Origin of the sequence: Thalassolituus sp. (genome assembly GCF_034111725.1) — a bacterium.
In the GTDB taxonomy this organism is placed as follows: domain Bacteria; phylum Pseudomonadota; class Gammaproteobacteria; order Pseudomonadales; family Oceanobacteraceae; genus Thalassolituus.
The window spans coordinates 1-51,798 of the sequence record NZ_JAWUWR010000025.1 but is presented as its reverse complement, the minus strand read 5'-3'; the positions used below and the strand labels follow the sequence as shown (position 1 = coordinate 51,798).

Sequence of the window (51,798 nt, the reverse complement as noted above, 5' to 3'; positions counted from 1 at the left end):
GCGGTGAAAAAGCGCGTCGATGCCTTGTGGAAACCTCTCGGGCTTGATGAATGAGCGCAACGCGCCCGCCGCTTGATCCTGCTGCGGTTTATAAAGTGACGTTCCAACCTCGGGGCGTCACCATAAACTGTCGCGCGGATCAAACCATCGCGGAAGCAGCATTAGAACAACGAGTGATCGTGCCTGTCAGTTGCGAGAATGGTGTTTGCCAAATTTGCCAAGGCGAACGTTTAACGGGCGAACTAAGCTTTCGTAACGACCTTGGCGATACAATACTTGAGCAAGATAATCAGGTATTATGTTGCGTTGCCTACCCTAAGAGTGACGTTGAAATAGTTATGAGCGATGTCTACGCCCCAGACCATAAACCGGCGATCACACTGGCTTGCCAAATCAGTCTGATTGAAGCGTTACCAGACGATGTATATCGTGTTGAGTTAATGGCGCCTGCCGGAAAAACACCCGATTTTTTCGCTGGGCAATATCTAATGCTGCACGTTGGCGAGGGTGACAAGGCGGAACAAATACCGTATTCAATTGCCTCGGCTCCGGGTAAGCTAACCGCTTCCGATCCGCGCAAATTGGAATTACACATCGCCGCTAATAGCGACACAGCAGAAAGCGTTATTCGGTTTTTACGCCAAGCCGTTATTGCCCGGGTGACCCTGCCCATGGGTGACTGCTTTATTCATCAAGCCTTTTTGCAGCGAACCGCAGGCCAACCGCTGTTAATGGTGGCATCGGGCTCTGGCTTTTCGCAAATAAAAGCCTTGATTGAAGCAACGCTGGCATTAGAACCTGAGCGGGAAATTCACCTGTACTGGTCGAATCGTGCAGCCGTTAGCTTCTATTTAGCTGATCTGCCACAACAATGGTCACATTCCCACGCTAACTTTCACTACCACCCCATCATTCAGCAGCATGCCGATGATTGGAATGGTCGCGCCGGTTGGATCTATCAAGTGATTCATGAAGACTTCAACGATCTGAGCAATGTGCAGATGTTTGCCTGTGGCTCTCCGAATATGGTTTATGGCACACTCGACCAACTTGCTCCGCTAGGGTTGACTGAAGCCAACATGCATTCTGATGTTTTTGCCTACGCGCCTCGCGGCTAGATTGTAGAAAACCGCTAGAACTAATAGCTCTCAAACCGATACGCCAACAAATATTCCTTCACAGTGAATAATCACTAGCGTGTTTTAAACATTTAATAACTTCAAAGAAGGATCGCCAATGAACCTAGAAAGTCTAAACCTGAATCCAGAAATACTATGGGCAGATTACGTTTTACCGTGGGGCACCCAGATCGTTCTGGCCCTATTGATCTTCATTATTGGTCGCATCGCCGTTGGTATGATTAGCAATGGTGTTAGCAAGGTAATGACGACCGCCAAGCTTGATCCTATTTTGGTCAATTTCTTATCCGGTATTCTGCGCAGCGTATTACTGCTCTTAGTTCTTGTTTTTGCGTTATCAAAACTAGGTTTAGACACCACGTCGCTCGTTGCCTTGTTAGGTGCGGCAGGTTTGGCCGTTGGTTTGGCTCTAAAAGATTCGCTTAGTCACTTTGCTGCGGGTGTGATGTTGATTTTGTTCCGCCCATTCAAAGTAGGCGATTATGTTGAGATCAATGGAGTTGGTGGTTCTGTCGAACAAATCACCATTCTCAGCACGCGCTTAAAATCACCCGATAACAAGGTGATTACAGTACCGAATGCCAGCGTTTTCGGTAACACTATGATCAACTTCTCTGAGCAAGCAACGCGCCGTGTCGATATGGTTGTTGGCATTGGCTATGGCAGTGACTTGTTGAAAGCCAAGGCCATTCTTGAAGAGATGGTTAACGGCCATGAGCTAGTGCTAAAAGATCCAGCACCAAAGATCGCTGTATCAGAACTAGCCGATTCTTCCGTTAACTTTGTCGTGCGTCCTTGGGTTAACGCCGCCGACTATTGGACAGTTAAGTGGGACCTAACGGAGAAGATCAAACTGCGCTTCGATGCCGAAGGTATTGAAATTCCGTTCCCGCAAATGAGCGTTCATATCGAAAAAACAGAAAACGCTGCCTAATACCGGTAATTCGCTGAATAAATCAGGAGGCTTCGGCCTCCTTTTTTTGGCCTAAATTCTCTAGTCTGAATAAAAAAAGACAGCTCAGGCAAGATATACAAGGTAATCAAATTGCCACTTATGGTGAACAAACGTAAAGCAATGTATATGTAAATGCAGGTTTTGCCGTGTGCCAACAAAAATCACTATGTTATAGTCGGGCCACTCAAATATCAGCCCGCTCTGTTGTGGGATTAGAACGAGTGTCTTATTCCGCACTATCCAAATAAGAAGGACCGTACGATGGGCTTTTCCGCTTGTAGCAGCTTCATTCACACCATGCTTTTTCAACGAACACGACTCAGCGTCAAAATGGCCATCCTTATGCTGGGTGCCAGCGCAAATTTGAGTGTGGCAGAAGAAGTTATTGATTACGCACAGATGAATGAAAAAGTGCGTTCTGGTGACTATGTCAACGCTATGAATTTGGCGGAAAGCTATCGTACCGAACACGAAGGCGACATCTGCTTCGACTATGCCTATGGTCGTATCGCCTATTTCAACCAAAAATACGATCAAGCTGCGTTTGCGCTTGAACGCGTCGTACTAAATAACCCTGATGATTACAAAGCACATATGTTACTGGCGGCAACTTACGTTGAAATCGGTAATGTCGATGCTGCGACTTACGAACTGGCTTTCGTACGTGAGCAAGCCAGCGACGAAGAACTAGTTAACATTGCTGATGCGCAATTACAGCAGCTTACCAATCAAAATCGCGGTAACCCATGGAAAGTCGCCGCTGAAATTGGTGCTGGCTACGATGATAACTACAACCTAGGTTTAGATAGCAGCACCGTTGAGTTCAACGGTTCACAGCTACCCGTTAGCGGTGACCGTCGTAAGCAAGACAGCTTCTTTAGCGATCTAGCGGTTGATGGTACGTACCGATTCAGCAAGAAAAGCGCGCTCAACCTGCGTTTATGGCATCGCGGCTACTACGACGGCCAACAACAAACAGAATTCACCGTTCGTAACGTCTATACCTTCAGTGATTTAAAATTCCCAGTGACGCTATCGGGCGAACTACGTCCGCTATTAATTGAGGGCGATTTCAGCCGCTTAGTAACGTCCTTGTCTGGACTTGTCGAGCTGGATAAAGAAAACAAAACGCTACGCCCACAGATCATCTCGCGTTTAACTCACCTAACATTTGACGACAGCACCCAAGAACGTGTTCGAGCTATGGTTGGTTTTAGACTTGGATATGCACCTTCAGCTTGGCACCATGCCGCTAATGTATTGGCGTCCACTGAATGGGCAATGCAATCAGAAGGCGAGCAATACGCGCGTAATGCTATCGGCCTAACCTACGACCTGAGCTATCACTACCAAAATGGTAACACCACATCCCTGAGTACCTCGTATCAGAACTATCAATACCAAGATGACTTCTCTACCAGCAATGAACGACGTCAAAGCAGCTTGTTTTACACAACGCTCAAGCACGAATGGCAAATTGGACGCTCATCTAGCATCAATGCCATGTACCGCTTCATTGATGGTGCCAGCAATATAGATTTCTTCGACTACCAACGTAACTTCGTTCGTGTCGGCTTCGGCTACCAGTTTTAAGGAAGAGTGATGAAATATCTAACCGGTTTACTTCTACCCATCCTATTCGCACTGCCAAATTTAGTATTGGCGAATGCTGGTATTACGTTAGTTGCCAGCGGTTCTGTCACGGCAAGCCAAGACGGCTCAGACGGACGTGATGTTAAGCGCCGCACAAAAATTTTTGAAACTGATTTAGTCACGACAGGCCCAGACTCACGCGCACAGTTTCGCATGAAAGATGGCGCTATGATCGCACTAACCGAAAACAGCGAGTGGCAGGTATTGGAATATAAATACCAAGAAGCCGAAGAAGACGCGGTCGCCATGAAGCTATTAAAAGGCGGCCTACGCACTATTTCTGGTCAGGTTGGTAAAGCCGACCATACCCAATACAAACTGGATACACCTGTTGGCTCTATCGGTATTCGTGGTACGCATTATGAAGTCCGTATTACTGCCGATGGTAAATTGCTACTCGGTGTTTACGAAGGCACGATCGCTGCCGAAACATCGCAAGGCACTATTGAGCTAGGTGCTGCTGCCGAATACTCATTCGCCTCTATCGATGCCACTGGTAGCGTAACGTATTACGAAACGATTCCAGAAGAATTCTCTGAAGGCCACAGCTTAAGCAAAAACGATATTGAACGTTTAATCGAATCAGGGGCTGTCGACGCCAGCGATGTGGCTGATGCCTTAGAGCGTTTAACCAGCATTGACTCTTTCAACGTAACAGAAAAACCCGAAGAGCCGTTGGAAAACAATGCCGAAGTATTTGCGGATACACAGGAGCCGATTGTTACTGAAGATCCGGCAACACAGGAACCGGATGCTGCGGCTTCTGAAGCCGAAGTTGTTTTGGACTTCAACGAAATTATTAATTAATGCACATTGCCGATATGTGTCATTACCCAGTATTCACGAGATTTTAGTCATGAAATATATTTCGAACATGAAGAGTTCTCTGGGAATTAAAGGCCTTTTGTTGCTTTGTTTATCCCTAGTTCTCGCCGCTTGCGGCGGCGACAACAATACATCTTCAAGTACCGACAGTGCTGTTAACGCGGCGCCGACTCGCGCAGCGGATCTATCGTTAAGCGTCGTTGCGCCACGCACGACCTCTATGGTGCAAACCATTGCTAGCCTGCAAATCACTGTCGTATCGCAAGATACGCAAGAAGTCCAAGAAGCAACGCTAACCGCCGCGGATCCGACCGTTGTTTTACGTCTAATCCCAGGCAGTTACGACATTACCGTTGTTGCCTTCGATGCGTCCGGCCAAGCCTTGTCACAAGGAGCTGTCACATTAACAGATGTGGTTGCCGGAGAACGCTACACAGTTGCACTAACGCTAGAAGATATATTACCAGCCTTGATTCCTGTTATTACCGCCGATGCTGGTAATTTGGGTGTTGATGAGCTGAGCGGACAATACTTGCTTGATCTTACAGGACTAAATCTAGAGTCCTCGTTGATCCTACCGCTATCAGCGACTTCAAGTTCAGGTGCTGTCAGCACTTATAGCTGGAGCATTGTCAGTGGCCCCGTATTAGCGGGAGCAACTGCAGAACTGTTTGATGAAGTTGGCCAGCAAACAGCACAAACCGCCAGCGGTGATATCACCACGCTCAATTATTTCCGCGCAACCGACCCAAGCATTATTGATGGCACAGAAGACAGCCTAGTACTGCGTTTAACGCTGACCGATGAAGGCGGCAATACGGAATCAACCGATCTAACCATTGACCTACTCTACACCGACATTCCGAATGTCGCGCCAATTGCTGCTGCAGGCAACGATTTCAGCATTGAGAACCTTGCCGTTGATCCACAGCAAAGCCCAATGCCTTTGATTCTGAATTTAGATGGTGCCGCAAGTTATGACGAAGACGGCACGATCAATAGCTATCAGTGGACTCTTCTCAGCGGCAATACTCAAGAGCTACTGTTTTTCTCTGAAGGCCAGACCCCAGGCTCGTATGTTATTGAAGTTGGCCCAGGATATTCTGGTCCTATCGAATTTGAATTAACCGTTACTGACAACGAAGGTGGCGTAGGCACAGACACTATCGTCATCACGGTTACTCCGCCGCCAAATCAAGCGCCTGCGGCTATTATCTTCACTGAAGGACCTACCACTCTTGGCAGTTTGGGTGGCTTTACCTATCTAGATGCGTTCGATAGTTTCGATATCGATGGCAACATCGTTGATTACAGCTGGACGATTGTGAATAGTGCCGCACTCGGCACTGACGTTTCTTTCATCGAACTCGAAGGCCCACTGTACATCGAAGTGGATTGGATCGAAGGATTTGTTGGCGATATTGAAATGCAACTTCAAGTCACCGATGACCAAGGTGCTATTGATACCGATACTATAATCATCAGTATTGTCGCTGAGCCGACAGCCATGTTCACGCCAGCAAGTGGAATATTAAATACCTTTGATGGCGGATTCGTCCTCGATGGTACTGGCAGTGTCGATGCGCAGGGTGGATCACTCTCCTATAGCTGGGAAGTATCAGATCCAAATAACTTCTTCTTAACCGACAATGGCGACGGCACGGCTACCATTGAATGGTCTCCTGGCATTGTCGCTGTTCTAGATGTGTACCTAACGGTAACCAATGGAAGCGGCCTCAGTGGATTCGCTAGTGAAAGCTTCTCTGTTGAAATTCCGGTTCAAGGACCTTAGAGACAAAACATTAGACAGACAAGAAGTACCGCAGACATAAAAAAACGGGCCTACTAATGGCCCGTTTTTTATTGTCTTCGCAGTGGTTAATCTAAACTTAAACGCTTACTTAGACGTATGAATATAAACACCATGCCAGTTATCCGGCAGAGCATTTTCCATCAGCAGGGTAATGCGCTCGATAAATAGTGGGTATATTTTGTCTTTCGGATACTGCAGCCCTAGCTCATTAAAAATGGCTAAACTCTGGGTAAAATCACCGGCAATATAATGCTCCATAGCCACTTCATGGCGTTCGCACTTAGCGACAAGCTCCGCAGGGGCAGAGGCTAACTCTATCTGCGGTTCGTAGATATCCACCGGTTTTTCTTTACCCTTCACCGCCACGCGATCCATGTGACGATAGAGCCATTTAGGTGCCACTGCGCGGGTGCTTTCACCCACTAATAAATCTGCACCATAAAACTTGGTTAAACCTTCAAGACGGGCACCCAAGTTTACCGCATCACCCAGTACCGTATAATTGCGGCGGGTGTCAGAACCCATGTCACCAACGTTCATCTCGCCAGTATTCACACCGACACCAATAAATACGGGGGGCAAACCACGCTGAGCGAAATCAGCTCGTAAGTCTTCGGTTTTCTTCAGCATTTCCATCGCCGCTTTGATCGCATAATGAGCATGATCATCCACATCCAGTGGTGCATTCCAAAACGCCATTACCATATCGCCAACAAACTTATCCACGGTACCTTGGTTATCAAAAATAATGCCGGTAATCGGAGTGAAATAGAGGTTGAGCAATAGCTTAAGTTCTTGCGTGCTCAATTTTTCCGAGATAGTCGTGAAGCTACGAATATCAGAAAACAACACCGACATTTCTTTCTTTTCGCCATCAAGGTTAACGCCATCAGGGTTACTCATCATGCGTTCGATGTGAGCAGGGGGTACGTATTTATCAAAGTGCCCCTTAATCATTTTTCGTTGTGATTGTTCACCTAAAAATCCACCGGCAATCTCTTTTAATGAGATTACTACGACCAATAAGGCCGGTATAAATAAGGGTAAATCTAAGCTCCAATATTTCCAGCTGTAAAAATTAAAGCCGATTAATGCGCCCAGCAAAGTAAAACTAACCAAGGGCATCATTAATGCGCCAAGACGTGGTAAGGCATAGGTTAAGATCAACGTAGACAGCAACATTACGAGTACCGAGGCACCTGAAAACCAGTCCGGTTGATACGGAAAGGGCCGCTCATTAACGATGGCGTCGATGATGTTGGCGTGAATTTCAACCCCAGGATAAAAGGGCTGTAATGGCGTTGAACGTAAATCTGCTAAGCCAACTGCCGACGTGCCTACCAGTACAATAGAATCGGCTAGCTCGGGAATTTCTTCGCCATTTAAAATATCAGCCGCAGAAATATAGGGAAAACTCTTAGCCCCGCCACGATAAGGCACTGCGGCCTCGCCAAATTCGTTGGTCGGAATCACAACGTTATCTAAGCTGATGTTTACAATGCTTTCGACACCATTCACATTCGCGCTTTTAATGTTCATGTGCTCGGCCAATAAAAATTGGCGAGCCGTCTCTAGAGCCAGCGATGGGTACAAGACGTCGTCGTGTTTCAATATCAGAGGGGCGCGGCGAATAATACCGTCGACATCCGGCTGGATAGTGACATAACCACTGCCCAGCGCACTCTCAACAAACATCTCTAATGGTGCGGCATAGCCTGCAAAACTCTGCACCGGCATAGCTTGATATAAACTAGATGCTGCAAACGGAGATGCCGGTAAATAACCTGTTCTATCGGCTTCGGCATTAAGAAATAAATAGCCGAGGATGACATCCTGTTCAGTAAACTGCTGTGCGAGCTTACCGTCGAAGTCGTAATCCGCTTCTAATGTTTGTAAAAAATCCTGAATTGGCGCTGATTCTGGACGCTCCCGAATACGTTCGATCAAGTTTCGTTCAGGCTCAGAAAACACAATATCGAATGCGGTAATTAATGCGCCTTGCGTCTTAATATGCTGCAGCAAACTTACAATTGTTTCGCGACTCCACGGCCAGCGACCATATTGCTGCAAGCTTTTCTCGTCGATATCAACCACCACAATCGCGGTGGTACCAGCATCCATACTGTCGTCCATCATGGTTGATAAACGCACATCGTAGAGCATGCCGTTCATGCGATGAATAATAGAATCCGACTTACCCGGCTGAATGCTCCACTGAAACAAAAGCACTAATAAAGCAAAGATGAATAGATTTAGCGACCAAGAGCGATAGCTATGTGGAATCATGCGCCATAATCGCGACAAACGCATAATCCGAAAAAAAGAGCGAATCATAGTAGGTTTTTCATAGCGAATTTAATCCGTTTTTATCCAGCCTCAATGCCATCCCTTCAAATGTGCAAAAGCAGCTCGCTTCTTTATTGTTAGCGTGTAACTGCTCACCACATTCTTTGGCAATTGCATCTAGCTGATAGTCTGTTCGTTCTTGATCATGGTGAAATAAAGCTAAATGCTTTACTTCTGCATCTTTGGCCAGCTGCATAACCTGCTTAATCGTTGAGTGTCCCCAGCCATGTTTGTGTGGCATATCATCATCGGTGTACTGCGCATCATGAATAAGCACATCAACACCATGCAGAAACTTAACCCATTGGTCGTAATGATTCAGCGGCGTACCCGGCGGAAAAAGCTCATTGTCAGTGACATACGCAACCGTTGCGCCATCCGCTTCTAGCTTATAAGCCAAGCCACTGCCCGGATGATTAAGCGACAGGGTCGATAATCGAGTGGAGTGCAAAAAATCGTAATCACTGCTTTGAATTAAAGGATAGGTGGTAATACGCGATGCCAAATTTTGGTAAGACACGGGAAACGTTCGTCCCCCCATTTGGTTTAATAGTGGAAAAACCTCGCCTTCAGATACCGCAGGCATCAATAAATGAATATCTGCGCTCGATGAATAGATAGGATCAAAAAATGGAAATCCCTGAATATGATCAAGGTGATGATGACTCAGTAATAAATAAATAGAGTCCTTGGTTTTACGAATTTTCTTACCTAAGTTCTGCAATCCCGTACCGGCGTCAAATACCAAATGACGACCACAATCTAACTCGACATGCACACAAGATGTATTGCCACCGTACTTCACGAAGTCTCGCCCGGAAACAGCGATAGAGCCTCTGACTCCATAGAAGGTAATTTTCATATCAATCGCTCAATCAATGTTTAACGTCCTGTAGCAGCATAGACATAATTACGATTCAGGTTAAAAACACAAATTCAACGCAGCCGCTGCGAATAATGTCTTTATTCACCAGTTTTTGGCTACGGATTCGTTTCTCGTTAACCCATGTTCCTTGTAGCAATGCCAGATTCGTGACTTTGTATTGCCCTTCAATCGCAACTAGCTCGAAATGCTCAGCTCCCACCGATTCGTGATTAATGATTAAATCTGTAGTGGCGGCTGAACCAACAACAAAAGGCCCATCACTTGTCATATCTAACAATTTATTATCAGCGGGCATATCTGACAGCAAAACAATTGCTGCGCTAGCAGTAGCACTCTTTAGGCGAGCGACTTCCGCATCGGCAATACGAGGAAGCACCTCAGGCGGTTTCGGCGACACCGGCAAAGTCCATGCGCCACCAATATTATTATCTTCAACGACGTCACTCATGTTACTTACCTAAGCGTTGATAAAATTGTTGAGACGCTTGTTTAAAACTTGCTGGCGAAAAATGGCTTTCATCTTTTACCGTGGCGAAAATGGCATCCACTTCGCGCTGATACGTACCATTCGGATTAATGGCCATATTTAAAGTATCTAACGCCAAAAACATTTGCTCTGCCATGATGAAATCAGAGTAAGCACCGCGCGCTGCCTGCTTCAACATACTCTCACGAATTGCAGCCCAAGCTACAGCGTCCAATGAAGCCTCTGCGAGCACGACTTTAATACTGCGTAACTGCAAGGTTAACGCAGCAGCACCGGCTTTAACTTGCCCGACGGAGACTTGCGAGCCGTTATTAATGGTATTAATTGCATCGCGCAAAGACGCAAGCTCACCACTAGAAAACAAATCCAGCGGCTCAATCACATCGGCGAGTAAACGAATTTGGCTCAAATTCAACCTTACTGAGCCGGCTGCCAGCGTGCTATTCGCGTTCCAGCGTTTATCGTTCATACCATGATGACAGCTATGGCAATCAAACAAGGCTAACTCAGGAAAAACTTGGCCACGATCAAAATGGTCCTCGATCAACTCTAAACTGCCGATTGCCGCATTAGTTAGTCCCGATAACCATGCATCAGCAGGCGCTAGTTCGGATTTTCCGCGCGCAAAGTAATCGGCATCAAGATCATAGTGGCGCGGCTGATTCGCCGAAAACACCGCCATATCGAAGCGTAAGCGCGGATGGCCAGCGCCCATGATTTTATGGGTGGCTAATTTATCTTTGGTACCTTGATGACACGATAAGCATAAACCCGCTTTTGCATCGGGATCAGTCAAGGCATACAAGCCATTGGCTAGGTTTTGCGGATGCGTTGCGTCCTTACCGGTATGCGTTGCCAACCAATTCTGCGAACCACCGTGACAAGACTCACAACCGATACCATCGCTAATTTGGAATTTTGCGCCGCGATATTCTGGCGCAACATTGTCGGCATGACAGTCCAAACAAATTTTGGCGGTATGCGCATCAGGCAAACCTAAATTCGCAGCGATCATTTTAGATTTATCGTTGAGCAGCACTTTATAGGCTAATGAATGCGCATCATTTTTTAGCCAGATACGGTATTCATTGAGGTTCACGTCCGAGCCATCTTTCGGCGCAGCGCGGCCATGACAGACGGAATTCGCACACGAGGCAACGCCTTCGTGCACACGCTCATCGTTTTGCGGTAGCGCCTGCACCGCAGATGCGGCGCAGATGAAAAGCGCGGCGATAATAGGCATTAACCCTTTTTTCATTGTTATTACCTGCTTAATCATTCTTATAACCGTCTGTACGCTTTAACGTGCTGGAATCGACCGGCACAGTCCAAGGCTTACCATTCGGGTTAAGATACAGTCGTTTCATTTCTTCTAAGTTCAATGGTCGGGAACCTAAACGACCAAAGACAGAAATCTGCTCGCCGGTTTCATCCACACCGCGATCACGCGCTAAACCACGCGACAAACTCAGTGCTGGTTTAGAAGTTTGATAGTGAGCAATCAAATGGGGATTCGGCTCAGGACTAAAACCGTAAAACTTAGGTTGAATATCCGGCGACGTCAGCTGTAAGACTTTTAAACCACCAACACCATCGGCGACATACGCAAACAGTGAAGCATTGGTGGTTGCAACAATGACATCACGCGCATCTTTAATCTCACCGTCAGCATTGAACGTCTGATACACCTTAGGTTGATCAGCCTGTTCAATATCGAGAATCACCAAACCATCTTTACCTGCCGCAACATAGGCATAAGTACGCGCTAAATAAATACGCTGTGCATCGGCTAGCTCGATCTTAGTAGGAAGCAAATGCGGATTCTTAACATCCGTCACGTCAACGACCTGAACACCTTCTGCCGTCGTGACATACAAATAACGGAATTGCAGTGCGGTCGCACGGGCGTCTTTAACCGAAATAATAGATTCTAATTTCGGTTTTAGCGGCTCGTTTAGATTCACCACTAAAACACCAATGGGCGTGCTGATATAGGCGTAATAACCGCCCATCGTAATGTGATTCGCACCCTTCAACACACCGCCCGGATTCCAAGTAAGCGCGCGCTCAAGTTGGTTATTGCGCGGCTCACCATCGGCGAAGGTATTGATATCAACCAAAATCAGGCCTTCTTCACGGTCGGTAATAAAGGCGTATTTATGAATTGGATGCATTGGGGTTTCTTTATTGGTTACCCGCATTAATTCACTATCATTGCGCTCATAAGCAATCGGCTGTGTCATTGATGGCATGGTCATACATGATGCGTCTTTGCTATCAATATGGGCATCGTGGCCGAGTGGGCTAAACGGCGCAGAAATAATGCGCTGAGATACGCCTTTATTATCAATACTGGCAATATCATAAACACTAAACCCTTCTTTGCCTTCCGCCACGAATAAATACTCGCCACGCATTTGCAAACAACCGACCTCACCAGCCGAATGCGTATGTGCCGTTAACTCGCCGCCTTTATCTAGATGCGCTTGATAAAAATCAGGGTAAGCGTACTTCTGCAAGTAACTACCGCGCACCGCTTGCGGTTCTTCCCACTCAGTCACATCGACGGCATTCACCGCATTTTCAGAGCCAACCCAAGCGTACTTACCGACGAAGTTAATGTAGTTAGTACCAAACATTAATAACTGCGACATGATGGCGTTGTTATCGTTAGTGTCCGACACGTGACAATCTTGGCAGTCTTTCGTTTCGGTTTTACGCACGGTATGCGGGAAATGCGGATTCATTGCCTGCGAGCTGTAACCACTCGATGAAATCGGTGGCTGCTGAATATAAATATTTTCGCGGTTCGAGTTGGTCGACGACAACACCAAGGCTGAGGTTGAACGTACCGGTGCTATTTTCCCGCCCTTGCGATCACCACGGCGTCCCAGCATAAAGATCTGATCGCGCGCGACCTGAGGATTATAGGTTGCATAATTACGCGACTCGCCGCCTTCATAATGATGACGCTCGGTTTTTTGGTTAGCCTGAATCGGTAAATGACAGCCACCGCAACTCGTAGTCCAAGACGTATGGCAGCTATAACATTCCATTTCGCTATCTTGGTGCGCACGATTATTGGTCGGTACAAATTCGCCCCAACTTAAATTATCGGTATCTTTGCTCATCAATTTCGCGCGTGCGGCTTTTTCGTTGTAATGATCATTGCCTTCGGTGACGGAATCTTTCACCAAGGACAACTCCCATTCTTTATTAGGATCAAGCGAGGCGCGCTGGAATAACTTGCCATTAATCCATTCAAACCGTTTACGGCCATCAGGCGTGCGCAATAACGTTAAGTCACGACCATTTTCTAATTTCGCTGGCCCTGACGTCGTCAAGTTAGGATATGAATCGGCATTACCGTGGCAGTCTTGGCAGTCGATCTCTACCGCCAATGCTACTTCACCTTGTAAATGCCCATTGCCGTGACCGTCTTGGGAAAAGTGGCAATCCACACAATGCATGCCGACATCCAAATGCACAGATGACATATGCACCGCTTTATCGAATTTCTCGGGATCTTGATCCGAGACTTTTTCGCCTTCGGCATCCAACAGATTACCTTTACGATCACGTTTAAAAATTGCACGGAAATTCCAGCCGTGACCGTGGTAATCAGCAAACTGGGTGTCTTTTAATTCTGGATTTAAATCTGATACATTCTTCAAGAAATCACGGTCACCCCATTTACCCCGTGCGGCAGCGCCTTCGGGGTTGTGCTCATAGACATCGTGTTTTTCTTCTTCCGTCGGATACTTTTGTTTTTCTGGCCACATAGAGGGCGCATCAGATTCGTAATCCCACATGGTGTAACCCAAGTAGGTGTTCATAAACATATTCGGCTGATGCATATGGCAGATCATGCACTGACTGGTTGGAATGGCATTACTAAAGGTGTGCTGCAACGGATGACCCGACTCTGTTTTAGAGATGGTCGGATCTTTACTGATGCTTTTACCTTCATGCCCATGCTGAGCATAAAAACCCGAGTGACGCGGATCACGGTCGTTGGCATAAACCACGTGACAGGAAGCACAACCGGAATTGCGATAATCGCCCGGTTGATCGTTGGTGCCCATAAACCATAACAAAGGATCATTTAAGCGGGTTTTCGTAATGTTAATCAACGGCACCGAAATACGCTGCCCAGTACCCGGCCCGCGATTCGACTGACGGAAATCCGGGCGACCCGGTTCTTCTAAACGCTGCAATACGCCGAGCGAATTGGGGATGCCGGTTTCTGGAAATAGGTTAGTAATGTTACGACCACCGCGTTCGAATACGCGGAAAATATCGCCGGGTTTGACCGTTTCCCAAGCGGGCAGTGGATACAAGGTATCAATCACACCTTGCTCTGTCATAGCGGCATCCGGTTTGATCGGCCCTTGAATCGCAGCCGCTTTGCCATCGCGGGTGTAAGCCTCACCTAAGATATAATTTTTGAACGGTAAAATACCGTTATTGTAAGACGCACCACCCCACAGCATAGCGCCGGTGGCATGAAGGCTGCGTTTAGAGGCTTCAATTTCTTTTTGGTGACAGCTACCGCACGCATCTTCAACGATGCGGTAATCCGACGGGTTCATAAAGCGAATAAATTCAGGGCTTTCTTTGTTCAGCAAGGTGTAGCTAATTTCAGGGTTCGCACTACTCGGATATAACCAGGCATCGGGCAGCGTCGGTAATACGTGCGCTTGTTCCATCTTGGCAAAGTAACCATCTGTTTTTCGCGTCATACCCGCTTCGATTTTCACACTGGCATTACCACCATGACAATCCGTACAGCCAAGAACAACCGCTGAATTACTGTGCATGTTTTTGCTATCGGTGTCGGTATGACAACTCATACAACCGGCACTTTTTTCATCGGCCACATCTTGGGTTTGAAATGCAGGAGCGGGCGGATAGAACTCATAGTCACGCTCTACTTTATGTGCCTTTTCAGACGCATATGCGCTAGCTGCGATCAACGCACTGAGCAGTAGTAAGTAATGAATAAATCGTTTCATTGGTTAAGCATTCCGGTGTCAGTGCGAGTGAATCTAAACATAAGCATTAATAAGAGAGCGTCAGGTTTAACAGCAAGGAATGCGGATCTTCATCTGGGAATAAGTCTTTATATCCCTGACCCGCAAACAGCTTGGCGTAGGACGCCCGCGCAACAATGTTTTGACTCATAAATGGGCGATAAATAATGGCGATGGAGACATCGTCGCCAATGTGCGTATCGATATCGCCTTGATTACGTGCCACTTCAATAACGGTGGTGTCGTCAAACCATAAACGGTTGACGTTAAACGACACGCGCAGCTCTGGTAGCAAATCCCAATCGGCACCGGCCCCCAGCAAACGAATACCGGGGTTAGTGAAGTTTGACTGGCCTTGTTCTTTTGAGGTGCGTAATGAATTGAGTAAGCCATTGCGACTGCTAATTGCCACTTTACCACCGGCAATTAACGGCACGCCTTGGCGCATCCAATAACTAGTATCCGCTCCAGCAAATTGTGGATTTTCAAAGATGGCGTCGAAGCCTTCGGCCACATCATCATACGGATCACTATCACCACTTCCGTACATTGCCGACAAGCGATAACGCGCCCAACTATAATCACGGGATAATTCAGCGGCAAAAAACTGTGCATTAATATCGGCATCGCGCTGACTAAAGACATCGTTTCTTATTGTGCCGATCGCCTGATACGCCGACACCGTCAAGTTCAAGCGGCCAATATGACCATCGCCGTTATAACCAAAATACGTAACTTCGTAGCTTTTTGGGCGCTCGCCACCGAGAGAAGCCGGACGTTGAATAAAGCCGTTTTCATCGTAGCGATTATTATCTTCTTCGCCATTGCGGTTATGAATAATCGTCGCTTGGCTAAAGAAACCTAACACTGGCATATCTTGCCAGTAGAGGTTAGCAACAAAAATATCGTCATCGCGCAGGGTACGTCGAACGTCGTTTAAGCCACTATTAATGTCTTTTTCTAGGCGACGAAACCAAGCTAAGTTGTATTGGAAGATATTGTTGCTGCGGTTGCCAAACAAGCGCACGCCAAAGGGACTGTCTTGAAATAAGAAACCCCGAAAATCTGAGTTAAACGGCTGAATACCCACGCGTAAACTATCGAAGTCAAAGTTATCACTGACGTTACGCAAGTGCTTATCGACAAACAGACCTTGAATACCAATAAAGTCTTCATAGCGCGTCGTGTTATCGGCAGGATCAACATTGACGCCTAAAATCTCATCAAGATAAGTAGCGTTGTAGTTAATAACTGGAATAAAACGGAATTCATAATCGGGGGGGCGAAAGGTGGTATCACCCTTGTAATAGACAAATTCAAATAATAAGTTTTCGATCAAGGCTTGCTGATAACCGGAGCCGAAGACACCTAAATCGCCGCTGTTGCGTGTACTCTGCAAACCCACCGGCGTTGGCACTCTACGATTTTCGTAGAAAGTATCAGAAACAATCGAGACATTAAAAAACCAATCGTCATACAAAGGCCGGTCAGCTTTTAATACGTTACGATTATACGGATCAAGTAAGTTCTCTTCGTAGCCTACCAGTTCAACAATGCGCCAGCGGTCATCAAAACTTATGATTTTATTTTCATAATCAAGTAACACAGGGCGCGGGGTTGGCGAGCTTTTTTCCGGTAACGCTTTTACATTTTCCGGATCTTTTTCTAGCGCAATACAATCGCTGTTAGCGATTCCCGGTAGACGACGTTGACTATTCGCATCGGGGCCACAAATAACATCTGACCCAGATGCTTCTACATTAGACACGTCGGCCTCTGCGCTTACTGGTAAAAACGCACCCATGGAGAACGCCAGCAGGCTCGTTTTTAACAAGTTAAAGCGCGATGGCGAGAAAATAATATGTTTCATATCATTTCCCCTGACACACATTCTGGCTATCAGAATTTAAGAATGGCGCTTGCGGGCACTGAATAAAGCGCAGATGTTCGCCTTTAGGTTTTAGGTTATCGGCACGAATCGCGCTTGGGGCATTATTAATTGAGCCATTCAGCGCTTGCGATGCATTGTGCAAACCTAAAAAGGCAATCATGTCATCTTGATCGACACCATCACCCGACACACCAATCCCCCCCACCAGCACATCGCCACGATAAATCGGCACACTGCCGGGGAAAATCTGAATACCATTCGCTAAGCGATTACTGCTGGCCGTTTCGACCACGCTGTTCAAATCGCTAATATCCAAACCGACACAGGTTTGACCGACTTCGGGGGTTCCGGCCAGCACATGAAATAAATGCTGCACTATGCCGTTCATCACTAAGTCGAGCTGTAAACCAGTCGAAAATGGGCTCCATTCACCGCTTGGCTTACTTAAAGGGCCGTTCGGGTTTGATTCAATACCATCGGGATAAAATGGCCGCGATAAATTACCACCGGCGCGATCCGAGAAGGCAGTGCCGTCGGATAGCGCATTATTATTCGCCGTAAAGGTACGCAAATCGGTTAAATAATCGCCGATATTTATTTGGCGATCTGCAGTTAAGTCGGAATTAAAATACTGCGTTTTCGCAAGGCCTGCATCGCCTAAAAAATCCGCGGCATCGGGCGACGAAAAGAAGGCCGCTGTACGTGCTTTTTGCAACGAGACTTCGATACCAAATACCGGCGCATCACGGGTTTGCGCCATGGCCAACACATTGCCCTGAGTATCGACCACACTCACCGTCACTCGCGCTTGTGTGCTTAATGGCTGACGAATTTGCGCACGCGCACTGTTGGCAACGGCCAACGCTTCGGTCATGACGGCTTGTACTTCATTAGCTGACAATACCGCCGTGCCCGGCTCAGCCACAGCAGTACCGGCAATCGGCGGATAACGGTTAATATTCGCGCCATCAACAAACACAAAGGCATCTTGCCCGACATAAAGCCCAGAATCAGCACGAATACCGGAATCCGCTTGGCCAAACACAGTTCCGGCACGAATGGTGGCGGTGGTCATGTAACCCGTCACGCTGAGCAGATCGCCATCCGCTGCGGTTAATGCCGCATAAGTATTGGAACCATCGGGCGCTGACTCCAAATCGATATTATCGACATCGGCAAAGCGTAACGTCTTACCATCAACCGTAATGCGATCCGCACGACGATTGAGCGGTGGCTGGTAACCAAACGACGCCGCCAAGGCAATCAGTTCGTCTTGATCGCTATCGACATCCAATAGGTTCTTATCAAGGCTGTAGCGGCCGTCACTGATCACACCAACACCGCCAATAGCGATGCCATCTTTATAGAGTGGAAAACCACCGGGATCGGCAGACAAGCCAAGTGGCGAACGATGCGGGCCGGGACCGGTAACGCCCGTGCCGAGATCACGCTGAGAAAAATCCGAGCAAGCAAGCTGGCTAAACTGTACGCCAAACAAAGGGCCACCCGGTTGATTGCGCTCGCCCGGATTAAAATGATCTTGAATAATTTGCCCGGCGGTACGGGTGCTAAAACCGTTACCTTCGGTGGCTAAATAGGCGCCGGTCACCGCTTTTGCGATAGCCGCGAGGGCGTCAGCGCCATCGGGTAAAATAAGCTGCTCTAAACCACCATCAATTGCGGTTTCTGTGTCGGCTGTCGTACTAATTTTTAACTGTTTGTCGGCGCCTGTCATACGATAGACACCGAGCACATTGCCTACACGGTCGACGACAGCAATGGTAGCCTTAGCGTTGCGTGCTTTGGCTTCATTCACCGCTTGGGCAATGACCGTTTCAACATCGGCAATACTTAAACTATTGAGTTTGTCGGCTTGGCAATTGCCCGCACAAGAAACATCGCCAGCGCCAATACCACTAGAATCCGCACTCTTACCACCACCGCACGACACTATGCCAAGCGCGACACAGGATACTGCGCCAGTCAGTGCAAGCTGTTGCACTAGCCGGATTAGTGGCTTAGATTTAAAACGCGAACCTTGCTCAGTCATGGAGCCGCCCTAGATATGCATCCAGCATCATCGGCTTACCGGGAATGTGGAAGCTATGGCAATCAATACAGCTACTGGATACTTGTTTTTTAGTCACTGCTTCTCGGGCATCGGTATGGCACTGTACGCACTTACCAATGCCGGGAATCAGCAAATCGGTACTTGCCGATGACACATCTGCTTTATGGCAGGTGATACACATCGCTGTTTCGCTTTTTTCATCACCAACCATATGCACGGTGTGATCGAAACGCGCGTTATACCAGTTATCTTGTAATTGAATCGGCTCCACATGCCAGCGGTCAGCGAGCGGTTTACTCTCGTCTTTGGTGATCATATGGCAGACAGCACAGCCGGTGCGCTCAAACTGAGTTTCAGCCTCTAGCAGCGCAGCCTTGCGCGCGCAGTCAATCGCGTTACCTTTGCAGGAATCACGATCCACTGCCGACATAGATGCGATAGTCGGCAAGCGGCGACTATCTTGCTCACGCTCCGCACGTAACGCTGGATCGGCGTATTGCAGAGCAAAATATTCGGTCAGCTGCTGTAATACCAGCTCCGGCTCGCCATGATGCAATTCACGTCCTTTAGCTTGAATATCGAATTCCAAGGCGTGACATGAGCGGCAAGATCTATCCATAGTAATCGGGACAAAATGCTCGCCATTTTTATCTAACGAGTGGCAGTCGGAACATTCCAACGCATTACCATCATCGCGCTGAACTTTATCGCCACCTAAATGCAAATCGTGTGGGAATTTAAGGTTAGAGCTTTCTGCCAGCATTTCAGAAGTGCCGTGAGCGATATTCTGCCAATCGACTCCAGTGGCTGTATTTTGCGGCGTTAAGTACTGCAACTTGAACTCTGGGTGACTCTTGGCAGAGAAGCCAAGTACCGGTGGTAGCGATTTTTTGTTGTCCGCCCAATGCATTGCATCGGCATGACAATCGGTACAGAAAGCATTGTCGGTATGTACCAGCGTAGAAGGTTCGTTATGTTCCTTATGGCAGCTCAAACACTTACGCGGATCTTCACCCACCTGCATATGAATATCGTTATTGCCGTGTGCCGGTAATTCTTGGTGACAGGTTAAACAAACCGAATCGCGCACCGATACAAAGGGGCTTTCGTGGCAAACCTTACACTCGTTAGCGATACCTGGAATATTGTGCGCCGAGGCTAAATCTCCCGATGTCCAAATGGTGTCCGTCGGCAGACCGTATTCTTCAAATATCAGTTTCGCTTTTGAATCAAACGACGACAGCATTGGTAAAATTAAACTCACCAAAAGACCAACCGCTAGTAGGCCATAGCTCCACAGTCGTTTACGCGACTTAGTGGAGCGAGCAGAAATATTATCCGGCGTTGTCGCCGTTGGAATTTTACTCACATCGTCGTATTGCAGGATTCTTACTTTAGCGGAGATCGCGCTATCGCCAGACGCCATAATAGAAACTTTATGGCTGTCGATATAAAAGCTATTCCCGACCGATAATTTCGCTTTGCGCACAGTCTCGTCGTTCATCACGACGGAGGTATTCATCGGGCACTCTAAACGCAAACCGTCGCCATCAGCGATTAAACGCACGTGATGCTCGGCTACACCTGGGCCAAACAATTGCACATCACTATGAGGCGAGCGACCTATGCTAAGGACTTTGCCGTCCCACTCACGAACAATGGCTTCTTCACCGGTACTGACTTCTAAAACGAGTTTCATTGGCTATTACCAGTAAAAAAACACACTAATAATATGTGCGGTTAACACTCCCAATAGCGCAATGCTGAAGGGGATATGAACGACCAACCAGACATGCAGCAGAGTCTGCCAGTGCATGTCGAGGCGTAAACTATTCAGCAAGGTTTTACGCTGGCTAAGTACATCCAATAAGGCTTGTAACTTCTCATGTTGCTCCGCACTGTGCTTAGGTTTAGGCAACTCATGGGCAATATAAGAAAGCAGTGCTTTTTGATCGCGGTTATCAACCAAATTTAATGGCGCGGATGCATCTAACGAGACGCGCGACGAATCCTTAGCGCGAATTTGCGCAAAAGTGCCGCCACCCAGTGTGGTGTGCTTTATCGCCGAGCCGACGGCATTTTGAATCTCAATGGGAAGGTCAGCGGCAATGATCACAGCTTCCTGATTAAAGCCATCGAACTGACGCAGCATATTTTCACGCGATAGATTTTTACGGTTACTTTCCATCGCACTTGGCAGCATTAAATACAGCCATAAACCGTACATACCACTGACGATGACGATTACCATCAGTACGTATGCCAGCGTATGAATATTCCAACCAAACTGATAACCGCAATGCAGAGTGCCAATGAGCAGAAGCACTAAGCCCAAATACACGTGAGCCGACGTCCAGCCTTGCACCGTGCCTAACGATGAGCGATAGCTACGCTTGCGAATACCGAGCAAGGTTAGCCAAACAATAATCAGCGCACCTAGCGTACCTAAGGTATATCCCTGCCACGTACCGCCATTGGCAGGGTTTTCTGACGTCATGTAAATACCGCTACAGATAATCCCCAATCCCAACGCAATTTTGCCGTACATCGAATTGTTGAATAACAGAATGTTCTTATTCAGCGCCACGTTATTGCACCTTCAGAATGTCGATAAACTGATCGGGAGAAATACGTTTTGCTGCACCGGTAGGGCACGATCGCACACAGGCAGGGCCACCAGAAAGATCTTTGCAGGAATCGCATTTAACCGCTTTTTTACCCTGCGCTTCACTGGCCTGTCTTTTCTTATCAACGGGCTTTTCACCGGGCCGACTACCTAAGCCTAAAAACATCCACGACCAAACGCTGTTTTTCTCGCGCTGCGGATACGCCATATGAATAACGTCGTACACACAGTTGCTCTCGCAGTTACCGCAACCAATGCAAGTATCATCAATAAAGACTTCACCACTGGGGGCACGGTGAATGGCATTGGCAGGGCAATCTTTCATGCAGTGCGGACTTTCACAATGACGACAAGCCACCGGCACCTGTAAATCGGCAAAGCCAACACCAGCTTTTCGATTTAAACGAGAAATACCACCGTGAGTTTCGGCACAGGCCACCTCACAGTTGTCGCAGCCGACACACAACTTAGTATCAATCACTAACGCATTGGTCGCTTCACCTAAACCTTGATCCATTAAGAAGGAAACTCGGTTATTACGCTGATTATAGGTTTGCACATCGGTATTAGTGAGTAAGCGCTGAGCAGCCGCTTCTTCGACTTTTGCGCGACCTACATCGTCTTGGGCAAAGAGCGCGTTTAACGCATCTTGCGATAATTCGATGGTTTCAACTTGGCTTACTGCAATTGCTGACTCATGGCGCAAAGGGCTACCGAGCAAAGCCATTTCACCAATCACTTGAGCAGTTTTGGCCTGACTCAAGCTGATGGGGACACCGCCAATATTCTTCTGTAAGTTCACCGTGCCGCTACGAATTAAAAACAACTTATCGCCGCGCTCGCCTTCTTTATAAAGGTAATCGCCTTTCACATAGCGATTGAGCTTAGTGGCGTGCGCAATTTGACGGATATCAAACACGTTGCCGCGTGGCGCAAAGAAGCCTTGCAGTGCGCGGGTAATAAACACCCAGTCGATACCTAAACGAATCTCATCGTTGGAGTTGACCAATTTGAGCATGGTACGACGCGGGGTTTCTAATAAAATGCAGTCTTTCTTGGCGATGGCGTCACCGTTACGCGGACGGCCAGAAATCAGACTCATCTCACCAAAAAACTGACCTGGGCCTAATGTAAAGGTGAGGTACTTACCTTCTTTATTCTTAACGCGAATATCCACTTCACCTTCAAGGATGGTAAAGAAGGTATTGGAGTAATCTTCGTTGCGGAAGAGAAAATCACCTTCTGCAACAGCAATAGAAGGGCGTAAACGGCCACGTGTGTCGTTACGCACCAACTGATCTAACGAGCGTTGTGCCTCTGCCATTTCTGCTTTGGGGAAGCTAACGTGCAAATCACTTTCGTTGAGTAATTCGCGCAGCAGCAGGGCGTTCATCTGCTGGAACATAGGGATCTGCTGCTGCAGCAGTTCGATCACCTCTTCAACATCACGATGGTAAGGTAGCAAGGCAAAGCGGGCGGCTAATAATTCGTGATCCACTGGGCGAATATTATTGCCCAGAATAAATTCAATCACGTCGTAGCCTTGGTTCATCGCCTGCTTAATCAGCGGATAACCGGCCAAGGCACCAATAATGTATAAGCCGGGAACGTTGGATTCGTATTTCGACGACAGCACAGGAATCGCATCTGGCTTATCGCTTGGAAAAGTAATACCGCATTTTTCGACAAAATCGCGCGGCGCGATTGCCCCCAAACGACCGATTACACGATGACAACTGATGGTTTTTAGACCGTCAGGGGTTTTCAAATCAATCTGCAGCTTACAGCCGTCTTGGGTGTATTCGCGGACTTCGCTAACGCCCGCATCGTAAATACAGGAAAAGTCCAAGCGCTTGTTGTTAATCGCAGCCAGCACGCCATTAAGGTTGCCTTCTTTTGCACGCGAGAATTCCGAACGACGGTTAACAATATACACTTTATTATTACGGGCTAACGCCAAGGCGTTTTCGATAGCGGCATCACCAGCACCAATCACAACGATGGTTTGCTCTTTGAATTCATCGGGATCCGATAGGGTATAAGCGACATCCGCTAAATCTTCACCAGCAACGCCGAGCTTGCGTGGGTTACCCTGCAAGCCAATCCCCAATACCACAAACTCTGCCGAGATTTTTTCGCCATTTTTTAAGTTGATGGTGAAGTCACCTTGAGTGCCTTCTACGCTAACAACTTCGGCGTTGTAGCGGATATTAACCTTGGATTCTTGAACACCACGATTCCACTCATCAAGAATGCGTTCGCGGGTGTTAATTTCAAAATTTAAATCGCTACGCAAATCAATGAACCCAGGCTCAGCCATAACGTGCTTTCCTTTTTGGTATTCATCAATCGTTTTGGAAATTCGCGAGAAGCCTTCTAGCAGGATATAACTAGGCTCAGCTCGGCCAGTTTGTTGATCATGATAGGCAGCACGAGCGGCAGCACTTAGCCCAGCGGGGCCAGAGCCAATAATAACAATATGATATTTGCTCATGTGAAGCTCCAAGCCCTTTACTGTTATCGTTATTATTTATCGCTGTTTGGTTATGCGCGTAGCACACTACCGCGCTCTATCACTATAGATCGTAATTTTATGTAAAGTGCGGGGGGCGTAGGCTAACAAAGGACGTTAGAAGCGTCTACTGAATAAGAAATTTGACGCCAATGACGGCATCCAATGCCCCATAGCTGTTGAACGATATCAACTAATTAATATCGACATTATTGCGCTCCAGAAGAGGATCAGATTCACCGTGCACTTCTATTTTACACGCTTAATCGCTTCGCGAATGATGGTTAACCTCTCGATATCTTGCGGTAACAACAAATACTTTTGCGCATAAATCATGGCAAACTCTGATTGTCGCAGGGCCGCCTTGCGAAATACGTTCGCATCATTTTGCACCAAAGCCAGTAGAGACTTCTGTAACCGCAACTGAACTTCGACAATACCCGCGCCATCACGCGCAATAGGCGAGAAAATGTCATCGAAGAGGTCATTAGTTGATAGTGCCGCAACACGCACATTAGGGAAGTGAATGTTCTCATCATCGTCTTCTAGGCATTTGTGATCCTTCCAAAGACACATTAACCGTACGGAGCGAGTAAGCACATCGATAGCCGTACCGGCATCATTGACCCCCGGAGACAAAGCACGTGAGGCAATTTCAGCCAACACCTCAAGTCCAAAGCGGGGATCTTGATCAAAAGAACGGTTCACCCCAATAGAAAATGCAATACGCATTTTCGCGCACGATTCCTCTGATATTTCCTTGCTACACCAAAGCACGGCCTCTGCTGGATGCACAAAGCTGCCCGGCTCTACCAGCACGGCGAGCTCAAGATCATCACAACTCGCAAGTTCATTCAGCTGACCTACGTCGATATGACGAACATAGCCAGTACAAGGCATATACAGGCAGCGGCCGCCACTCGGTTTTTGCCAATCGCTAGGCAACTGTTTAGCGCCAAGATGAGGATTGTCTACCCTACTTTTTAACGCTGCAGAGGCTGCTTCTTCTGTCCTTGTTATCGTTTCACCGACACGTCCAAAAACGGACAGATGTTCAATCCAACGTAAAATAGTTGCCAGAATAATAATCACTACAGCAATGGTAACCAAAAAGAGAATCAGTCGGCCGTTCTCCCCATATAAGCCGGTACTGAGCGCGATAATGCCTACCAAGCTATACAAGAAAGAACCAAGAAAGGTGGCAAGTACGTTTTGAGTGGTGGTGTCTTGACGTACCAATTGTGTCGCGCGCGGCGTAGCACCCGTACTTGCGGCACCATATGCCGTGACCATAACACTCAGAGAGAAGGTGGTGACCGCTAACATACTCGATGCCAGGATATTCAAAATCGAACCCACAGAATCACTGCCGACGCTATAGGGTAACGAGCCGGTAAACATATTTTGAATGGGAATCGCAACCAAGGCCGTGACGATGGCCAGCACCGCGAACAAAGACGCACGAACCCATAACGTTCGGGTCAGCTGACTCAGCAGCCATTGCCATTTACTCAACATGTATACGACTCACTGCTATATGGAGGGATTAGTATATCAAGAAAGCAGCATCCTTGATTTCATACAGGTAGTTCAAAATACGCTGCCATATTCAACGCCGTGAGCGCCGCCCAGAACGAGAAGCCAGCATCAAAGGAATGGTAACGGATAACCAAATAATCAGAGGAATGATGAAGTACGACAGCTGTACTTCGTCGAACATATTTGACTGCAATACGATCTGAAATACGGTGAAAAAGATCATACCGCCAAAGTAAAATAAGCCATACACCAGCCACTTAGGCAGGGCACTTGAGCCTGATTCAACAATACGGCGGGCGACCTTTACCGACTGATCTAAAAAGAAATACAAGGCCATCGTAGTAATCGCCACGGCGATAGCATGCCGCAAATACCCATCCCAGTAGCCTTGCTGCGATGAGTTATCCAATAGCGAACTGCCGCTATAAATCGCATAGAGGCCAGTCAATATCGTGGATAAACTGGTGAGAATCGTAAGGTAATCTGCTAACGCGGTGCGGATTTGAGTCATTGCAATTAGTCTCTGCTAGCCCTGCTGATTTATTGTATTTATTCAGCAGGGCTAAGTGGTGTGGCTATCTGATCAATGGCCTAATGCTAGCTGAAAGTGTTCGCAGGCTAAGGTTTCATCCCCCTCGGCCAGCATAACTTTACCCATTTCAGCATGCAGCTCTGGCAAACCTTTAATACGCAGTCCTGTTTGCAAATACTCGCGTGCTTTTTCAACGTTGTTTACTCGCAGAGCCAATCGTCCAAGCACCAATAACAGCACAGGGTCATTAGGGCGTTCTTGTACCTGTTGCTCAGCAAACAAAAGCTGCTTGTTAGCATCGGTACTTTTAAGACGACCATATATTTCAATCAACTCATCATGCCATACGTATTTCAAACCGGTGCGCAGGGCTTCTTCCGCTTTGCTTTCTTGATCGGTTTCTAACAGCAAATCAATGTAGCGTTTCATCACCGGGAAGGTGTAACGCGTGTCACGAGCGATAGACTCAAACGTTGAGGTTAAGTTACTGCCTTGAATATTTTTAGCGCGATCCAATAGTTGCAGGCTAACATTTTCTTCTAGCTTCTTTAAATCATCTGCTGGAATTTTGGTGGCTTTTTTCAAGGTCGGCAGTAAATCATTAAGAGCTACCCAGTCTTCAAGATCTTGGTAGGTTTTGACAATCAATTTAAGAACGTACGCATGACGCGGATGCTTTTGACGCAGCTGTAACAATACGGCTAACGCTTGCTCATGCTGCTTACGCGATTGCAGTAATTGAACTTGGGTAATACCTACGGCTAGCTCAGAACCTTTAGTGCTTTTACTCGCGGCTTTTAACCATTCATCCGTTGCTTCGGTTTTGCCTTGCTCGTAAGCCGCACGTGCCGCAGCAAGATAGTTAATCATTGGCTGGTCGGCGTCTTTGGCGCTACCGCTTAACTGACGCTCAGCTCGACGCCACTGCCCTTGCGCCAGAGACAACAAACCACGCGTAGTTTGATGACGCGCACGCACACTACGACGATGACGACGCCATGAGTTAAAGCGACCATCGCTCTGCAATACAATCAAAATAAAGCGAATGGTCCAATAAAGCGCAATCAAACCGCCAGCCAATAACACCAAGAACAACCATAAACTGGTTTCTAAGGTGTAGTTGTAAAAGCTCAGTAATACATAGCCTGCATCAATATAATAAAACGCACCGGCTAATAACCCAGCCGCGGCAACAAACAGAATTAGCGGAACAAGAAGGATCATTCAGTTCCCTCCTCGGCTTTTACCGCTGCCGCTGGCACTACGGTGCCGCGACGTTGCTGTTCGACTAAGGTTTGCAGCTCTAGCAATGACGCAGAAATATCTGGACGCGCTGGCGCAGCGTTCCAAGCCTGAAGCTCAGTCAATGCAGCATAAGCGGCACGCGTACGCTCATCTGACATCATTAGATATTCATCCAACCATTGGTGCACACGCTTCAAGCTGTGTTGATACAAATCGGTTTGTTCACGCAACAAAGCAACCTGAGCTTGTTCTAGCATCAAGCGCATATTTTGCTGTAAATAGTACTGCTGGTCGGGGGTTAACGGCGCAGCAATAGGCGCGGTACGCTCGCGAATGCGAACCATGCGAGTTACGTTGTCTTTAACGTAACGCCAAGCGTTCCAGTACCAAGTTTGTTCTTCTAAAGGAATCGGTGCGACATCTTGCGTTTGCGGCTCAGCAATTAATTTTTCTGGCATCCATGGCAAGCCAGTTACTTGTTCCTGTAATGCCTGAATGCGCAGAATCGCACCAACGCGATCAATCGCCGGTACTGCACGCAAGGCTAAAATTTCGCGAGCAATAAGCGCGCGAACTTTATCCATACGAGGATTGCGAGTTTCAAGTAGTACATTATCCGCAGCGCTCAGCATGCTCAAAGCACCATCCCAATCACGCTCCAGTTGCAAACGCTGATTGGCTAAACGCAACAGATATTCTGCTTCAGCGAGCAACCAGTCTTGGCGCTCGGCACCTGGCAACTTACCTAAACGATCGGTGTTATGTGCAACTTGTTCTTGTAGCTGCTGTGATGATTTTGACAACGACTCGGCGCGACCCATTAATTCATTTTCACGCGCAGATGTTTGATCGAGTGTTTGCAACGCCGTATTAAGATGATCACGCAACACCGCAACCTCTGCAGTGGTACTTTGCTGTTGCTGCCACCCCATCCAAACGGCAAAACCCATAATGGCGATAAGAACCAACATCAGGACCAAATTGATCCAAGACAAAGGATGAGCGCTGCGCTTTTCAGTCGCTGGCTTTTTTTCTTTTGCTGCTTTTGAGACCTTAGTTTCCAAGATCTCGCCTTGTGGTTCGTTACTCACGGTGTTTTTCCTTTCTTATGAAACCCAGAGGTCTCCGTCATTCATCTGCTGAATACCATGCCCTAAGGCTGGCTAAAGTATCTTCATTACGAGCACTGGCCGCAACCAATACACATCCGTAACCTGCGCTATTTGCACGCTCGGCAACGCGTTCACTCGGCACCAATATCCCCGCAACCTGCAGGGCAAGATCAGTTACCTGTTGTTCGGCAATATCCAGTGCCTGACCACTACTTAACAGTAATAGTGGTTTCTCCTCTAAAACTTCATGCCACTGCGCCTGACTGTACGGCACTTGGGTGCGCTCATACAATTCAGCGTATTCAACTACAGCACCCCGTGCACGCAGCACTTCTGCTAAGGTTTCACGCCCGCCCACGCCGCGCCAAATTAGAATCTTACGCCCGCAAATGGCATCTTCTTGCAATGCAGCAGCGGCAAGTAAGCCCTCACTATCAAAACGAGTCTCTGGCATAACGACAGTCATGCCAAAATTCCGCAACGCATCTGCCGTGGTCGGCCCAACGGCGTACCATGCAATACCAACAGGGCATTGCGGCCAATACCGATCTAACCAGTCAAGCCCACACTCTGCCGCATTTTGGCTAATCGCAATCACAGCGTCGTAGTGATCAATATCTAAGAATTGGCTACGCAAGCGCTGGCTCGCTGCACTGCGATCGTCGGAAAATGGCACAATATCAATCAAAGGTTGATGACGTACTTCAATACCCATCGCCGCAATAGCCGCAATTAACTCGTCGGCTTGATCGCGCGGACGCGTCACCACGACGACACGACGATCAAACTTAGCCAAACTACTTAACCTCGTGGCCATAAACGGCGCTGAGAATAGCACCCGCCCCCTGAGCCAACAGGTCCTCTGCGGCCTTTATGCCCATTGCTTCGGCATCGCTAGCGACACCTTCACACTCGGTACGTAAAACTTGTAGACCATCGACACTACCAACTAGACCACGCAAGTGAATTTTCTCACCGGTACGTTCGGCATAGCAGGCGATAGGCACTTGGCAGCCGCCCTGTAAGCGACGATTCAAGGCGCGCTCGGCCAACACACAGCTGGCAGTAATGTCATCGTGTAAGGGTTTTATCAAATCGTGAACGGCGCTGTCATTGGCTCGCCATTCAATGCCTAAGGCACCTTGGCCACCCGCAGGTAGCGATTGCTCGGCAGGAATGAAGCTAGCGATACGCTCATCCATTTCCATGCGCAGCAAGCCCGCAGCGGCCAGAATAATGGCATCAAATTCACCCGCATCCAATTTGCCTAAACGCGTTTGCACATTACCGCGCAAGCTTTTAATCACTATGTCTGGGCGTTGCTGCTGAATCTGGCACTGGCGGCGTAAACTTGAAGTGCCCACAACGGCACCCTGTGGCAGCTCTTCAATGGTTTTGTAAGCGTTAGACACAAACGCATCCAGAGGATTTTCGCGCGCACAAATAATGCCAAGCTCTAAACCTTCTGGAAATTCCATCGGCACATCTTTCATAGAATGCACGGCAATATCGGCACGGCCATCCAGCATGGCGACTTCTAATTCTTTAACGAACAGACCCTTACCACCAATTTTAGCCAGCGGTACATCTAAAATTTTGTCGCCTTGAGTCGTAAAGGTAACCAGCTCTACTTCCAAGCCAGGGTTCAATTCAATAAGACGAGCTTTAATGTGCTCGGCCTGCCATAAGGCGAGGGGGCTTTTGCGCGTCGCAATACGCAGGGTCTGTACCGATGTCATAACCATCCTAATACGGATAAATTCCGCGTGTAGCGCCACCAATTATCCGGCGGCCAGTGAATGTCGTTGGCGGCATGATAGCAGGCAGCGAGGATTTGCAGAAATCCTCACCCAGCTTTGACGATTGAGGCCTAAATTGTGGCCTAGCAGGAGTGACATATAGTGCCGATCAGGAGAAACGGACGAGCGGCTTTTACAGCTGCTTCATGATCTTACGTAAGCTAGGTAAGTGACGACGACTCACTGGCAGACCGCGTTCTAACCCACGCAGATATAAAACGGCGCCGTGGTCGTTTGTTTCCAAACGTTCAATACTTTGACGCGTCACCAAAGTGCTACGATGAATACGAATCAGCTGCTCACCGAATTCATCTTCAAGTTGGCGCAAGGAATCATCAATCAAGGTTTCACCTTGGCAATGAACCACGCTGACGTACTTCTGGTCGGCACTGAAATAGAGTATCGAAGAGACCGGTATCAACTGTAACCCTATATGGGTTTTAGCACTGATATGAGTACGAGTCGCGCTCGATATCGGAGTCGGTACTGCGCTGCCAAGACGTTCTACTGCGCGTTTCAGCGCGCGTGCCAGATCTTCTTTACGAATAGGCTTAAGCAAGTAATCTGCTGCATTCACACGAAATGCATCTAAGGCATGCTCGTCGTAAGCGGTACAAAAGATCACCACCGGAGGATTGGCAAACTGTGCAATCTCTGCCGCAGCGGCTAGGCCGTCCATCCCTGGCATTTGAATATCCAATAACACGACATCAGCCCGGAATTGACTCAGCCACGACAATGCAGCAAGTCCATTCGCGGCCTCGCTTACACATTGGAAATCGCTATGCTCCAGTAATAAACGCTTCAACCGTTCGCGTGCTAATGGCTCATCGTCCACTAGCAGCACTCGATAACTCATGTCGCCTCCTCATGCGAATCATCTGGTATGAATATGCTGACATTATAGCGCTGCCCTAGGTCTTCTATTTCTAGCCTTGCACGTCCACCGAACTGAGCGTCTAAGCGCGCCTTAATATTTTGCTGGGCAATGCGATTCCCCGGTGTCGTAGTCGGGCCGGCTTGCTTAGTGTTGCTCACTTTAATAAACCAACCTGGCTCACTATGACTCGCCTTGCTACGACTAACATACGTTAGTGAAGTGCAGATTTCGCCATTCTCGATGGAAGGTTGAATACCGTGGTATACGGCATTTTCCAATATGGGTTGCAGCATCAATTGTGGCACTTTCACATCCGGCAGACTGTGAGGCAATTCCCAAACCACCGTCAACCGTTCACCTAAACGCGTTTGTTCAATATCTAAATACCCTTGCCCTAAAGCGATTTCTTCAGCCAAAGAGGTTGGCGTATCCCCTGCTTTCAATACAGCACGAAAAAGCTGTGCAAGGTCGAGCAACATACGCTCCGCTTTTTCGGGATCAATCACAATCAGTGAAGCAACAGTATTGAGGGTGTTAAAAAAGAAATGCGGACGAATATTCGCTTGCAGTGCCGCAAGACGCGACTTCAATTCTGCCTGAGTTTTCAACCGCCACTGGCTTTGCACATAGAAATAGCGCAGCCCCATCGCGGCAAAAATTCCGCTAACGAGCATATTGCGCATAATCCAAGACCAGTCGATGCTTTGAGTGTATTGCGGCCAAATGTAGTCTCCCAGCATCGATACCAATAAAGTCACCAGCTGAATAATAGCCATGGCTAATACGCTAGCCCCCCACGTTGGCAGGCGCGCAAGCAAGGTACGTGATTGACATAAGATCGCGACCGACAGCAGGGCCACCCACTGCACAAAGAATGACACCAAAGCGAAGCGCGGAATAGAAAAACTGGTCAGACCGCTTTCTACCAACGTGAGCGCCAACACCAGACCTTCCGTCACCACGAGCAGTATAAGAATCGCCCGTGCATTACAAAGATCCGGCAGGAAGAAACTTTCCAATAAGCGCTGTTGTTCTATGTGACCGAGACGATTCACGCGGGTGCCTTTTGCTATTTATTCGAGCTAACCATCATTAGGTTAACGCTAGTCTGTCGTGCGCGCGCCTCAGCAGCAAGCATACTCATACGCAAAGCTGCACAAACGGCGACATTTCGCCTGCCAAACGGTTATAATTCGCGCCATTATTTATCCTCCACGCCGTTTATCCAGATTTATGAGGTGCACTATGTCCGATCAAACCACCAACGCTTCTTGGGGAGGCCGCTTTACCGAAGCGACCGATGCCTTTGTTGCCCGCTTTACTGCGTCGGTGGACTTTGATCGCCGCATGTACCGCCAAGACATCTTAGGTTCCATTGCCCATGCGAAAATGCTGTGCAAAGTCGGCGTATTAACTGAGCAAGAACGCGACGATATTTTGCGCGGTCTTGAAGAAGTGCGCATTGAAATCGAACGCGGCGAATTTGAATGGTCAGTGGCTTTGGAAGACGTTCATATGAACATCGAAGCCGCACTGACCAAAAAAATCGGTATCACAGGTAAAAAACTGCACACTGGACGTTCGCGTAATGACCAAGTTGCCACTGATATTCGCCTATACCTACGCGACGAAATCGACAGTATCAGTGCTGAACTAACTCGCCTACAGCAAGGCTTGATCGAATTAGCAGGAAAAGAAGCCGACACTATCATGCCGGGCTTTACCCATCTGCAAACAGCGCAGCCAGTAACCTTTGGTCATCACTTATTGGCATGGAACTCTATGCTTGAGCGTGACTACTCGCGCTTGCAAGATTGCCGTGCACGGATGAATCAGTTGCCATTAGGTGCTGCTGCCTTAGCTGGAACTACTTACCCAATTGATCGTCATTACACCGCTGAATTACTGGGTTTTGATGCACCCACAGAAAACAGCTTAGATTCGGTATCCGATCGTGATTTCGCCATCGAATTTACCAGTGCGGGTGCCTTGATCATGATGCACCTTTCACGCTTCTCAGAAGAGTTAGTGCTTTGGGCTTCCGCACAATTCCGTTTTATCGACTTACCGGATCGCTTTTGTACTGGCTCTTCAATTATGCCGCAGAAGAAGAATCCCGATGTGCCGGAATTAGTGCGTGGTAAAACCGGTCGCGTGTATGGCCACCTAATGAGCTTGCTGACGCTGATGAAGTCACAGCCATTGGCCTACAACAAAGACAACCAAGAAGATAAAGAGCCGTTGTTTGATGCCGCCGATACCCTGCGCGATAGCTTGCGTGCGTTCGCCGATATGGCCCCGAATTTAATCGCTCGTAAAGAAGATATGCGCGAAGCTGCAATGCGCGGTTTCTCTACCGCGACTGATTTAGCCGATTACGTTGTGCGCAAAGGTATTCCGTTCCGTGATGCGCACGAAATTGTCGGTAAAGCCGTGGCTTATGGTTTAAAAACTGGCAAGGACCTAAGCGAAATGTCACTAGAAGAGTTGCAACAATTCTCTAATGAAATTACCGCTGAGGTGTTTGATGTACTAACGCTGGAAGGCTCAGTTGCAGCCCGCAACCATATTGGTGGCACCGCACCTGATCAAGTGCGTGCAGCGGCGTTACGAGCAAAGGATTTAATCACTACTCGCGGCTAAGGCCTAGCTCGATCAGTAGAAAAAGGCCCGCTTATGCGGGTCTTTTTCTTTGATTTTCGCCATTAAGCTAATAATCAAGTCTATACATTTTCAGAATATCGGACATAATACGACCTCGCCGTGAGGACTAGGCGAGACAATAGCCCCGGACGGCATCTTCAATATTATTCAAAATAACTGCTCCGAGGCCTCATTAGACATCGGAGTATTTATGAAATTATTACGAACTCTTGGCCTAAGTGCCTTAGCGCTATCAATCAGCAGCTTCTCTCAGGCTCATGAAATCACTATGGGCACGACTGAAATAGCTGGTAACTCAGGCTTAGGAGTAACCAATACATCCACTGAGTTAAAGTCATCTTCATCTTCATCTTCATCTTCATCTACAACTATTGATTCAACCTCTTTCGACATAGGTTTCGGAGTTAGTTACTATTTTCGCGATAACGTAGCAGTAGGTTTACGCCAGATATACGCTTCTAAAAAAACCGAATATGAAGATGATAGTGAAGAAACACAGACCAGTTCATTACTGATTCCAAATGTATCATTTAACCTACCACTCAACGATGATGCATCTGCGAACTTTGCTGCGGGCTTCGTACTCGCTTCTCAAAAAATTGAAAATGATATTGTTGATGACAAAGCCTCAGGCACAGGGGTTAATCTAAAAGCAGAACTTCGGTACTTCTTGCGTGAAAATATCAGTTTGAATTTCGGCGCTGAATATATGGACTACTCTGTAGAATATGATGAAGCCGGCGTTAAAGTCGATACGAACGGATTAAAATTAGGTGCTGGCGCGTCTATGTACTTCTTTTAAAAATTAGTAAATTTTTATCCATAAAAAAACCCGCTTATGCGGGTTTTTTATTTCATGCAATTAACACAAATCAAATCCGTGTTACATCTACGGAAACTGTCATCGCAGGATCACTACCACCGCCGAAAATCACGCCGCGCAACGGCGTAACATCATAAAAGTCTCGCCCCCATGCGGTAATAATGTGCTGTTCACCCGCCATGGTATTGTTAGTTGGATCAAATTCGAACCAACCCTCGCCCGGCGAATAAATAGAAAGCCACGCGTGTGTCGCGTCTGCACCGACCATTTTCTCTTGTCCGGGAGGCGGCAAGGTTTCTAAATAACCTGAGACATATTTAGCGGCAAAGCCCATCGCGCGCAAACAACCGATTTGTAAGTGAGCGAAGTCTTGGCAAACGCCCTTGCGACTGGCCATTACTTCTGCAATTGGCGTTGCAATAGTTGTCGCTGCGGGAGAGTAAGAAAACTCTTCAAAGATACGCTGAGTTAAATCAGACACGGCCGTTAGTAATGGGCGCTCGTCACTAAATAAGTCTTTAGCAAAGTCGCGCAATTGATCATCTGCACGAATCATTGACGACTCTAATTGATATTCACGGGCAAGGATTACGTCCTCAGAACGCGCACGCGCCATCTGTTTACGCGCCTCTCCGCAAGTACGACCAATATCCAAATTTGCATCGCCAATTTGCGAACCCGTTTCAACTTCACAGCTAGAAGTAATCACTAATTCGCGATGAGGTTTTTGAATTTCAAAGTGGTAGGCACTGTTACCAAAATAATCGGTACGGCGTGTTCCTTGCGCTACTGTCGGAGACACATCAATGCGACTGTTTATGCAGGTTTGACGACGTGTGCTGCGTGGAATCATGTGCGCTAAGTTATAGCAATGCGAGACCCGATTGGCGTAACGATATTCAGTAATGTGACGAATACGATAGCGCATTACACACCCTCCCACTGACTACTGACCAACTGCTGAGATTGTTCACGGTGATCAAAGTAGCGATCGGTAATCATATCACTGGCTCGCAGTAACAAGGCTTCTAATTCCGTAAGGACATTTTTAAGTTGTAAACGCGTACCATCGACATCAGCACACATATCATTTAATGACGACAGTCGCACAAGCGCACTGCCTTCTACCATGATGCGTTCCGCCGGTGGTAGCTCGTGTAAATAACCTTTTGAGTTCGGCAATTTACGTACATGAGCTAACATTTGAGTTAGCTGATAAATAATAGAACGCGGGTTATCGCCATCCAGTAGCACTAAATCTAAACTGGTTTGAATTGCAGTTCGGGCACCATAACGACGACGATAACTAATTAAACCTTCGAGAGTTAATAGCAATGCTTCGTTAACGCGAGACTGTTCTGGCTCAGGCAACACAGTTGATAACAAGCAATTCATTAGGGCGCTGCTTTGCGTTGCTCGCTCTAAGCGACGACCTAATTCCATGAAGCGCCAACCGAAACCACGAATCATACTTTCATGATTTAAACCCGATAGCGCCATCAATGCGGTTACTAAAGGATCGAGTGCTTCCTCCGGAGCCGACAAACGCGCAACCGTGAAAGTGCTATTTAAATCGGCTAACGCATCACGAATATCGTTAATAACCCGATACGTATCGGACGATAATAATTCTTTTGTTTCATCAGCACAGAACAGCATGGAGTTAAGATTATTGGCAATGCTGCTGAGTACAGCGCCATCCTGCAACTGTCGCACTAAATCCTGATCGCTGATTAAATCACCAACCAATACCGTTGTGGTGACTTTAGCCACCGCCGCACGAAATTTCTGGCGCAGACGAGGTGTTAATGGCTCTTCACCATTAAGCAGCATAAAAGTGGTGCGTAAAATACGCAGCGACGCTTCGGCACGCTCAGCATAACGCCCCATCCAATATAAATTTTCAAGCACGCGGCTTGGCAAGTTAATATTTTCGGCTTCGCGAATTTGCAGATCGTCGCCGCGCGAATTACTTTCGAGTAAACGCTCAGGCTCAGAAGCAACAACCCAAGTATCTTTACTGTTCGCTCCACTTTGACTAGAAATAATAAATTCGCTCTCAGTGCCACCCACTCGGGTTAAACCACCGGGCATAATACTGTACGAATTATTACTAGCGACCGCGAAACTGCGCAAAATAGCAGGGCGAGGTAATAACTGGTTGTCTTGGAAACTAGGTAAATAGCTAGCCGCCATCACAGGCTGGGCAACGTACTGAGCAGGATTCGCCAAAATGCGTAAACGCAACTCAACTAGTTCAGCCTGGGTTAGTAATGCGCCTGCCGAACTGCTTATGCCACTCGTACGATAAATCGGTTTGATAACTAATTCAGGTAAATGTTCGAGCACATAAGCGAGATCTTCAGGCTCTCCACACCAATGCGTTTGAACCGAAGGTAGACGCAACTCGCGTCCAAGTAAGGCTTTGGAAATGTCGGGTAAATAGCGCAAAAATACCGGATTTTCTAGTACGCCAGAACCTAGCGGATTTGCAACAATAAGATTACCTGCACGCACGGCTTCTAATAAACCGGCAACACCTAAGCGTGAATCGCTGCGCAACTCGACCGGATCACAATACCAATCGTCAACGCGACGCAGTAATACGTCAACGCGGTTTAAACCATCAAGGGACTTCATCCATAAGAAGCCATTGCGTACAACAAGGTCGTCGCTTTGAACCAAATAGAAACCGAGATAGTTCGCTAGATATGCGTGCTCGAAATAAGTTTCGTTACGAGGGCCTGGGGTGAGCACAGCAATGCGCGAGCGGCTGCTGTGTGGCGACAAACTGATAAGTTTATTACGCAGCTGCTGAAAGAAAGCAGCTAAACGGTGGACGTGGCTGTCACGGAATAAACTCGGAAATACCCGCGACATAACAGTACGATTTTCCAACGCATAACCAGCGCCACTTGGCGACTGTGTGCGATCACCAATGACCAGCATCTTGCCATCGTCATCGCGAATTAGGTCAACGCCATGCAAAATAAGTTCATGCTCGCCCGGAACGGTTATGCCATGACAAGCACGTAAAAAACCACGATGGCTAAACAAAGCTTCAGCTGGAATGATACCTTGGCGTAGCAGCTTACCCGGGCCATAAATATCACGAAGCAATAAATTAAATAACTCGCCACGTTCTTGTAAGCCAGCTTCTACCGCCCCCCATTCATCACTACTAATGATATTGGGAACAAGATCTAGATTCCAAATGCGGGAAGGGGATTTAGCGTCGCTGTATATATTATAGGTAGCACCATCATCGCGCAGAATACGCAATGCTTTCGCTTGGCGCTCGCTAAAGGCTTCAGGGCCAAGCTCTGCGATACTTTCTAAAAGATATGACCAATGCGGGAGAATATGACCCTCATTGTCACGCACCTCATCGCCGTTTCCGGCGACAGGTGGGTAAGACAGCCCGGCGGGCAAGATAACAGCCGGATCAATGGACATGAGGAAAGCCTGCAGATAAATAAGTTATCTGCATTATGTCAGAACTAGCCAACATTCTCAGCTTCCCATTGGCGTCCGTAGATCAAGAGTCAGTGGATATTCGTCCGTTGACTCTTCAGGCGGTGGCGCCATCGGACGAGGATCGGTTTTCGGGAAGAACTGACGCAAGGCATCAACGTCCGGACGCGGAGAATAAGCCCCCTGCGTATGGTTCATTTCAGCAAAGCGATTCACTCGGCGCGATTCGGCCTCATTGGCATTAATAGGGAATGTATCGTAGCTACGACCACCTGGGTGGGTAACGTGATATTCACAACCACCCACTGAGCGGCCATTCCATGTATCGATCAAGTCAAAGACCAACGGAGCTTGCGCGCCAATTGTTGGATGCAATGACGATGGCGGCGCCCATGCTTTATAACGAACACCCGCCACGAATTCGCCATTGCGACCAGTTGAACGCAGCGGTACACGGCGACCATTGCAGGCCAAAATGTAACGACTACCTATCATGCCAGTGACTTTCACCTGCACGCGTTCTACCGACGAATCCACATAGCGGGCAGTACCAAAGCTTGAGACTTCTTCACCCAGTACATGCCACGGCTCAACCGCCCAGCACAGCTCTAGCTGGATATCGCCCAGCGTCGATGTGCCGTAATGCGGGAAGCGGAATTCACGGAATGGCAATAGCCACTCAGCCTTAAAATCGAGACCATGAGCTTGCAAGTCTTTGGCGACTTCACTGACGTCTTCCCAAATAAAGTGCGGCAACATGAACTGATCATGCAAACGCGTGCCCCAGCGCTCTAGTTTTTGCTTATACGGATTTTTCCAGAAGCGAATGACCAGAGCACGAATCAATAAAGCTTGAACCAATGCCATGCGGCCATGTGGCGGCATTTCGAAACCACGGAATTCAAGCAGACCCAGGCGCCCAGCTGGACTACCCGGCGCAAACAACTTATCGATACAAAATTCTGCACGGTGAGTGTTACCGGTCAAATCGATCAAGAGGTTACGCATCAGACGATCAATCAACCAAGGCTGCGGTACTTCGCCTTCTGGGATTTGCGCAAAGGCAATCTCAAGTTCGTACAAATTCTCGTCGCGGCCTTCATCGACACGCGGCGCCTGACTGGTTGGGCCAATAAAGGCACCAGAGAACAGATACGACAACGATGGATGGTTCTGCCAATAGGTAACAAAGCTGCGTAGCAAATCTGGACGACGCAACATAGGGCTATCCGCAGGCGTTTTACCACCGAGCGTAATGTGGTTACCACCACCCGTACCAGTATGGCGACCATCAAGCATGAACTTTTCCGCGCACAAACGCGTTTGACGCGCTGCTTCGTACAGCTCAGTCATATTACTAACCATCTCACGCCAGTTGCTCGCAGGATGAATATTCACTTCAATTACACCCGGATCGGGTGTGACCAGCAGCTTTTGCAAACGCGGATCACGAGGCGGTTCATAACCTTCAATAATCACTGGTGTATTTAATTCAGCAGCGGTTTCTTCAATCAAGGCCATGATCTGAATGTAACTTTCAAGATATGGCATAGGCGGTAAGAAAATGTGCAATTTACCTTCGCGAGGCTCAACACACACAGCGGTACGCACCAGATTTTTCCAGCGATCTTTAGCGGGTGTTTTATCGTCAGCTGGATTCGGCTGCTCGCTATGCTTAGGTGTCGCTTGCTTAGCTTCGACTTGGCCTTTTGCAGAAGCCTGAATGATCTGATCACGACTCGCTAGAGGAGCAAGATCGCGCATCGCATCGGCTTCTTGAATAAGCTGTTCTTCCGTTGGCGGCGGTAAGCTACCCAACGGCAAACGCAATCCCATTGGCGAATCACCAGGGATCAGGGTTAATCGACCACGACGGAATTCCCACGGGCTAGAACGCCAGCCTTCTGAGTACATATCCCAGTCTATTGGCAGTACGTAACCACTTGGAGTGTCCAAACCTTTATCCAACACGCGAGCCAAACGACGACGCTCTAGATCGTCCTTCGCATTGGCAATACTGAGTTCGAAATCAACCGGTAGATTTTGTTCCGCCAACAGATAATGCAAACCGTCTTCATAGGCTGCTTGAATACATTCGCCATCAAGTCGCAAACGCTTGGCCAGCTTCTCTATGAACTTAGCCGCATCTTTCTCGGTATGGCCGTAATCTTTATCGACACGCGCTAGCAACTCAGGTCGGCGCCACATTGGCTCGCCGTCGGTGCGCCAGAATAAGCCCAATGCCCAGCGCGGTACTTCTTCACCCGGATACCACTTACCTTGGCCGTAATGCAGCAGGCCTTGTGGGGCAAAATGATCGCGCAAACGCAGTAATAGCGTCTTCGCTAGTGCTAGCTTATCTTTACCTAGAGCGGCCGTATTCCATTGTGCTGACTCCATATCGTCAATCGATACGAAGGTCGGCTCACCACCCATGGTTAAGCGCACATCATTGGTTTCGAGAAGGTCATCGACCTTGTCACCAAGTGCTAATACGTCCGCCCATTCGGCATCCGAATACGGCTTAGTCACGCGCGGGTCTTCATGGATACGCGTCACTTCGTTGGTATAGCTAAAGGTCACCTTACACTTATCGGTAGCACCATTGATGGGGGCTGCAGACACAGGATCTGGCGTGCACGCCAAAGGAATATGACCTTCTCCAGCAAACAAACCGGATGTTGGATCCATGCCCACCCAGCCAGCGCCAGGTAAAAACACTTCACACCAAGCGTGCAAATCGGTGAAATCTTCTTCTGGACCTGACGGACCATCAAGTGATTTCTCATCCGACGTTAATTGAACCAAGTAGCCAGAAGCAAAACGTGCTGCCAAACCTAAATGACGCAATACTTGCACCATAAGCCATGCCGAATCACGGCACGAACCTTTGGCCAGCTCTAAGCTTTCTTCGGGTGACTGTACGCCCGGCTCCATGCGTACGCCGTATTCAAGCGCGCTTTGGATTTTCTGATTCACTGTCACTAAATAATCAATGGTGCGCATCTTATCTTTAGTGATGCTTTCAACCATTTTTTTGAACAGCGGACCTTGCTCTTCACAATGCAAATACGCTTTTAACTCTTTACGCAGCTGCTTGTCGTAGGCGAATGGAAACTCTTCAGCATACTCTTCAATAAAGAAATCAAACGGATTAATCACGGTCATATCCGCGATAACCTCGACTTCAATCGCTAATCGTTTGGTTTTTTCGGGAAAAACTAAACGCGCTAAGAAGTTGCCGTAAGCATCCTGTTGCCAGTTAATGAAATGCTCTGGCTCTACTTTTAAACTATAGCTTTTTATTGGCGTGCGGCAGTGCGGTGCTGGACGTAAACGCACGACATGCGCAGACAAATTCACTGGGCGATCAAAGTCGTAATACGTCTTATGCTGCAAAGCAACGGTAATGGTCATGGTGTTTCCTGCCCCGGCGGGTATCTACTGTTCTGACAGAAACCAAGTTCTGCCAATGAGCTGGTGCAAATTTTGTATCGCTATCTGCAGCTCGTTCAAATCGTCACGAAACGACGACCCATATGATTCACTATTGGTACTGGCAATGACGACCTTGTGAAGGGCATCCGCTTCACGCTTAACATCTTTAGATTTAGGCAAGGCTTTGGCAGACGCAATAATGGTGTTCAAGCAATAAGTAATGGCACGTGGAAAGTGGTCATCCGCCAGTAAAAAATGAACAACCGGCGCGCCCTTAATACTGCAACGCATCGCCCGACGGAACGGTTGGTCAGCGTTAAGTGAGCGCAACACGTTAGCCCAAATAATCTGACGGGAGTTAACCGCAAATTCATCGTCCTCAACTTGTAAAATCGCTGCAATAGCGGCATCCAAGTTACGCGTTGTCATATCAGCGCGTTCAATATTTTGACCAAGCATTAACATATCCCAAGCTTCATCACGGGACATGTTCACAAACATAAGACCGACAATTTGCTGGCAGGCCTTAATCACGTGATCAAGAAACTCATGGCGATTACTGCGATTGATGCCTTGGTTCAGGTTCTCTTGTACGAACTGGGTCAACTCGTTAACCATCTCCCAAGCTTCCGCTGGAATAACATCACGCGTGGTACGGATGTTTTCGCGAATACTTTGTAGCGAGCTAACAATTGAGCAAGGATTGGTATCGTCGCCCAATAAAAACTTCACCACGTTACGCTCATCACGCACCGAGTAACGATCGTTGAAATCTTGCTCCAAGCTATTAATCACGATCAGGTTGTACCAACCGAAGTTGACCTGACGCGGCATATCAAATAATAACTGGTCATAAATATTGACCAAGCGTGCAGTACTTTCTACGCGCTCAATATAGCGAGCAGCCCAATAAACTCGTTCAGCAACTTTAGATAGCATTAGCGATTGCCCGTTGTGGTATCTACGATCCAAGTGTCTTTACTACCACCACCTTGGGAGGAGTTGACCACCAGGGAGCCTTTTTTCATAGCAACGCGGGTTAAACCACCGGTTGTTACATAGGTATCTTTGGATTGCAGAATAAATGGTCGCAAATCCAAATGACGTGGCTCTAATTTGTTTTTACCCACCAAAGTTGGCGCGGTTGATAACGCCAATGTCGGCTGGGCAATGTAATTGCGCGGATTCGCTTTAATAAGTTCAGCGAATGTTTCACGCTCTTTCTTAGTGGAATGTGGCCCAACCAACATGCCGTAACCGCCGGATTCGTTAGCCGGCTTCACAACTAACTTATCGAGGTTATCAAGCACATAGGCGCGCTGCTCATCGTCATAACATAAGAAGGTTTCAACGTTAGGTATTAACGGCTCTTCTTTTAGGTAGTAACGAATAATATCCGGCACAAATGCATACACTACTTTGTCGTCGGCAACACCTGCCCCAGGAGCATTAGCGAGCGCAACATTACCTGCGCTCCAAGCGCGCATTAAACCAGCAACGCCCAATACCGATGTCGGATCAAATACCTCAGGATCTAAGAACAAGTCGTCAATACGGCGATAGATCACATCTACACGCTCAAGACCGGCAATGGTCTTCATATAAACGCAATCATCGTCTTGAACAACGAGATCACTACCTTCAACGAGCTCTGCACCCATACGTTGAGCTAAAAACGCGTGCTCAAAATAAGCCGAGTTATAAATCCCCGGCGTAAGAACCACAATCACAGGCTTGGCAATATCGCGTGGCGATAATGCTACGAGAGTATTGAACAAATGCTCAGGATAATCACCAACAGGGGCGATATTGACCTTCTCGAACACCTCAGGCAAAACGCGCTTCATAATTGAGCGGTTCTCTAGCATATAAGACACACCCGATGGCACCCGTAAATTATCTTCCAGCACATAAAACTGACCATCAGAATCGCGTACCAAATCGGTGCCACAAATATGCGCCCAAACGCCGAAGCGCGGACTCACACCCTCACACTCTTTAAGGTAGTTCTTTGATTGCTTGAGAATAAACTCGGGAATAATGCCGTCTCGAATAATGTTTTGATCATGGTAAAGATCGTCAATAAACATATTCAGGGCTTTCAAGCGCTGCTTTAAGCCTGCCGCTGTTTTGTCCCATTGAGTTTTAGAAATCACGCGCGGCACAATATCAAAAGGCCAGGCGCGGTCAATGTTCCCACCTTCGGTGTAAACAGTGAACGAAACACCCATATCTTTGATTGTGGAGTCGGCGGCAATTTTGCGCGAATTAATGTCATCTTCTGACAGTGAACTTAGGTAATTGACTAGCTGTCTAGCAGGCTGGCGAGCATTGCCAGGGCTGCTGATTAGCTCGTCGAAGAAATTTTCCTGAAGTTCATATTGCTTCCAATCGATTGGCATAGAAGTCTCTGACGGGAATTAAATTTAGCTTTATCAGCGGATGAGTAGAACACCCGAAGGTGCCTAGCCGCAAGGGTTGAGCACACTGTGATTGAGTTTGTCGTCTTTCGCCAGTAGTAATTAGAAATATTGCTACTTTCGACGAAACCAGCTTGGGACGTTATTGACACTGACGAATCGAAAAACCAACACGGCATGAATCAACCCGATGATCAGCCCTGGCGCCATGTCACCAGCAGCCATTAAGTCCCACACTAACATCGGTAGGGTCAAAATTGGAAACCACGCGAAGTAACGATAGAAAATCCGTTCAAATCTCGATCCCAAGGTGTCCACCTCATTATTACCTCTATCAACGACTGACATATGAACTCCTAACCCTAATGCTACAAGCAATCAAGCGGACCACATATAACGGTCAGATACCATTAGCCAAACGTCGAGCATCTTCTCCAACGACACACCGCTCAACGTCAGGCGATTTAACCAAGCTCTGCTAAACTCAAGGGGAATAACTAACATTAGGGCTTTCTATCATAGTGCGTGCCATATGGATATTGATAACCATTGCTTCTCTCGGACTGGTCGCGGCATGCTTGCCGACTGAGGTACCACTGCGTATTGGCACCAATATTTGGGCGGGTTATGAACCGTTTTACTTGGCGAGACGGCTTGGTCACTACAGAAATCAAAATATTAGGCTGATTGAGTTACCGTCAGCTACCGATGTCATGAATGCGATACGTTTGGGGCAATTAGAAGGGGCTGCATTGACACTAGACGAAGTTATAACCCTATCTTCTGAAGGCTTAGATTTGGTAGTGGTTATGGTGTGTGACATATCTAATGGTGCTGATGTTGTTATGGTTCGCCCAGAAATCAAGTCACTCGCGGACCTAAAGGGTAAACGTATTGCAGCAGAAACAACCGCAGTAGGCGCTCTGATGCTCGATTCGGTATTAGCAGCCGCCAACTTATCCAACACAGATGTCGATATCAAATATTTGCCTATTCCGGACCACAGAGGCGCCTATATCGACAACGAAATTGATGCTTTGGTAACATTCGAGCCGTATTCAACTAAGCTTGCGGATGTCGGTGCACAGACCATATTTGACAGCTCGCAAATCAATGGACAAATCGTCGACGTCCTCGTATTTAATCGCCAGCTCGTCAACAACCAAGATAAACGTATAGGCACTGTTATCAATGGTTATTTCAAGGCCCGACAACTAATTGTTGAGCGCAACTCAAATGCATTTGCCGTGATCAACCAGCGCCTGCGGCTATCATCTGAGGAGCTACCAAAAATCTATGACAAGCTCATACTTCCCACCCCTGAAGAAAATCAACGTCTATTATCTGGCGAGCATTCGTATTTAAGCCGAACGGCAAATAATCTTATAGAGTTAATGTCTCAGCAACACCTGATATCCAGAAAACCTGCACTATCGCGCTTTACCACCGACCAATTTGTATCGGCAACAAAATGAAGCGACGCTATTCCATTCGACGCTTGCTCATGTATTGGTCATTATTGGCGCTCGGCGTCACTACGATGGTTCTTGGATATTTCCTTTTTCAAAATCGACTTGGCTTATTTGAAGAAAGCTGGAAAAGCAAAATTCAGTATGATCTCGAAAGTCTGCGTATTGTTATGCAGCAACAACTGCTGAACGAAGAATGGAGTCAAGCAGACCAAAGCTTAAGCAATATGGCAACGCGTCCTCATTTACTGTATTTGGCATTATTTGACGAAAGAAATCAGCAAGTACAACTGGCTACTCAAAGAGCGGATATTGGTGCCGCTTTTAGTAGAAACTTATCGACCAATGGTCTCGATCCAAAGCTTCGTATATTTCAGGTATCACGTCATCGGGATCAATTTTACGCACTAATCCCTATTCAAATTCTTTCTGAAAAATCTCGTAATAACTCCAGCGCTTGGGTGTACGCACATTACGATTCCCACCAAGACTACAACAGCATGCTGCTGGGACTATTACAGAAAATATCAATCGTCATAACTATGATAATCCTGTATCAAATGGGTCAGAGTCATATCGTGCGACAACATGTATTAGAACCTTTACAACGACTTGTCACCTTCACTAAGTTGCTGCAAGAGGGACGAGTGGGAGACACGATAGAAACTCACACATCGACAGAGTTTATCTATCTAGAAAACGCCTTCAATGGACTTAGTCTGCATTTAAATGACTCCATGCGCCAAATCGAACAGCAACATATGCTGAATAGTGCGTTCACGCTTGGCTTCCCTGATATCGCTTTCGTAGTAGACAGTAATGGCATCATTCGTGGCCGTTTTGGCAATAGCACCAGCTCTGTCGACCGCTTAAATAGAGATCTGATCGACACACCATTTACCGCATGGGTAAACCTATCTGAAGTGGCATTGCTAGAAGAAAGCAAACAGCGAACAATTGATACTCGCGAGTTGATCATTCATGAATTTAGCCATGATAATGTTTTTTTCGAATCACGAATGGTGCCTCTCATTGATCAGGAAAATAACGATATTTCACGCGGAGTGCTCTGGCTAGTCAGAGATATAAGTGACATTAAACTCAAGCAGGAGCTAATTGAATATCAGGCTAATTTTGATCCCCTAACAGAGCTAGCGAATCGCCGCTTGGCATTATATCGAATTGAGCAAAAAATAGCGCAATCGCAAGAGGAAGCCAGCTGGGGAGCGGTATTATTTATCGACCTAGATCACTTCAAAAATATTAATGATTCGCTCGGACATCCTATTGGAGACCAACTCTTAATCGATATCGCAACACGTCTTAAGTCTGCGACAGATCAAAATGACCTTATCGCACGACTTGGGGGCGACGAATTTTTAGTGTTAAGCGGGACGCTTACCTCCACCGAGTTATTAGCAAGTAAATATGCCGAAACACTGGGAATGAAGATTCTATCTGCGATTAAAGAGCCTTTTACAATTGATGTGAATAGCTTCCATCTATCTGCCAGTATTGGTATCGCTTGCTTTCCTCATGACGGTATTACCGCAAGTGATTTAATCCGCCAGTCTGATACGGCTATGTACCAAGCCAAAGCACTGGGGCGAAGCCAAGTCTGTATTTACAATCACAGTATGCAAGAAAAAACGAAAGAGCGGTTGCACCTATTTAATGACCTCCACCAAGCCATTCTAGATAACGCCTTCTCGCTGGTATTTCAACCACAGCTCGATGACGAAGACCATATTATTGGTGCAGAAGTATTATGCCGCTGGGTAAATCGCGGCCAATCAGTCAGCCCTGATGTATTCATTTCAGCCGCAGAAGAAACCAACTTAATACTGCCGCTGGGGCGATGGTTAGTGATGGAAAGCTGCCGGACATTAAAGCAATGGCGCGACGCTAGTATATTACCGCCAAGTTTTAGCCGTTTAGCGATTAATATTAGCGCCGCGCAATTTATGGATCCGAATTTTGAAGACTTTATTGCAGAAGCAGTTAGATTTCATAAGTTATGTCCGAAGTTACTTGAGCTTGAATTAACAGAGACATTGTTTATGGGTGATAAGAATGTCATTCGTGAAAAAATGAGCGCTCTGAGTCTACTCGGGTTTACTTTCGCACTGGATGATTTTGGTACAGGCTACTCATCACTCAGCTATCTTCAGCGACTCCCTATTAATAAGCTGAAAATTGATCGTTCGTTTGTAATGGATATTCTCGATGCGAATACCCCAATCAGCATTGTCGACTCAATTATCCAGCTAGGCCGTAACTTGAAAATGGATATCATAGCAGAAGGTGTCGAAACCAATGATCAATGCACCTATCTATCTCGTCATGGCTGTCATTCCTTTCAAGGCTATCTGTTTAGCCGACCACTAACCGAAGAAAATTTTCTCAAATTTATTCGTAGTCACAGCGCTTAATAAGACACTTATCAGGCTGGCATCCACGTCTCTGGCACTCACATTGCTAAGCACACCCTAGGTTAACGAAATAAGCGCTGAACCGTCACGCTTAGATCTTTTTTTTGCGCCATAACAGTGCGCTAAAACAATAATAATCCCTGTATCAGTTCGAAAATGACAATGGGATTTAGAGTTCAAACGGAGTCCAACATGATCGATAAAGTTACCATGACCGAGCAAATCATCGCTGCCAAACTGGAAAAAGGCTTAACTTGGGAGAAGATTGGTAAGGATCTTGGCATGTCACCAGTTTGGCTGACATCCGCTTGTTTAGGAATGAATAGTGCTCCGGCAGAGAAGGCCGAAGCCATAACCGAATACCTTGGATTAGGCGCAGAAGTTTGCACAGCTCTTAAAGCTTATCCGACCAAGATTTGGGATCAAGCTGTCCCTACCGACCCTTTGGTGTACCGCTTGTATGAAGTCATTGGCGTTTACGGCGAAACATTAAAGGAAGTTATTCAGGAAAAATTCGGCGATGGCATCATGAGCGCCATCGACTTTTCAATGGAAGTCGACAAAATTGAAGATCCGAAAGGCGACCGCGTTTTATTGACGTTGAACGGTAAATTCCTCCCTTATAAGAGCTGGTAGTTCTAGCAAAACTGGATATTAAAATAAGTCGACCATTTGCTCTTTCAGCCACATAACAGCTGGATCTCTGGTCGACTTAACATGCCAATATAACTGTATTTCTAACGGCTCCAATGGCAATGGCAAAGGCTGAATAATATGCCCCGTCTGAACCTGCATCTGCTCGGCATAGGTGCGCGGCAACGTTAATAGTAAATCGGTATTGGCTACCACTTGCACCGCCGCGTAGTAGTTCTGGCAGCGCAAAGTAACCTGTCGAACCTTACCCAATCGCGTTAACGCAAAATCTTCAACACCCTGCCCCTCCGTCCGACTAGACACTAAAATATGACGGCTATTCACATATTCATCCAGATCCAATGGCTTTGACGCTAACGGATGACCCCGACGCATAATTACGACGAGTGTTTCACTTCCCAACGCTTGATGACGAATTTGATCAGACACTGGCAGCAACACATCCGCTGCGAAATCAATTTGACCACTGGCTAACGCGTTTTCCATATCCCTACGCGCGACCCGTATACTCCGCAACTGCACTTGCGGAGCACTCGCCTGCAAGCGCTGCATCAAATGCGGTAAGGCTGCGGCTTCCATCACATCACGACTTGCCATCGTGAAGATACGACTCGCCAAACCAGGATCAAACGCCAAACCTTCGGTCAGAGTCGATTCGAGATCTTGTAAAGCAGCGCGCACACGCCCAACAATCGCCTTTGCTAACGGCGTTGGTGCCATACCTTTGCCGGAACGTTCAAATAACGGATCATTAAAGCGCTCACGTAAGCGCGCTAAAGCATGACTGACGGCTGGTTGCGATAGGTTCAATTGCTCACTGGCGCGAGTCAGGTTTCCTTCGCGGTATATTGCATCAAAAACGACGAATAAATTTAAATCGACCCGAGAGATATTAATGTTCTGCATATTCGCGCGCCCAGCTATTCGTCAAAGGCATTAAGTATACCTCCGACGATCTAACTAGCCAGCCGTGTTAAAAAAGAATGCGACCACCAAATTGCAGCCCACTCATTGGTGTAACCCAATTAACGTCTTCACCACCAACGGTAAAATGCTCCCAAGAAATGCGTTTGTAGCGGTAGGAAACATCCAATTCAAATTCTTTTATTACATAAACCAGAATGCCGGCCCCAGCATTGATCGAGTGACCGCCAACATTGCCATCGCGGGTAGCAAAAAACTCTTCAGTTCCCTCATATTTATAAACACCCAAGCCAGCAGTAACATAGGGCCGCACTCGCGCTTGGGTAAATGGAACGATTAAATCGAAATCCCAGCCTGCTAATTCTTCGTCTGAGCCATCGACGTCATACTCTACATAAAACTTGCTGTAACTGATTTCAAAGCGAACGCCCCCTTTTCCGACAGCGCCTAAGGTCAATTGCGAATTGGTGTGTTCAAAATCTTCTTCAGCCTCAATACCGCCATCAACCCGATCATGTCCGGTGCCAGTACCCATTTGATAACCAATATACCAATGGTCCTGTCCCGTATAATCAACAGCGTAGACAGATGAGGTGAACAAACAGCCACAGATCGCGGCGTACAACGAAGCTTTCATAGCATTCCCTTGCGCTAGACATAAAGCGCTATTATGGGCAGCCAAGCTATTGCTGGCAAATACTTGTCACTAGTATTAAATGATAGCAATAACCACTAGGCACAAAAAAACCCGCACTGCATAACAGCACGGGTTTTTAATCGTAAAAAATCGGCTCGCTTAACGCTTACCCAATTTCTCACGAATTTGCTGGATAGCACGCAGTTGACCTGCAGCAATCGCCAGCTGAGACATAGCGCGTGAGTAATCAAAGTCGCCGCCTTGATTTTCCATCGCTTGCTCTGCATGTTTCTTCGCTTCCAGAGCGGCTGCTTCATCCAGATCGTCTGCACGAACCGCAGTATCGGCAAGCACGGTGACTGAATTGGGCTGCACTTCTAGAAAACCACCAGAGACGTAAACAATCTCTTCTTCACCGTTTTGCTTAACAATACGGACTGGACCTGGCTGTAACGGAGTGATCAAAGCGGCGTGGCCTGGTTCAATACCAAGGTCACCCAAAATGCCTGATGCTACTACGCGCTCAACTTGGCCAGAGAAAAGATTCTCTTCGGCGCTGACGATATCGCAGTGGACGGTAATCGCCATAATCTAATCCTCTGATCAGAGGAGGCTGGCACCGGACAACTTACTCGGTGCCTGCCCGCCCATTACATTTTACCGGCTTTCTCGACGGCTTCATCGATAGTACCAACCATGTAGAACGCTTGTTCTGGAAGGCTATCGTAGTCACCGTTCAGGATTCCCTGGAAACCACGGATGGTTTCTTTCAGAGATACGTACTTACCAGGCGCGCCTGTGAAGATCTCTGCCACGTGGAATGGCTGAGACAGGAAACGCTCGATCTTACGTGCACGAGATACCAGCAGCTTATCTTCGTCAGACAGTTCGTCCATACCCAGAATCGCAATGATGTCTTTCAGTTCTTTATAGCGCTGAAGAACACCCTGAACACCACGAGCTACGTTGTAGTGTTCGTTACCGATAACCAGTGGATCCAACTGACGTGAAGTACTGTCTAGTGGATCGATCGCTGGGTAGATACCCTTAGAAGCGATGTCACGAGACAAAGATACTGTTGAGTCCAAGTGAGCGAAGGTAGTCGCTGGGCTTGGGTCAGTCATGTCATCCGCAGGTACGTATACCGCTTGGATAGACGTGATCGAACCAGTCTTAGTAGAAGTGATACGCTCTTGAAGAACACCCATCTCTTCTGCCAAAGTTGGCTGGTAACCTACCGCTGAAGGCATACGGCCTAACAGTGCAGATACTTCCGTTCCCGCCAAGGTGTAACGGTAGATGTTGTCAACGAACAACAGTACGTCTTTACCTTCGTCACGGAACTTCTCAGCCATCGTCAGACCAGTCAATGCAACGCGCAAACGGTTACCCGGCGGCTCATTCATCTGACCGTAAACCATTGCTACTTTTGATATAACTTTATCATCAAGGTCAACAACCCCAGATTCAGCCATTTCGTAGTAGAAATCGTTACCTTCACGAGTACGCTCACCAACAC

At 47.5% G+C, this 51,798-nt stretch carries 38 protein-coding genes; 11 read left to right on the top strand and 27 right to left on the bottom strand.

Annotated features, from left to right (window positions below; all coding sequences use genetic code 11):
* Nucleotides 1–50: 50 nt before the first annotated feature.
* The 6 genes from UXZ23_RS03830 to UXZ23_RS03810 all read left to right on the top strand — a co-directional run bounded on the left by UXZ23_RS03830 (nt 51) and on the right by UXZ23_RS03810 (nt 6,364).
* On the top strand, nt 51–1,118 hold the full coding sequence (locus UXZ23_RS03830) for a 2Fe-2S iron-sulfur cluster-binding protein (RefSeq protein WP_320819322.1): 1,068 nt from the start codon (nt 51–53) through the stop codon (nt 1,116–1,118).
* 118 nt (nt 1,119–1,236) lie between these two features.
* The gene (locus tag UXZ23_RS03825) at nt 1,237–2,073 is read left to right on the top strand and encodes a mechanosensitive ion channel family protein (protein ID WP_320819321.1); all 837 of its coding nucleotides are present in this window, start codon (nt 1,237–1,239) and stop codon (nt 2,071–2,073) included.
* Nucleotides 2,045–2,128, top strand: a complete 84-nt coding sequence (locus tag UXZ23_RS15615; protein WP_414491456.1) for a hypothetical protein — start codon at nt 2,045–2,047, stop codon at nt 2,126–2,128. Before UXZ23_RS03825 ends, UXZ23_RS15615 begins: the two co-directional genes overlap by 29 nt.
* A gap of 308 nt (nt 2,129–2,436) precedes the next feature.
* Nucleotides 2,437–3,687 carry a tetratricopeptide repeat protein gene (locus UXZ23_RS03820; protein WP_320819320.1) on the top strand — a complete coding sequence of 417 codons (1,251 nt, stop codon included), beginning with the start codon at nt 2,437–2,439 and terminating at the stop codon, nt 3,685–3,687.
* Nucleotides 3,688–3,696: 9 nt separating this feature from the next.
* Nucleotides 3,697–4,554, top strand: coding sequence for a FecR family protein (locus tag UXZ23_RS03815; protein WP_320819319.1), 858 nt, complete (start codon nt 3,697–3,699; stop codon nt 4,552–4,554).
* A 49-nt stretch (nt 4,555–4,603) separates the two neighbouring features.
* On the top strand, nt 4,604–6,364 hold the full coding sequence (locus UXZ23_RS03810; protein WP_320819318.1) for a PKD domain-containing protein: 1,761 nt from the start codon (nt 4,604–4,606) through the stop codon (nt 6,362–6,364).
* Between the two features lie 105 nt (nt 6,365–6,469).
* On the opposite strand, the gene UXZ23_RS03805 is transcribed toward UXZ23_RS03810, so the two are convergent.
* The 18 genes from UXZ23_RS03805 to UXZ23_RS03720 all read right to left on the bottom strand — a co-directional run bounded on the left by UXZ23_RS03805 (nt 6,470) and on the right by UXZ23_RS03720 (nt 32,399).
* Nucleotides 6,470–8,719 carry an adenylate/guanylate cyclase domain-containing protein gene (locus UXZ23_RS03805; RefSeq protein WP_320819317.1) on the bottom strand — a complete coding sequence of 750 codons (2,250 nt, stop codon included), beginning with the start codon at nt 8,717–8,719 and terminating at the stop codon, nt 6,470–6,472.
* A gap of 10 nt (nt 8,720–8,729) precedes the next feature.
* The gene (locus tag UXZ23_RS03800) at nt 8,730–9,593 is read right to left on the bottom strand and encodes an MBL fold metallo-hydrolase (RefSeq protein ID WP_320819316.1); all 864 of its coding nucleotides are present in this window, start codon (nt 9,591–9,593) and stop codon (nt 8,730–8,732) included.
* Nucleotides 9,594–9,648: 55 nt separating this feature from the next.
* Nucleotides 9,649–10,065 carry an FHA domain-containing protein gene (locus tag UXZ23_RS03795; RefSeq protein WP_320819315.1) on the bottom strand — a complete coding sequence of 139 codons (417 nt, stop codon included), beginning with the start codon at nt 10,063–10,065 and terminating at the stop codon, nt 9,649–9,651.
* A gap of 1 nt (nt 10,066) precedes the next feature.
* Nucleotides 10,067–11,362, bottom strand: a complete 1,296-nt coding sequence (locus tag UXZ23_RS03790; RefSeq protein ID WP_320819314.1) for a multiheme c-type cytochrome — start codon at nt 11,360–11,362, stop codon at nt 10,067–10,069.
* Between the two features lie 13 nt (nt 11,363–11,375).
* On the bottom strand, nt 11,376–15,119 hold the full coding sequence (locus UXZ23_RS03785; RefSeq protein ID WP_320819313.1) for a hypothetical protein: 3,744 nt from the start codon (nt 15,117–15,119) through the stop codon (nt 11,376–11,378).
* A gap of 46 nt (nt 15,120–15,165) precedes the next feature.
* Nucleotides 15,166–17,007 carry a hypothetical protein gene (locus tag UXZ23_RS03780; protein WP_320819312.1) on the bottom strand — a complete coding sequence of 614 codons (1,842 nt, stop codon included), beginning with the start codon at nt 17,005–17,007 and terminating at the stop codon, nt 15,166–15,168.
* A gap of 1 nt (nt 17,008) precedes the next feature.
* The gene (locus UXZ23_RS03775; RefSeq protein WP_320819311.1) at nt 17,009–19,078 is read right to left on the bottom strand and encodes a heme-binding protein; all 2,070 of its coding nucleotides are present in this window, start codon (nt 19,076–19,078) and stop codon (nt 17,009–17,011) included.
* Complete coding sequence (locus UXZ23_RS03770; RefSeq protein WP_320819310.1) at nt 19,071–20,798, bottom strand: cytochrome c3 family protein; 1,728 nt, start codon at nt 20,796–20,798, stop codon at nt 19,071–19,073. Before UXZ23_RS03770 ends, UXZ23_RS03775 begins: the two co-directional genes overlap by 8 nt.
* Before the next feature lie 6 nt (nt 20,799–20,804).
* The gene (locus UXZ23_RS03765; protein ID WP_320819309.1) at nt 20,805–21,686 is read right to left on the bottom strand and encodes a hypothetical protein; all 882 of its coding nucleotides are present in this window, start codon (nt 21,684–21,686) and stop codon (nt 20,805–20,807) included.
* Between the two features lies 1 nt (nt 21,687).
* Nucleotides 21,688–24,219 (bottom strand): cyclic nucleotide-binding domain-containing protein, encoded by a 2,532-nt coding sequence (locus UXZ23_RS03760; protein ID WP_320819308.1) that lies wholly within the window; start codon nt 24,217–24,219, stop codon nt 21,688–21,690.
* A 267-nt stretch (nt 24,220–24,486) separates the two neighbouring features.
* Entirely contained in the window at nt 24,487–25,755 is a 1,269-nt protein-coding gene (locus UXZ23_RS03755; RefSeq protein ID WP_320819307.1) for a DUF2254 domain-containing protein, read from the bottom strand.
* Nucleotides 25,756–25,846: 91 nt separating this feature from the next.
* A complete protein-coding gene (locus UXZ23_RS03750) occupies nt 25,847–26,287 on the bottom strand; it encodes a hypothetical protein (RefSeq protein WP_320819306.1) in 441 nt (146 codons plus the stop codon).
* Nucleotides 26,288–26,359: 72 nt separating this feature from the next.
* Nucleotides 26,360–27,532 (bottom strand): heme biosynthesis HemY N-terminal domain-containing protein, encoded by a 1,173-nt coding sequence (locus tag UXZ23_RS03745; protein ID WP_320819305.1) that lies wholly within the window; start codon nt 27,530–27,532, stop codon nt 26,360–26,362.
* The gene (locus tag UXZ23_RS03740; protein WP_320819304.1) at nt 27,529–28,644 is read right to left on the bottom strand and encodes a uroporphyrinogen-III C-methyltransferase; all 1,116 of its coding nucleotides are present in this window, start codon (nt 28,642–28,644) and stop codon (nt 27,529–27,531) included. The genes UXZ23_RS03745 and UXZ23_RS03740 overlap by 4 nt, the downstream gene beginning before the upstream one ends.
* A 37-nt stretch (nt 28,645–28,681) precedes the next feature.
* Nucleotides 28,682–29,461 carry a uroporphyrinogen-III synthase gene (locus UXZ23_RS03735; protein ID WP_320819303.1) on the bottom strand — a complete coding sequence of 260 codons (780 nt, stop codon included), beginning with the start codon at nt 29,459–29,461 and terminating at the stop codon, nt 28,682–28,684.
* A 1-nt stretch (nt 29,462) separates the two neighbouring features.
* Nucleotides 29,463–30,404, bottom strand: a complete 942-nt coding sequence (gene hemC / locus UXZ23_RS03730; protein ID WP_320819302.1) for a hydroxymethylbilane synthase — start codon at nt 30,402–30,404, stop codon at nt 29,463–29,465.
* A 193-nt stretch (nt 30,405–30,597) separates the two neighbouring features.
* Entirely contained in the window at nt 30,598–31,323 is a 726-nt protein-coding gene (locus tag UXZ23_RS03725; protein WP_320819301.1) for a LytTR family DNA-binding domain-containing protein, read from the bottom strand.
* Nucleotides 31,320–32,399 (bottom strand): sensor histidine kinase, encoded by a 1,080-nt coding sequence (locus tag UXZ23_RS03720; RefSeq protein WP_320819300.1) that lies wholly within the window; start codon nt 32,397–32,399, stop codon nt 31,320–31,322. Before UXZ23_RS03720 ends, UXZ23_RS03725 begins: the two co-directional genes overlap by 4 nt.
* Nucleotides 32,400–32,589: 190 nt before the next feature.
* On the opposite strand from UXZ23_RS03720, the gene argH reads away from it, so the two are divergent.
* Both argH and UXZ23_RS03710 read left to right on the top strand, forming a co-directional pair.
* Nucleotides 32,590–33,987 carry an argininosuccinate lyase gene (argH, locus tag UXZ23_RS03715; RefSeq protein WP_320819299.1) on the top strand — a complete coding sequence of 466 codons (1,398 nt, stop codon included), beginning with the start codon at nt 32,590–32,592 and terminating at the stop codon, nt 33,985–33,987.
* 211 nt (nt 33,988–34,198) lie between these two features.
* Complete coding sequence (locus tag UXZ23_RS03710; protein ID WP_320819298.1) at nt 34,199–34,810, top strand: outer membrane beta-barrel protein; 612 nt, start codon at nt 34,199–34,201, stop codon at nt 34,808–34,810.
* Nucleotides 34,811–34,880: 70 nt separating this feature from the next.
* On the opposite strand, the gene UXZ23_RS03705 is transcribed toward UXZ23_RS03710, so the two are convergent.
* Genes UXZ23_RS03705 through UXZ23_RS03685 form a run of 5 tightly spaced genes read right to left on the bottom strand, consistent with a single transcriptional unit; the run spans nt 34,881 to nt 44,145 of the window.
* Nucleotides 34,881–35,759 (bottom strand): transglutaminase family protein, encoded by an 879-nt coding sequence (locus UXZ23_RS03705; protein ID WP_320819297.1) that lies wholly within the window; start codon nt 35,757–35,759, stop codon nt 34,881–34,883.
* Nucleotides 35,759–38,287, bottom strand: coding sequence for a circularly permuted type 2 ATP-grasp protein (locus UXZ23_RS03700; protein ID WP_320819296.1), 2,529 nt, complete (start codon nt 38,285–38,287; stop codon nt 35,759–35,761). The genes UXZ23_RS03705 and UXZ23_RS03700 overlap by 1 nt, the downstream gene beginning before the upstream one ends.
* A 57-nt stretch (nt 38,288–38,344) precedes the next feature.
* A complete protein-coding gene (locus tag UXZ23_RS03695; RefSeq protein ID WP_320819295.1) occupies nt 38,345–41,722 on the bottom strand; it encodes a transglutaminase family protein in 3,378 nt (1,125 codons plus the stop codon).
* A 24-nt stretch (nt 41,723–41,746) separates the two neighbouring features.
* Nucleotides 41,747–42,682, bottom strand: a complete 936-nt coding sequence (locus UXZ23_RS03690; RefSeq protein ID WP_015488768.1) for an alpha-E domain-containing protein — start codon at nt 42,680–42,682, stop codon at nt 41,747–41,749.
* Nucleotides 42,682–44,145: a circularly permuted type 2 ATP-grasp protein gene (locus UXZ23_RS03685; protein WP_320819294.1), complete on the bottom strand. Its 1,464-nt coding sequence runs from the start codon at nt 44,143–44,145 to the stop codon at nt 42,682–42,684. Before UXZ23_RS03685 ends, UXZ23_RS03690 begins: the two co-directional genes overlap by 1 nt.
* A 539-nt stretch (nt 44,146–44,684) precedes the next feature.
* Here UXZ23_RS03685 and UXZ23_RS03680 point away from each other — a divergent pair.
* From UXZ23_RS03680 to cynS, 3 genes are all read left to right on the top strand, one after another.
* Nucleotides 44,685–45,638 carry an ABC transporter substrate-binding protein gene (locus UXZ23_RS03680; RefSeq protein ID WP_320819293.1) on the top strand — a complete coding sequence of 318 codons (954 nt, stop codon included), beginning with the start codon at nt 44,685–44,687 and terminating at the stop codon, nt 45,636–45,638.
* A complete protein-coding gene (locus UXZ23_RS03675; protein ID WP_320819292.1) occupies nt 45,635–48,064 on the top strand; it encodes a putative bifunctional diguanylate cyclase/phosphodiesterase in 2,430 nt (809 codons plus the stop codon). Before UXZ23_RS03680 ends, UXZ23_RS03675 begins: the two co-directional genes overlap by 4 nt.
* Nucleotides 48,065–48,259: 195 nt before the next feature.
* The gene (gene cynS / locus UXZ23_RS03670) at nt 48,260–48,700 is read left to right on the top strand and encodes a cyanase (RefSeq protein WP_320819323.1); all 441 of its coding nucleotides are present in this window, start codon (nt 48,260–48,262) and stop codon (nt 48,698–48,700) included.
* A gap of 18 nt (nt 48,701–48,718) precedes the next feature.
* Here cynS and UXZ23_RS03665 read toward each other — a convergent pair whose 3' ends face one another.
* From UXZ23_RS03665 to atpD, 4 genes are all read right to left on the bottom strand, one after another.
* Entirely contained in the window at nt 48,719–49,624 is a 906-nt protein-coding gene (locus UXZ23_RS03665; RefSeq protein WP_320819291.1) for a LysR family transcriptional regulator, read from the bottom strand.
* 67 nt (nt 49,625–49,691) lie between these two features.
* Nucleotides 49,692–50,279, bottom strand: a complete 588-nt coding sequence (locus tag UXZ23_RS03660) for a hypothetical protein (protein ID WP_320819290.1) — start codon at nt 50,277–50,279, stop codon at nt 49,692–49,694.
* A gap of 159 nt (nt 50,280–50,438) precedes the next feature.
* A complete protein-coding gene (locus UXZ23_RS03655; RefSeq protein ID WP_015488777.1) occupies nt 50,439–50,867 on the bottom strand; it encodes a F0F1 ATP synthase subunit epsilon in 429 nt (142 codons plus the stop codon).
* A gap of 62 nt (nt 50,868–50,929) precedes the next feature.
* Nucleotides 50,930–51,798, bottom strand: an 869-nt coding sequence (gene atpD / locus UXZ23_RS03650; RefSeq protein ID WP_320819289.1) for a F0F1 ATP synthase subunit beta, incomplete at its 5' end; no start/stop codon positions are given.

What these genes read in the sequence shown, in the direction of transcription:
- UXZ23_RS03790 (WP_320819314.1), bottom strand. Translation starts at nt 11,362, where the DNA reads ATGAAAAAAGGGTTAATGCCTATTATCGCCGCGCTTTTCATCTGCGCC.
- UXZ23_RS03805 (WP_320819317.1), bottom strand. Translation starts at nt 8,719, where the DNA reads ATGATTCGCTCTTTTTTTCGGATTATGCGTTTGTCGCGATTATGGCGC.
- UXZ23_RS03755 (WP_320819307.1), bottom strand. Translation starts at nt 25,755, where the DNA reads ATGTTGAGTAAATGGCAATGGCTGCTGAGTCAGCTGACCCGAACGTTA.
- UXZ23_RS03690 (WP_015488768.1), bottom strand. Translation starts at nt 42,682, where the DNA reads ATGCTATCTAAAGTTGCTGAACGAGTTTATTGGGCTGCTCGCTATATT.
- UXZ23_RS03815 (WP_320819319.1), top strand. Translation starts at nt 3,697, where the DNA reads ATGAAATATCTAACCGGTTTACTTCTACCCATCCTATTCGCACTGCCA.
- UXZ23_RS03795 (WP_320819315.1), bottom strand. Translation starts at nt 10,065, where the DNA reads ATGAGTGACGTCGTTGAAGATAATAATATTGGTGGCGCATGGACTTTG.
- UXZ23_RS03810 (WP_320819318.1), top strand. Translation starts at nt 4,604, where the DNA reads ATGAAATATATTTCGAACATGAAGAGTTCTCTGGGAATTAAAGGCCTT.
- UXZ23_RS03780 (WP_320819312.1), bottom strand. Translation starts at nt 17,007, where the DNA reads ATGAAACATATTATTTTCTCGCCATCGCGCTTTAACTTGTTAAAAACG.
- UXZ23_RS03830 (WP_320819322.1), top strand. Translation starts at nt 51, where the DNA reads ATGAGCGCAACGCGCCCGCCGCTTGATCCTGCTGCGGTTTATAAAGTG.
- UXZ23_RS03745 (WP_320819305.1), bottom strand. Translation starts at nt 27,532, where the DNA reads ATGATCCTTCTTGTTCCGCTAATTCTGTTTGTTGCCGCGGCTGGGTTA.
- UXZ23_RS03820 (WP_320819320.1), top strand. Translation starts at nt 2,437, where the DNA reads ATGCTGGGTGCCAGCGCAAATTTGAGTGTGGCAGAAGAAGTTATTGAT.
- UXZ23_RS03775 (WP_320819311.1), bottom strand. Translation starts at nt 19,078, where the DNA reads ATGACTGAGCAAGGTTCGCGTTTTAAATCTAAGCCACTAATCCGGCTA.
- UXZ23_RS03685 (WP_320819294.1), bottom strand. Translation starts at nt 44,145, where the DNA reads ATGCCAATCGATTGGAAGCAATATGAACTTCAGGAAAATTTCTTCGAC.
- hemC (WP_320819302.1), bottom strand. Translation starts at nt 30,404, where the DNA reads ATGACATCGGTACAGACCCTGCGTATTGCGACGCGCAAAAGCCCCCTC.
- UXZ23_RS03800 (WP_320819316.1), bottom strand. Translation starts at nt 9,593, where the DNA reads ATGAAAATTACCTTCTATGGAGTCAGAGGCTCTATCGCTGTTTCCGGG.
- UXZ23_RS03665 (WP_320819291.1), bottom strand. Translation starts at nt 49,624, where the DNA reads ATGCAGAACATTAATATCTCTCGGGTCGATTTAAATTTATTCGTCGTT.
- UXZ23_RS03770 (WP_320819310.1), bottom strand. Translation starts at nt 20,798, where the DNA reads ATGAAACTCGTTTTAGAAGTCAGTACCGGTGAAGAAGCCATTGTTCGT.
- UXZ23_RS03660 (WP_320819290.1), bottom strand. Translation starts at nt 50,279, where the DNA reads ATGAAAGCTTCGTTGTACGCCGCGATCTGTGGCTGTTTGTTCACCTCA.
- argH (WP_320819299.1), top strand. Translation starts at nt 32,590, where the DNA reads ATGTCCGATCAAACCACCAACGCTTCTTGGGGAGGCCGCTTTACCGAA.
- UXZ23_RS03710 (WP_320819298.1), top strand. Translation starts at nt 34,199, where the DNA reads ATGAAATTATTACGAACTCTTGGCCTAAGTGCCTTAGCGCTATCAATC.
- UXZ23_RS03785 (WP_320819313.1), bottom strand. Translation starts at nt 15,119, where the DNA reads ATGAAACGATTTATTCATTACTTACTACTGCTCAGTGCGTTGATCGCA.
- UXZ23_RS03695 (WP_320819295.1), bottom strand. Translation starts at nt 41,722, where the DNA reads ATGACCATTACCGTTGCTTTGCAGCATAAGACGTATTACGACTTTGAT.
- UXZ23_RS03655 (WP_015488777.1), bottom strand. Translation starts at nt 50,867, where the DNA reads ATGGCGATTACCGTCCACTGCGATATCGTCAGCGCCGAAGAGAATCTT.
- UXZ23_RS03725 (WP_320819301.1), bottom strand. Translation starts at nt 31,323, where the DNA reads ATGAGTTATCGAGTGCTGCTAGTGGACGATGAGCCATTAGCACGCGAA.
- UXZ23_RS03700 (WP_320819296.1), bottom strand. Translation starts at nt 38,287, where the DNA reads ATGTCCATTGATCCGGCTGTTATCTTGCCCGCCGGGCTGTCTTACCCA.
- UXZ23_RS03760 (WP_320819308.1), bottom strand. Translation starts at nt 24,219, where the DNA reads ATGAGCAAATATCATATTGTTATTATTGGCTCTGGCCCCGCTGGGCTA.
- UXZ23_RS03825 (WP_320819321.1), top strand. Translation starts at nt 1,237, where the DNA reads ATGAACCTAGAAAGTCTAAACCTGAATCCAGAAATACTATGGGCAGAT.
- UXZ23_RS03750 (WP_320819306.1), bottom strand. Translation starts at nt 26,287, where the DNA reads ATGACTCAAATCCGCACCGCGTTAGCAGATTACCTTACGATTCTCACC.
- UXZ23_RS03705 (WP_320819297.1), bottom strand. Translation starts at nt 35,759, where the DNA reads ATGCGCTATCGTATTCGTCACATTACTGAATATCGTTACGCCAATCGG.
- UXZ23_RS03675 (WP_320819292.1), top strand. Translation starts at nt 45,635, where the DNA reads ATGAAGCGACGCTATTCCATTCGACGCTTGCTCATGTATTGGTCATTA.